Origin of the sequence: Nocardia bhagyanarayanae, from assembly GCF_006716565.1 — a bacterium.
In the GTDB taxonomy this organism is placed as follows: domain Bacteria; phylum Actinomycetota; class Actinomycetes; order Mycobacteriales; family Mycobacteriaceae; genus Nocardia; species Nocardia bhagyanarayanae.
The window spans coordinates 3,675,793-3,733,463 of the sequence record NZ_VFPG01000001.1 but is presented as its reverse complement, the minus strand read 5'-3'; the positions used below and the strand labels follow the sequence as shown (position 1 = coordinate 3,733,463).

At 70.0% G+C, this 57,671-nt stretch carries 50 protein-coding genes (2 of these 50 only partly in view); 15 read left to right on the top strand and 35 right to left on the bottom strand.

Going from position 1 to position 57,671, the window contains the following annotated elements:
• Positions 1-394: the 3' portion of a MarR family winged helix-turn-helix transcriptional regulator gene (locus FB390_RS15840; RefSeq protein ID WP_221639273.1), read on the top strand. The gene continues 74 nt to the left of window position 1, outside the view; the window shows 394 of its 468 coding nt (coding positions 75-468); its start codon lies off the left edge, out of view; it ends in the stop codon at positions 392-394.
• On the opposite strand, the gene FB390_RS15835 is transcribed toward FB390_RS15840, so the two are convergent.
• A complete protein-coding gene (locus FB390_RS15835; RefSeq protein ID WP_141809632.1) occupies positions 375-1,259 on the bottom strand; it encodes an NAD(P)-dependent oxidoreductase in 885 nt (294 codons plus the stop codon). The genes FB390_RS15840 and FB390_RS15835 overlap by 20 nt on opposite strands.
• Before the next feature lie 154 nt (positions 1,260-1,413).
• A complete protein-coding gene (locus FB390_RS15830; RefSeq protein ID WP_141809631.1) occupies positions 1,414-2,520 on the bottom strand; it encodes a zinc-binding dehydrogenase in 1,107 nt (368 codons plus the stop codon).
• 195 nt (positions 2,521-2,715) lie between these two features.
• On the opposite strand from FB390_RS15830, the gene FB390_RS15825 reads away from it, so the two are divergent.
• Complete coding sequence (locus FB390_RS15825) at positions 2,716-3,111, top strand: VOC family protein (protein ID WP_141811809.1); 396 nt, start codon at positions 2,716-2,718, stop codon at positions 3,109-3,111.
• A gap of 46 nt (positions 3,112-3,157) precedes the next feature.
• Here FB390_RS15825 and FB390_RS15820 read toward each other — a convergent pair whose 3' ends face one another.
• Positions 3,158-4,564: a pentapeptide repeat-containing protein gene (locus tag FB390_RS15820; RefSeq protein WP_246124042.1), complete on the bottom strand. Its 1,407-nt coding sequence runs from the start codon at positions 4,562-4,564 to the stop codon at positions 3,158-3,160.
• Positions 4,565-4,665: 101 nt separating this feature from the next.
• Here FB390_RS15820 and FB390_RS15815 point away from each other — a divergent pair, with 101 nt between their 5' ends.
• Positions 4,666-5,055 (top strand): hypothetical protein, encoded by a 390-nt coding sequence (locus FB390_RS15815; RefSeq protein WP_141809630.1) that lies wholly within the window; start codon positions 4,666-4,668, stop codon positions 5,053-5,055.
• Positions 5,056-5,205: 150 nt separating this feature from the next.
• Here the strand turns inward: FB390_RS15815 and FB390_RS15810 are convergent, their stop codons facing one another.
• Entirely contained in the window at positions 5,206-6,435 is a 1,230-nt protein-coding gene (locus FB390_RS15810; RefSeq protein ID WP_246124041.1) for an MFS transporter, read from the bottom strand.
• 94 nt (positions 6,436-6,529) lie between these two features.
• On the opposite strand from FB390_RS15810, the gene FB390_RS15805 reads away from it, so the two are divergent.
• On the top strand, positions 6,530-6,868 hold the full coding sequence (locus FB390_RS15805; RefSeq protein WP_141809629.1) for an ArsR/SmtB family transcription factor: 339 nt from the start codon (positions 6,530-6,532) through the stop codon (positions 6,866-6,868).
• A gap of 6 nt (positions 6,869-6,874) precedes the next feature.
• Here the strand turns inward: FB390_RS15805 and FB390_RS15800 are convergent, their stop codons facing one another.
• From FB390_RS15800 to rpsO, 4 genes are all read right to left on the bottom strand, one after another.
• Entirely contained in the window at positions 6,875-8,248 is a 1,374-nt protein-coding gene (locus FB390_RS15800) for a tetratricopeptide repeat protein (RefSeq protein WP_141809628.1), read from the bottom strand.
• Between the two features lie 118 nt (positions 8,249-8,366).
• Entirely contained in the window at positions 8,367-9,662 is a 1,296-nt protein-coding gene (locus tag FB390_RS15795) for a M16 family metallopeptidase (RefSeq protein WP_141811806.1), read from the bottom strand.
• Positions 9,663-9,757: 95 nt separating this feature from the next.
• Entirely contained in the window at positions 9,758-12,028 is a 2,271-nt protein-coding gene (locus FB390_RS15790) for a polyribonucleotide nucleotidyltransferase (RefSeq protein ID WP_141809627.1), read from the bottom strand.
• A 524-nt stretch (positions 12,029-12,552) separates the two neighbouring features.
• The gene (rpsO, locus tag FB390_RS15785; RefSeq protein WP_068062901.1) at positions 12,553-12,822 is read right to left on the bottom strand and encodes a 30S ribosomal protein S15; all 270 of its coding nucleotides are present in this window, start codon (positions 12,820-12,822) and stop codon (positions 12,553-12,555) included.
• A gap of 162 nt (positions 12,823-12,984) precedes the next feature.
• Here rpsO and FB390_RS15780 point away from each other — a divergent pair, with 162 nt between their 5' ends.
• Positions 12,985-13,302 carry a nuclear transport factor 2 family protein gene (locus FB390_RS15780; protein ID WP_221639272.1) on the top strand — a complete coding sequence of 106 codons (318 nt, stop codon included), beginning with the start codon at positions 12,985-12,987 and terminating at the stop codon, positions 13,300-13,302.
• A gap of 49 nt (positions 13,303-13,351) precedes the next feature.
• Here FB390_RS15780 and FB390_RS15775 read toward each other — a convergent pair whose 3' ends face one another.
• On the bottom strand, positions 13,352-14,332 hold the full coding sequence (locus FB390_RS15775) for a bifunctional riboflavin kinase/FAD synthetase (RefSeq protein WP_141809626.1): 981 nt from the start codon (positions 14,330-14,332) through the stop codon (positions 13,352-13,354).
• Between the two features lie 184 nt (positions 14,333-14,516).
• Here FB390_RS15775 and FB390_RS15770 point away from each other — a divergent pair, with 184 nt between their 5' ends.
• A complete protein-coding gene (locus FB390_RS15770; RefSeq protein ID WP_141809625.1) occupies positions 14,517-14,957 on the top strand; it encodes a VOC family protein in 441 nt (146 codons plus the stop codon).
• A gap of 314 nt (positions 14,958-15,271) precedes the next feature.
• A complete protein-coding gene (locus FB390_RS15765; RefSeq protein ID WP_185757247.1) occupies positions 15,272-15,940 on the top strand; it encodes a metal-dependent transcriptional regulator in 669 nt (222 codons plus the stop codon).
• Between the two features lie 22 nt (positions 15,941-15,962).
• On the opposite strand, the gene FB390_RS15760 is transcribed toward FB390_RS15765, so the two are convergent.
• Positions 15,963-16,766, bottom strand: coding sequence for a hypothetical protein (locus FB390_RS15760; RefSeq protein ID WP_246124040.1), 804 nt, complete (start codon positions 16,764-16,766; stop codon positions 15,963-15,965).
• A 140-nt stretch (positions 16,767-16,906) separates the two neighbouring features.
• Positions 16,907-18,013 (bottom strand): LuxR C-terminal-related transcriptional regulator, encoded by a 1,107-nt coding sequence (locus FB390_RS34625; RefSeq protein ID WP_185757045.1) that lies wholly within the window; start codon positions 18,011-18,013, stop codon positions 16,907-16,909.
• A 184-nt stretch (positions 18,014-18,197) separates the two neighbouring features.
• Here FB390_RS34625 and FB390_RS15750 point away from each other — a divergent pair, with 184 nt between their 5' ends.
• The gene (locus FB390_RS15750) at positions 18,198-19,646 is read left to right on the top strand and encodes an FAD/NAD(P)-binding protein (RefSeq protein WP_141809623.1); all 1,449 of its coding nucleotides are present in this window, start codon (positions 18,198-18,200) and stop codon (positions 19,644-19,646) included.
• 16 nt (positions 19,647-19,662) lie between these two features.
• Here FB390_RS15750 and FB390_RS15745 read toward each other — a convergent pair whose 3' ends face one another.
• From FB390_RS15745 to FB390_RS15715, 7 genes are all read right to left on the bottom strand, one after another.
• Positions 19,663-20,085: an EF-hand domain-containing protein gene (locus FB390_RS15745; protein ID WP_141809622.1), complete on the bottom strand. Its 423-nt coding sequence runs from the start codon at positions 20,083-20,085 to the stop codon at positions 19,663-19,665.
• 102 nt (positions 20,086-20,187) lie between these two features.
• A complete protein-coding gene (locus FB390_RS15740; protein WP_141809621.1) occupies positions 20,188-20,592 on the bottom strand; it encodes a DUF4345 domain-containing protein in 405 nt (134 codons plus the stop codon).
• A 171-nt stretch (positions 20,593-20,763) separates the two neighbouring features.
• On the bottom strand, positions 20,764-21,687 hold the full coding sequence (gene truB / locus FB390_RS15735; protein WP_141809620.1) for a tRNA pseudouridine(55) synthase TruB: 924 nt from the start codon (positions 21,685-21,687) through the stop codon (positions 20,764-20,766).
• The gene (gene npt / locus FB390_RS15730; protein ID WP_141809619.1) at positions 21,687-22,355 is read right to left on the bottom strand and encodes a 4'-phosphopantetheinyl transferase Npt; all 669 of its coding nucleotides are present in this window, start codon (positions 22,353-22,355) and stop codon (positions 21,687-21,689) included. The genes truB and npt overlap by 1 nt, the downstream gene beginning before the upstream one ends.
• A 48-nt stretch (positions 22,356-22,403) precedes the next feature.
• A complete protein-coding gene (locus FB390_RS15725; RefSeq protein ID WP_141809618.1) occupies positions 22,404-23,360 on the bottom strand; it encodes a metallophosphoesterase family protein in 957 nt (318 codons plus the stop codon).
• A gap of 610 nt (positions 23,361-23,970) precedes the next feature.
• Entirely contained in the window at positions 23,971-26,760 is a 2,790-nt protein-coding gene (locus tag FB390_RS15720; protein ID WP_141809617.1) for a SaeA-related protein, read from the bottom strand.
• A gap of 6 nt (positions 26,761-26,766) precedes the next feature.
• The gene (locus tag FB390_RS15715) at positions 26,767-28,449 is read right to left on the bottom strand and encodes an Hsp70 family protein (protein ID WP_141809616.1); all 1,683 of its coding nucleotides are present in this window, start codon (positions 28,447-28,449) and stop codon (positions 26,767-26,769) included.
• Between the two features lie 104 nt (positions 28,450-28,553).
• Between FB390_RS15715 and FB390_RS15710 the strand changes: the two genes are divergently transcribed.
• Positions 28,554-29,036, top strand: coding sequence for a nucleotide exchange factor GrpE (locus FB390_RS15710; RefSeq protein WP_141809615.1), 483 nt, complete (start codon positions 28,554-28,556; stop codon positions 29,034-29,036).
• Positions 29,037-29,042: 6 nt separating this feature from the next.
• Here the strand turns inward: FB390_RS15710 and FB390_RS15705 are convergent, their stop codons facing one another.
• The 10 genes from FB390_RS15705 to rimP form a co-directional block, all read right to left on the bottom strand.
• Positions 29,043-29,759 (bottom strand): TIGR03943 family putative permease subunit, encoded by a 717-nt coding sequence (locus tag FB390_RS15705; protein ID WP_141809614.1) that lies wholly within the window; start codon positions 29,757-29,759, stop codon positions 29,043-29,045.
• Positions 29,756-30,757 carry a permease gene (locus tag FB390_RS15700; RefSeq protein ID WP_141809613.1) on the bottom strand — a complete coding sequence of 334 codons (1,002 nt, stop codon included), beginning with the start codon at positions 30,755-30,757 and terminating at the stop codon, positions 29,756-29,758. Before FB390_RS15700 ends, FB390_RS15705 begins: the two co-directional genes overlap by 4 nt.
• 52 nt (positions 30,758-30,809) lie before the next feature.
• Positions 30,810-32,183, bottom strand: coding sequence for an MATE family efflux transporter (locus FB390_RS15695; RefSeq protein WP_141809612.1), 1,374 nt, complete (start codon positions 32,181-32,183; stop codon positions 30,810-30,812).
• A gap of 4 nt (positions 32,184-32,187) precedes the next feature.
• On the bottom strand, positions 32,188-33,189 hold the full coding sequence (locus tag FB390_RS15690) for a DHH family phosphoesterase (protein WP_141809611.1): 1,002 nt from the start codon (positions 33,187-33,189) through the stop codon (positions 32,188-32,190).
• 12 nt (positions 33,190-33,201) lie between these two features.
• Positions 33,202-33,645: a 30S ribosome-binding factor RbfA gene (gene rbfA, locus FB390_RS15685; RefSeq protein ID WP_141809610.1), complete on the bottom strand. Its 444-nt coding sequence runs from the start codon at positions 33,643-33,645 to the stop codon at positions 33,202-33,204.
• A 48-nt stretch (positions 33,646-33,693) separates the two neighbouring features.
• Complete coding sequence (locus tag FB390_RS15680; protein ID WP_141809609.1) at positions 33,694-33,984, bottom strand: DUF503 domain-containing protein; 291 nt, start codon at positions 33,982-33,984, stop codon at positions 33,694-33,696.
• A gap of 112 nt (positions 33,985-34,096) precedes the next feature.
• Entirely contained in the window at positions 34,097-37,123 is a 3,027-nt protein-coding gene (gene infB, locus FB390_RS15675; protein WP_141809608.1) for a translation initiation factor IF-2, read from the bottom strand.
• 109 nt (positions 37,124-37,232) lie between these two features.
• Positions 37,233-37,565, bottom strand: coding sequence for a YlxR family protein (locus tag FB390_RS15670; RefSeq protein ID WP_141809607.1), 333 nt, complete (start codon positions 37,563-37,565; stop codon positions 37,233-37,235).
• A 134-nt stretch (positions 37,566-37,699) separates the two neighbouring features.
• A complete protein-coding gene (gene nusA, locus FB390_RS15665; RefSeq protein ID WP_141809606.1) occupies positions 37,700-38,728 on the bottom strand; it encodes a transcription termination factor NusA in 1,029 nt (342 codons plus the stop codon).
• Positions 38,725-39,393, bottom strand: coding sequence for a ribosome maturation factor RimP (gene rimP, locus FB390_RS15660; RefSeq protein WP_141809605.1), 669 nt, complete (start codon positions 39,391-39,393; stop codon positions 38,725-38,727). Before rimP ends, nusA begins: the two co-directional genes overlap by 4 nt.
• A gap of 227 nt (positions 39,394-39,620) precedes the next feature.
• Here rimP and FB390_RS15655 point away from each other — a divergent pair, with 227 nt between their 5' ends.
• Positions 39,621-40,247, top strand: a complete 627-nt coding sequence (locus tag FB390_RS15655; RefSeq protein ID WP_342780406.1) for a hypothetical protein — start codon at positions 39,621-39,623, stop codon at positions 40,245-40,247.
• Complete coding sequence (locus tag FB390_RS15650; RefSeq protein ID WP_141809604.1) at positions 40,244-40,678, top strand: ferritin-like domain-containing protein; 435 nt, start codon at positions 40,244-40,246, stop codon at positions 40,676-40,678. The genes FB390_RS15655 and FB390_RS15650 overlap by 4 nt, the downstream gene beginning before the upstream one ends.
• A 125-nt stretch (positions 40,679-40,803) precedes the next feature.
• Here the strand turns inward: FB390_RS15650 and FB390_RS15645 are convergent, their stop codons facing one another.
• Positions 40,804-42,555, bottom strand: a complete 1,752-nt coding sequence (locus FB390_RS15645; protein ID WP_141809603.1) for an acyl-CoA dehydrogenase family protein — start codon at positions 42,553-42,555, stop codon at positions 40,804-40,806.
• 301 nt (positions 42,556-42,856) lie between these two features.
• Positions 42,857-44,614 (bottom strand): proline--tRNA ligase, encoded by a 1,758-nt coding sequence (locus FB390_RS15640; RefSeq protein WP_141809602.1) that lies wholly within the window; start codon positions 44,612-44,614, stop codon positions 42,857-42,859.
• 1,398 nt (positions 44,615-46,012) lie between these two features.
• Here FB390_RS15640 and yaaA point away from each other — a divergent pair.
• On the top strand, positions 46,013-46,756 hold the full coding sequence (gene yaaA, locus FB390_RS15635; protein WP_141809601.1) for a peroxide stress protein YaaA: 744 nt from the start codon (positions 46,013-46,015) through the stop codon (positions 46,754-46,756).
• A 564-nt stretch (positions 46,757-47,320) separates the two neighbouring features.
• Here the strand turns inward: yaaA and FB390_RS15630 are convergent.
• Positions 47,321-47,998 carry an NADPH-dependent F420 reductase gene (locus FB390_RS15630; protein ID WP_141809600.1) on the bottom strand — a complete coding sequence of 226 codons (678 nt, stop codon included), beginning with the start codon at positions 47,996-47,998 and terminating at the stop codon, positions 47,321-47,323.
• A gap of 581 nt (positions 47,999-48,579) precedes the next feature.
• A complete protein-coding gene (locus FB390_RS15625) occupies positions 48,580-49,215 on the bottom strand; it encodes an HD domain-containing protein (protein WP_141809599.1) in 636 nt (211 codons plus the stop codon).
• Between the two features lie 313 nt (positions 49,216-49,528).
• On the opposite strand from FB390_RS15625, the gene FB390_RS15620 reads away from it, so the two are divergent.
• On the top strand, positions 49,529-50,260 hold the full coding sequence (locus tag FB390_RS15620; protein ID WP_141809598.1) for a DUF7873 family protein: 732 nt from the start codon (positions 49,529-49,531) through the stop codon (positions 50,258-50,260).
• 439 nt (positions 50,261-50,699) lie between these two features.
• Positions 50,700-51,113 (top strand): PPOX class F420-dependent oxidoreductase, encoded by a 414-nt coding sequence (locus tag FB390_RS15615; RefSeq protein WP_141809597.1) that lies wholly within the window; start codon positions 50,700-50,702, stop codon positions 51,111-51,113.
• 9 nt (positions 51,114-51,122) lie between these two features.
• Here FB390_RS15615 and FB390_RS15610 read toward each other — a convergent pair whose 3' ends face one another.
• On the bottom strand, positions 51,123-52,583 hold the full coding sequence (locus FB390_RS15610) for an MFS transporter (RefSeq protein ID WP_141811802.1): 1,461 nt from the start codon (positions 52,581-52,583) through the stop codon (positions 51,123-51,125).
• A gap of 214 nt (positions 52,584-52,797) precedes the next feature.
• Positions 52,798-54,063 (bottom strand): uroporphyrinogen-III C-methyltransferase, encoded by a 1,266-nt coding sequence (gene cobA, locus FB390_RS15605; RefSeq protein ID WP_425465868.1) that lies wholly within the window; start codon positions 54,061-54,063, stop codon positions 52,798-52,800.
• 454 nt (positions 54,064-54,517) lie between these two features.
• On the opposite strand from cobA, the gene FB390_RS15600 reads away from it, so the two are divergent.
• Positions 54,518-55,981 (top strand): MDR family MFS transporter, encoded by a 1,464-nt coding sequence (locus FB390_RS15600; protein WP_141809596.1) that lies wholly within the window; start codon positions 54,518-54,520, stop codon positions 55,979-55,981.
• A gap of 1,363 nt (positions 55,982-57,344) precedes the next feature.
• On the opposite strand, the gene FB390_RS15595 is transcribed toward FB390_RS15600, so the two are convergent.
• Positions 57,345-57,671, bottom strand: partial view of a DoxX family protein gene (locus FB390_RS15595; protein ID WP_141809595.1) — the final stretch only. It continues 1,029 nt past the right edge of the window; only the last 327 of its 1,356 coding nucleotides appear in the window; its start codon lies beyond the right edge, outside the window; it ends in the stop codon at positions 57,345-57,347.

Here is a 57,671-nt window from a genome sequence, read left to right as displayed (position 1 = left end):
CAGGCAGACCCGCGGTGCGCTGGCGGGCGAGAACCGCGTTCCCCCTGCGGTTTTCCGCGTCCTCGAGGCCGTGTCGACCCTCGAAGACGCCACCGTCGGAGCGCTGGCCCCGGCTCTAGGCGTCGATCAGCCGCGCGCGAGCCGGCTTGCCGCCCAGGCCGTTTCGGAGGGCTGGCTGCAGCGAGTCGCCGACCAGCGCGACGGCCGCAAGGCGGTGCTGCGGCCGACCGCGCTCGGCGACCGGATCCTCGCCGACGCCCGTCGCCGTCGCGCGACGGCGACCGCGGCCGCCATGGCCGACTGGACCGAGCGCGAACGCGCCGAATTCGCCAGGCTGCTCGGCCGTTTCGTGGACGCGATGGACGCCGCGGAGGCTACGCCGCCGGAGTCTTGAGCACCTCGATCAGCGCCGTCACGCTGTGTTCGCGATGCCCGCGCGCGATCGCGCGGCGCAGCAGGTCCGCCATCGGCGCATGCCACGACATGTCGACGCCCGCTTCGACGCCGACCCGCACGTCGCCGTCGATGGCGTCGTGGAACAGCCCGACCGACGAACCCAGCTTCGTGTAGTCGCCGGTGTCGATCTCCTCGGCGAGCAACGGCAGCAGCGACTCGATCATCCGCAGCCACTTGGCCGAATACGGCACCATCGCGCGGGCCTCGATACCGCGCGACGCGAGCACGGCCGCGCCCTCGAAGAATCCGAGCAGGGCAGGCAACAGGGTCGCGCCGACGGCCGCCTCGTACAGCGCGGCGAGATCGGGTTCGTCACCGAGGTGAACGTTCTCCCCACCGAGAACGCCCAGGGTGGAACAGTATTCGTCGTACACGCCGCGATCGCCGCCGTAGTACAGCAGCGTGTCGGCGCCGCCGACGGCCGCGGGCACGTTCTTGATCGCGCCGCCGAGGAACCGCGCACCGTGCGCGGCGGCCCACTCGGCGACATCCCGCGCGCCCGCCGGTGCGCCGCTGTTCAGTGTGATCAGGGCGCGTCCGGCCAGCGCCGCTTCCGCCGGGGCGAGCGCGTCCAGGGTGGCCTCGAATCCGGTGAGCACCGAGACGATCAACGGGCTCGCCGCGACCGCCTCGTCGATCGTCGCCGCGTGCCTCGCGCCCAGCGCCACCAGCGGCGCGGCCTTGCCGGGGGTGCGGTTCCACACGGTGGTCGGGTGCCCGGCCGCGACGAACGCCGCGGCCACCGCACTGCCCATCGAACCCAGACCCAGCACGGTCACGGGCCCGCGTGTCTCGTCGGTCATCTTGCCTCCCAAGCGGTTTCGTCCCCGTGCGGGGCTTGTGAAGGCGAGTCTGCGTCAGGCGGCGATGGCCGACAAGTACCTACTTTTCGGTCGAATACGCACGTCCGGGTAAGGAACGAGCTACCGGCGACGAGGTGGTGACGACCGTCACCGATCAGTCGAAGACGATCACCTGCCGCAGCGCGTGCCCGGCCGCGAGTTCGTCCATGGCCCGGTTGATCTCGTCCAACCCGATGTGCGCCGACACCAGCCGCTCCACCGGAAGCCGGCCTTCCCGCCACATCCGCACGTACTCCGGGATGTCGCGCGAGGGCACCGCGGAGCCGAGGTAGCTGCCGACGATGGAGCGGCCCTGCGCCACCAGGGCCAGGGGGGAGATGCTCGCGCGGGCGTCGGGGGCGGGCAGGCCGACGGTGACGGTGGTGCCGCCCGCCGCGGTCGCAGCGACCGCGGTCTCGAACGCGCGCACATTGCCCGCGGCCTCGATCACGACCTCGGCCTGCACGCCCTGTTCGGCGGCTTCGGCCGGGGTGTACACGGCGGTGACGCCGAGATCCTTTGCCAGCGCGAGTTTTTCGGGAACGGTGTCGACGGCGATCACCTCTTTCGCCCCCAGCGAGACCGCCACGAGCACCGCCGCCATGCCCACACCGCCGAGGCCGACCACCATGATCCGGTCCGCGGGCCCCGGACGCGCCGAATTCAACAGTGCGCCACCACCGGTGAGCACCGCGCAGCCGAGCACGGCCGCGACCTCCGGCGGCACGTCGTCGTCGACCGGGACCACCGAACGACGGTCCACCACGGCGTGCGTCGCGAACGCCGAGACGCCGAGGTGGTGGTGTACCTCCGCGCCCTCGCGCCGCAGCCGCCGGCCGCCGTTGAGCAGTTCACCGGCGTTGTTGGCCGCGCTGCCCGGCACGCACGGCGTGCGGCCCTCGCTCGCGCAGCCCGCGCACTCGCCGCAGCGCGGCAGGAAGGTCATCACCACGCGCTGTCCGACCGCGATATCGCCGTCGCCGGGACCGACCGCTTCGACGCGGCCCGCCGCCTCGTGGCCGAGCAGCATGGGCACCGGCCGCACCCGGTTGCCGTCCACGACCGAGAGGTCCGAATGGCACAGCCCGGCGGCCTCGATCCGCACCAGAAGTTCGCCCGGACCGGGTTCGCCGAGCTCCAGCTCACAGACGTTGATCGGCGCCGACTCGGCGAACGGTACCGGCGCCGCGATCCGCTCCAGGACCGCTCCACGAATCTTCATGGCTGCGACGCTACCGGGCACGGCGTCGAGCGGAGCCGACACCGCCGAAACTCGGGCGGCGCGACGAGCCCCCGGTAGCCGGGGGTTGGCGAGACCTGGGAACGACCGCTATCGTCGATCGACGTGACGGTGCTCCTGTAGGCCGCCTTGTACCGAGCCCAGGGTCGGGACCGTCACGATTCGAGGAGAAATCCACTGTCCATTCAGTTCAACCACACCATCGTCGGCTGCCGCGACAATCGAGTTTCCGCGGAATTCTGGGCCGACATCCTGGGCCTGGAAGTAGGCAAGGAGTGGGGTCCGTTCATCGAGCTTCCGATGAGCAACGGCGTCAGTTTCGACTTCGCGGCCGTGCCGGGCGAGGCCCCCGAGATCCAACCCCAGCATTACGCCTTCCTGGTCTCCGAGGCCGAGTTCGACGCGGCCTACGCCAAGATCCAGCGCTACGGGCTGGAGCACTGGGCCGATCCGCGCCAGCAGGCGCCCGGCCAGATCAATCACAACGACGGCGGGCGCGGGGTCTACTTCCTCGACCCGAGCGGTCACTACATGGAGTTGATCACCGTTCCGTACGGCGGTTGGCCGGAGTAGCGGCGGATAGCGGCGGGCGGTATCCATTCGGGTGCCGCCCGCACCGCTAGATGCTCGGCGCGGGCGCGGGCGCGGACTCGGGGACCGGCGGCCACGGATTCGGCTTGACGGAGGTCGGTTTCGCGATGGGATTGTCGTCCCAATCGAAACGCACGCCCACCCACGCCTTCGGCCGGTCGAAATCGGTTTCCCCCGCGGTGAAGCGGGTCCCGGCGAAGGAGATCTCGCCGAAGAAGTCGCCCTCGCGGAAGTCGGCGGCGCGTCCGGCGATGGTGCTGCGGGCGAAGCTCACCGCTCCGTGGAATTCCGTTCCGACGAAGTCGATGTCGCGGGTGCCGCGGAAGCGCAGACGCGGGGCGGCGCCCAGCTTGGCTTCCTCGAAGCTGACGGTCGTGGCGTAGAGCTGTGCCGCGGTGAACGCGAGGTGTTGGCCGGAGAAGACCGCCTGCTCGAAGGAGACGTGTTCGCCGTCCAGGGTCGCCTGCGCGAAGGATGTCCGCTCGGTCTGGAAAGCCGCTGCCCGCCAAGATGTTCGGGCACCGAGGAATCGTGTGCCGATGAAGCCGCTGTGCGCACCCGTGAATTTCGCCTCGTCGAATCGGGTCTGCGGGCTCTTGAATGTCACTCCGTCGAAGGTGGTTCGCGCCGTGCGGAACTCGGCGTTTCCGAAGTGCGTGATCGGAGCGGTGAAGACGGCGTCACGGAAGGTCACGTGTTGGCCGGTGAAGCGGGCCCGGTTGAAATCGGCTGCGCGGTCGCCGACGAAACGCACCCCGGTGAAGGTGGTCAGACGCCCCGCGAATTCGGTCGCCTCGAAGTCGGCGTTCTCCAGAACCGCGCCGGTGAAGTCGAAATCGCAGCGTGACCACGATGCTTCGCCGTACGGCCGCAGATGGTCGGCGATCACGCGGACGATCGTGCGACGCACCTCACGATCGTTGTGCCGCAGCCGGTAGACGCGTTCGACCTCGCGGCCCGATTCCTGCGCGGTCTCGGCGCGCGAGATCAGATGGTTGGCTCCGTCGTCCGGTTCGTAGGGCAGGCGCAGGTACCCGCACAGCACGTCGACGCACTGCTGCCGCCGCACGGGAGCCGAGAACTCGTCCGCGACACCGGCCATCGCGTAGACACCGGCGAGCCGCACGGCCGGATCCTCGTCACCCAACTGCCGCGCCGCCGCCCCGAACAACTCGGCGAACCGGCCGCGCTCCAGATCTCGCTGCCGCCGGTATGCCACGACCAACGCCACCGCGCCGCCGACGCCCGCCGTCACCGAGAGCGCGATCTTGGTGAGATCCAGTTGATTCGGCGTCTCGGCCTTGGCGCCGAGCCCCAACCACAACAACCACCAGGTCGACCCGGCGACTGCCAAGCCACCGACCACCGCGGTGAGCACCGCGAACAACAACGCCGCACGGCGCAACCTGCGCCCCAACCTCCCCCACCATCGCATGAGCTGCATGGTAGCCCGATCGCGGTGCGCAGCGCAGCGGACGGGGTTTCGGCACAGCATGCGAAAGCTCTGCGAGCCAGCGGTTTTCGTATGATGCCGCCATGGACATCAAGGGCTCGATCGAATCGCTGCACGCCGACCTCGCCGCTTGGCTGGGCTCGCCGGCACCGTTCGAGGTCTTCGAGCGATTCGCCGCGGCGCAGCACGAGCAGTTCTCCATGGTCGGCATTTCCGGCGCGGTTCTCGAGCGTGACGCCCTGCTGGCCGGGTTGCGGGAAGCGCGAAACGCGCGGCCGGGGTTGCGGATCGAGATTTCCGAGATTACCGAGTTGGCGCGGTTCGGCGAGAACGTGGTGGTGCGGTTCTTGGAGCGGCATCTCACCGAAGACGAGACGTCTGCGCGGCGGGTGACCGCTGTGTTGAGTGCTGTGGAGGGGTTCGAACTCGGTTATCGATGGCTGACGGTGCACGAGACGCCTGTCGAGGACTGATGTCGAGGCCGAAACCACCATTTGACTACCGTCGATAGAGACTTGGTTTCGACGGTAGTCATATGGTGGCTTTGCAAGATCAACTAGCAACCATTCGACTACCGTCGATTTTCGGAGCGCCGATCGAGGCTGAAGCTGGGACGGCGCGTTCTACTTCGAGAGGGCGTCGGCCTCGATCGCTTCCTCGCGACTTCCGCGCACTCCCAATCCCGCCGCGACCAGACACGCCACCGCGACCACACCCACGAACCACGGGAACACCGTCTTCAAGCCCCAGGTCGTCGCAGCCCACCCGGCCAGAATCGTTGGCAACGCCATCGCCGAATAGGCCAGCAGGTAGTACGCCGACATCGTTTCCCCGCGCTTGTGGTGTGGCACCACATTGGACAGATGGCGTAGCGATCCGCCGAAGCCGAGGCCGAAGGTGGCGCCGAGGGCGATGCCTGCGCCGAGCACGGCGGCCCAGTTGTGGGTGGCCAGTGCGGGCACCGTGAGCAGCAGGGCCAGCGCCATGCCGGTGTCGCCGAGGACGGCGGCCCTGCGGGCTGGGATGCCGGTCGCGAACAGCTGGGCGGTCGCGCCGGAGAGGGCGGTCGAGGCGACGACCGCGCCGCCGAAGACCAGGTTGTGGATGCCGGTCTGCTGCGCGGCCAGCGACGGGTACAGCGAGAGCAGCACGCCGAGCACCGACCAGGCGGCCATCACGCCGATCGCGGAGAACCAGAAGTCCGCACGGATCTCTTGCGGCACGGCTGGTTTGGCGATGCGGATGCGTCCGGCTTGCCTGGCGCCGTGCGGTTCGCGCAGGGCGAGCACGCCCGCGGCGATCGCCAAGCAGACGACCGTGATGACGACGTAGGGCGTGCGCAAGGGGTGCGGCGCGTACTGGGCGAGCAGCGCCGAACCCAGAATCGCCACGGCCATACCGACATTGAAGGCGACGCCGCTGAGCTGCCCGGACCGCGCGCCGCGGTGCGGACGCAGGTCGAGCAGCGCGGCGGCGCCCGCCACGACGGTGGAGCCGACGGCCATACCGTGCAAGGCCCTGGCCAGCAACAACATCGGGACCGAGTCGGCGAGCACGAACACCACCAGCCCCGCGATCATTGTGGCGAAAGCGCCGAGCAGCACCGGCTTTCGGCCCACCACATCGGAGATGCGACCGGATACCAGCACCGCGCCGAGCGCGGCGACGGCGTACACGGCGAAGACGATGGTGGTGGTCAGCGGCGAGAGGTGCCACTGCGTTTCATAGATGCCGTACAGCGGCGCGGGCACGCCCGACACGCCGAGCGCCACGCCGCTGGCGACCAGCACCAGCGCGTAGGCCCAGCGTTGGGTGGTCTGTTCGTCGGCGGCCACTGCCATTGTCGCTGCCATCGATAACCCCGATCAGGTAAGTTTGATATTGATCGAACTCCATCGACCATACAACCCGGTTCGATGATCATCAAACCCCCGAGTGAGGTAGATCATGACCGATGCCACCGAAGCCGCTCCGCCCATCGCACCGCTGCCCACCGTGCTCGGCGCCTTGCAGGACCCGGTGCGCCTGGAGATGGTGCGCCGACTGCGGAACGCCGGTACCGCCGTGCGCTGCGGCGCGCTCTACGACGTGATCAACAAATCGACCGCGACCCACCACTTCAAGATCCTGCGCGAGGCGGGCGTCATCGAGCGGCTGGTCGTCGACGGTCAGACCTGTCAGCGGCTACGCGCCGAAGATCTCGACGCCGCGCTTCCCGGACTGCTGGACGTGGTCGTGGACGCCGCGAACCGAGAGCACGACGGCGCGACCGCCGACGTACGCTGACTTGGCTCAGGGGCCGGTGAACGTCTCGGCCGCCATCCACAGGAAACTCCACCGGGTCCCCAGTACGGCGAGGGCCAGCAAGGTCAGCAGCACGGCGCAATAGACCACCGGCCGCCGCCATTCCCTCGGCCCCGCCAGGAAGACGATCAGCAACTCCGCCAGCAACGTCACCACCACGATGCCGAGCAGCCCCGCGAGCACCGGATAGGCCTCCGGCGCGCGCGCCCACGACCGCAGTACCCCGAGCACGCCGAGCACCACGAATCCGAAGCCCAGCACCGCGATGACGGTGAACAGGGCATAACTGTCCGCGGCGTCGCGATCGGTCTCGTCGCGGAAGCGGCGCAGCCACCCCGCGAACAGCATCAGATGCGCCAGACTCGCCCCGAACACCCCGGCGATCAGCAGCGCGTAGCCCACCCCCGCCACCGACCGCAACGCCACCGCGCCGAGATCCGCCAACAGGCTCGCGAAGAACAACACACCCAACCCGAGCAGCGCTTCGGGGCGGCGCAGCAACCGTTCTCGCAGATAACGCGGCGGCAGCTGCTTGCGCAGGTGGCGGAACACCCGGATCCACGCGACGAGCACGATCACGAACAGCACCGGTGTCACGAATCGCAGCACGCCCGGACCGGCCCACATCGCCAGCGCGGTGACGGCACACGCGAAGAACCACACCCAGACCGCCAGCCGCAGCAGCGCCCGCCACATGATCTCGGCGAGGAGCCGCCGCGCGGGTGCGTGGTTCGGGCTGGCGCCGAGCAGGCCGCGTAGCGTCGCCACCGCCTTGTCTCGGGTGGAGAAGTCCTCGAACTCCAGCCGGGCGCGCAGTGCCAGCAGACCGACGTGCGCGGGGTTCTCGGCGAGGCCCCGCTCCACGTGACGGCGCGCCTCGGCCGAATCCGGCAGCTTCCGATAGCTTTCGGCGGCATGGGCGAGGACGTCCGCGTCCTGCGGCGCGTATCCACACGCGCTCTCCAACGCCGTGCGAGCCTCGGCGCGCATCGAGTCCGTCATCGGCCCACCGACGACGACCCGGGCGAGGACGAGCAGCGCGCCGACGTCGTGCGGCACGCGTCCCACCGCGGCGCGCGCGTACCGCAACGCCTCGTCCCGCTCGTCTTCGTAGTGGTGCACCAAGGCGGCCGTCAGGTAGGGATCGACCCGGTCCGGGTTCGCCGCGATCGCCGCCCGCGCATGACGCAGCGCCGCGACGTGATCGTCCAGCCGATACTCGACATCGGCCAGTTCCGCGAGCAAGAGCGGGTCATCCGGCGTCGCGGCCAACGCCTCCCCGAGAATTCGCCGTGCCTCCGGCAACCGATCCAGTTCCCGCGCGGCCCGCGCCCGCGTCACCGCCTCCCACGCCGTGCGCATCGACTCCCCCTCCGCAGCATTCGTCGACCGCACGCTACCCGCTCGACTTCAGCGCACGCACGCCGATATCCGAGAAGGCGCCCGCGCGCGCTCACATATCCCTACGCGGAGGCGGGGATCAGTGGTCGACGAGGCGGCGCACCGCGGCGGGGAGGTCGCGGGTGCGGCGGTAGGGTCCGGCGACCGACGCTCCGAACGGGCGGGCGAGCAGGGTGCGTGCGATGGCGGTGACCTCGTCGGTGGTGACCGCGTCGATCCGGGCCAGCGTTTCGGACACGCTGCGGTGGTTGCCGTAGCTCAGTTCGCTGCGCCCGATCCGGTTCATCCGCGAGGCCGAATCCTCCAGTCCCAACACCAATCCGCCGCGCAGCGAGCCCTTGGCCCTGGCGCATTCGGCGTCGGTGATGCCGTTCTCGGCGACATCCTCGAGCACACCGCGCGCCAAACCGGCCACCTGGCCGAGGTTTTCGGGCTGGCAGCCGATGTACACCGAGAACGCGCCGGTGTCGGCGAAGGTGTCCACGCTGGAGTACACCGAGTACGCCAGGCCGCGCTCCTCCCGGATGGCTTGGAACAGACGGGAACTCAGCCCACCGCCGACGACGGTGTTGAGCACCGACAGCGGCCACCGGCGATCGCCCTCGTGGCGGCCGAACGCGCGGACGCCGAACGCGAGGTGGGCCTGTTCGCTGTCGCGGTGGCTCCACTGCAATTCCGGGTTTCCGTGCGGCCGAAACCGCCCCTCCCGGCGCGGCGCCGGTTGCGCCTCCGGATCCAAGCGGCTCTCGAACGCGCGGTGCACCAGCTCCACCGTGTGGTCGTGCTCGACATTGCCCGCGACCGCGACGACCATCCGATCCGGCCGGTACCTGCGCAGGTGGAAACCGCGCAGCTGACCGGCCTGCATCGCCTCTATGGACTCCACGGAACCGATCACCGGACGGCCGATCGGATGGTCGCCGAACAGCGCGGTGAGGAACGCGTCGCCGACCAGGTCCTCGGGGTCGTCGTCGCGCATGGCGATCTCCTCGAGCACCACCTGCCGTTCGACGTCCACGTCCACCGAACGGCACAGCCCGTTCAGTACGACGTCGGAGACCATGTCGACCGCGAGCGGCAAGTCCTCGTCGAGCACGTGCGCGTAGTAGCAGGTCTGCTCCTTGGCGGTGAACGCGTTCAGCTCACCGCCGACCGCGTCCATGGCCTGCGCGATGTCCAGCGCGCTGCGGGTCGGAGTCGCCTTGAACAGCAAATGCTCCAGGAAATGCGCCGCGCCCGCGACCGTGCGCCCTTCGTCGCGCGAGCCGACGCCCACCCAGACGCCGATCGAGGCCGACCGGACGCCCGGCACGTGCTCGGTGACCACCCGCAGTCCGCCCGGTAGCACCGTGCGCCGCACCCCGGTATCCGCCATCCGCGCCTCGTCCACCCGCCGCTGTAGTGACGAACCCCCCTGCCCGGTCGGGAGCAGGGGGGTTTCCGTCTTCTTCTTCGTCACACCGACAAGTACTACTCGGTTCCGGCGTCGGCGGCATCCGACCCGGCGGTCTCCTCGGCGCTCTCCTCGACCGGGATCAGCGAGATCTTGCCGCGGTTGTCGATGTCGGCGATCTCCACGCGCAGCTTGTCGCCGACGTTCACCACGTCCTCGACCTTGGCGACCCGCTTGCCGTTGCCCAGCTTCGAGATGTGCACCAGACCGTCGCGACCCGGCAGCAGCGAGACGAACGCGCCGAAGGCAGTGGTCTTGACGACCGTGCCGAGGAAGCGCTCGCCGACCTTCGGCAGCTGCGGGTTGGCGATGGCGTTGATCGCGTCGATCGCGGCCTGCGCCGACGGGCCGTCGGTCGCGCCGACGAACACGGTGCCGTCGTCCTCGATGGAGATGTTGGCGCCGGTGTCCTCGGTGATCTGGTTGATGACCTTGCCCTTGGGCCCGATCACCTCGCCGATCTTGTCGACCGGGATCTTGATCGCGGTGACGCGCGGCGCGTACGGGCTCATCTCGTCCGGGGTGGCGATGGCCTCGGCCATCACGTCCAGGATCGTGGTGCGGGCGTCGTGCGCCTGGCTCAGCGCGCCGGCGAGCACCTGCGACGGGATGCCGTCCAGCTTGGTGTCGAGCTGCAGCGCGGTGACGAACTCACGGGTGCCCGCGACCTTGAAGTCCATGTCGCCGAACGCGTCCTCGGCGCCGAGGATGTCGGTCAGCGCGACGTAGCGGACCTCGTCCTCGCCCTTGTCGTTGGTGACGGTGTCGGAGACCAGACCCATCGCGATACCGGCGACCGGGGCCTTCAGCGGCACACCGGCGTTCAGCAGCGCCAGGGTGGAGGCGCACACCGAGCCCATCGAGGTGGAACCGTTGGAGCCCAACGCCTCCGAGACCTGACGGATCGCGTACGGGAACTCCTCCTGGCTGGGCAGCACGGGGATCAGCGCCCGCTCGGCCAGCGCGCCGTGGCCGATCTCGCGACGCTTCGGCGAACCGACGCGACCGGTCTCACCGGTGGAGAACGGCGGGAAGTTGTAGTGGTGCATGTAGCGCTTGGAGGTCTCCGGCCCGAGCGAGTCGACCTGCTGCGCCATCTTCACCATGTCCAGCGTGGTGACGCCCAGGATCTGGGTCTCACCGCGCTCGAACAGCGCCGAACCGTGCGCGCGCGGCACCACGGCGACCTCGGCGGACAGCGCGCGGATGTCGGCGAGGCCGCGGCCGTCGATGCGGAAGCCGTCGGTCAGGATGCGCTGGCGCACCAGCTTCTTGGTGACCGAGCGGAAGGCGGCGCCCAGCTCCTTCTCGCGACCCGCGAAGTCGTCGCCCAGGCGCGAGAGCACGTCGAGCTTGATCTCGTCGATCTTCTCCTCGCGCTCCTGCTTGCCCGCGATGGACAGCGCCTCGCCAAGCTCGCGCTTGGCGGTGCCCTCGACGGCCTCGTACACGTCCTGGCCGTACGGCGGGAAGAGCGGGAACTCCTCGGTCGGCTTGGCGGCCAGCTCGGCGAGGTCGGCCTGCGCGCGGCACAGGCGGGCGATGAACGGCTTGGCGGCCTCCAAGCCCTCGGCGACAACGGCCTCGGTCGGCGCCTGCGCGCCGCCCTCGATCAGCTCGATGACCTTGTCGGTGGCCTCGGCCTCGACCATCATGATCGCGACGTCACCGGACTCGACCACGCGACCCGCGACCACCATGTCGAACACGGCGCCCTCGAGCTGCTCCACGGTCGGGAACGCGACCCACTGGCCGTCGATCAGGGCGACGCGAACGCCGCCGACCGGGCCGGAGAACGGCAGGCCCGCGAACTGGGTGGACGCGGACGCGGCGTTGATCGCCACCACGTCGTAGAGGTCGTTGGGGTCCAGGCTCAGCACGGTGACCACGACCTGGATCTCGTTGCGCAGGCCGTCGACGAACGACGGACGCAGCGGACGGTCGATCAGGCGGCAGGTCAGGATCGCGTCGGTGGACGGGCGGCCCTCGCGGCGGAAGAACGAGCCGGGAATGCGGCCCGCGGCGTACATGCGCTCTTCGACGTCGACCGTCAGCGGGAAGAAGTCGAACTGATCCTTCGGCGACTTGCTCGCGGTGGTCGCCGACAGCAGCATGGTCTCGTCGTCCAGGTAGGCGACGACCGAACCGGCGGCCTGGCGAGCCAGCCGACCGGTTTCGAAACGCACGGTGCGGGTGCCGAAGGAACCGTTGTCGATCAGCGCGACGGACTCGAACACACCCGGCTCGACCTCTACGGCCGAGGACTTGCGTTCAGTTGTTTCGGACATTCTCTTCTCTCAACCTCTCGTCTCGCCGGCTCGAGCGCGCGGTGGGCGCGCGATCCGGCTGTCGTCAGCCGTACCCGGGCACGGACGCGCGGCAACCCTCCTGGCTGCGACGCGCACACCCGGCCGAATCCCCTTGGACGCGGCGACGCGGAGGCGGTCATCGATCGAAGCCCGCCGGCGACGCGCCGGGAGGCCACTACCGAAGACCGACGCCACGCGGGCGGGTGCATACGGCTGTCCATGTTGTCGTACGACGGGATGTTCTCCACCCCTCATACACAAATAGCCAACGGGGAGATTGTACGTCTCCCAGTTGGCGATATGACGACCGCCTCTGTGGGCAGCGTGTTGCGGGGACCCATCGCCTCGCCGAGGCGGTCGAGCACCGGGCTCATCCCGCGCGAGCGGGTAGCACGGCGAGCGTTGGATGGAGTCCCGCGCCGTTCGCGGTCCGCGCCCCGCGGTCGTTGGATCGCGGGGCGCGGAAGCCGGGAATTACGCCGCGCCGTGGGCGCGGCGGGAGATCACCTGCGCAGGCCCAGGCGCTCGATCAGCGAGCGGTAACGCTCGATGTCCTTGTCCTGCAGGTACTTCGAGAGGCGCTTGCGACGACCGATCAGCGCCATCAGGCCGTGGCGGGTGTGGTGATCGTGCTTGTGCTTCTTCAGGTGCTCGGTGATGTCGGCGATCCGCTTGGACAGCAGCGCGATCTGCGCCTCCGGCGAACCGGTGTCCTTCTCGTGCAGGCCGTACTCGGCGAGAATCGCCGACTTCTGCTCGGTGGTCAGCGCCACGTGGCATCCACTCCTGTTTCTCAGTTCCGCGTTCGAAGGTTCCGGTTACCCGGGGCGGGCGCCACCGCGGACCGCAGCAAACCCGAGGATCCACCCTACCGGAGCGTCTCGCGCGAACCCAATCGCGGTGCGCACGCCGGACCGACGTGTTGCAATCGAGCCATGGACCCCGCTGTGCGCGATGTGCTGGACACCCTTGCCCGCGAGGACTACGCGGCTCTGCGCCCGCTGCTGCACCCGTATCTGCGGTGGACCGACGGCCCGGACACGATCCGCGGGCGCACCAAGGTCCTCGCGCACATCGCGGCGAATCCGACCAGCGCGCCACCGGTCTCCTACGAACTGCGGGACGGTCAGATCTATCGCTGGACGGTCCCGCCCGAGGATGCGGACGCCGGGCGCGACAGTGCTCTGGACACCGCGCCCGGAGGCACTGGGGACCGGGCGTTCGACCGAGCTCCGGACACTGTGCCCGACTGAACTTCGGACATGGCGCCCGACTGAACTTCGGGCACGGCGCCCGACGAGCTCAGGACTCGGTGCCCGCATCGGCGGCGGTGAGCACCTTGCGCGCGTTCTCGACGTCGCGTCCCATCGCCTCGATGAGGTCGTGCATCGTGTCGAACTTGCGCATGCCGCGCAGGTGCTCCACGAAGTCGACCGCGACGTGCTGGCCGTAGAGGTCGGCCTCGCCGTCGATGACGTACGCCTCGACGGTGCGGGCGCGGCCGGAGAAGGTGGGATTGGTGCCGACCGAGATGGCGGCCATCGCCCGCTCGCCGGGGGTCACCGTGCCGATCGTCGGCCCGGGGCCGAGCACCGTGAACCAGCCCGCGTAGACGCCGTCGGCCGGAATCGCGGCGTGCATGGGCGGGGCGACGTTGGCGGTGGGGAAGCCGAGTTCGCGGCCACGCCCGTCGCCGTGCACCACCACGCCCTCGACGCGGTGCGGGCGGCCGAGCGCCTCGGCGGCCGCGGCCATGTCGCCCGCGTCGACGCAGGCCCTGATGTAGGTGGAGGAGAACGTCACCGCGTGCTCACCGAGCAGCTTGACGCCGTCGACCTCGAAACCGAAGCGCTCGCCGAGTTCGCGCATGGTCTCGACGGTGCCCGCCGCCTTCTTGCCGAAGGTGAAGTTGTCGCCGACCACGACCTCGGCGACGTGCAGCCGCTCGACCAGCAGGTCGTGCACATAGCGGCCGGGGGTGAGCTTCATGAATTCCTGGGTGAACGGCATCACGCAGAAAACGTCGACGCCCAGTTCCTCGACCAGTTCCGCGCGCCGGGTCAGCGTGGTCAGCTGCGCGGGGTGCGAACCGGGCCGCACCACCTCCATTGGGTGCGGGTCGAACGTCATCAACACCGAGGGGACGCCGCGCGCGGCCGCGGACTTCACGGCCCGGCTGATCAACTGCGCGTGACCGCGGTGCACTCCGTCGAACACACCGATCGTGAGCACGCACCGTCCCCAGTCCGCGGGCACCTCGTCGAGGGATCGCCATCTCTGCACGTTCGCAGCCTACGCAAGTCGAGGTCCGAACAGTATTCGGGCGTACGAGATGTCACAGAACGCTTGCCCGCCGTCCACCGGACGCATGTCCGATTCCTTCAAGACTTTCGCGCGCGGCCTGCGATCGAATGGTTCCTGGCGCATCTCCGCCGCGCCCAATCACCACGACCGACAGGAGTTTTCGATGAAAACCACCGTCCACGCCATCACGCTCGGTGTCGACGACCTCGACCGCTCGCTGCGCTTCTACCGCGAAGGTCTCGGACTCTCCTCGCCCGGGGTCATCGGCACCGAATACGTCGGCGACGAGAACACCCCCGGCGGGCGGGTGGTCATGTTCTCCCTCGGCAACGGCCTCATCCTCTCGGTCTACGCGCGCGAGGATCTGGCCAAGGACGCGGGCGTCGCACCCGAGCGCGTCGGCGGGTCGGCCGTGAGCCTCGGGTATTTCGTCGACAGCAGGGATGAGGTGGAGCGGGTTCTCGAACGTGCGCGCGAGGCGGGCGGCAGCGTCGTCCGGGAGCCGCTCGAACGCCCGTGGGGCATCTACGCCGGATACTTCGCGGATCCCGACGGGCACCTGTGGGAGGTCGTCTACTTCCTGGACGGCAACCGGCCCGTCTGAACAGGTGGACGGGCAGCGCGCCGGTCGGAACGCCTGCGGCCGTACTGAATTCTGCCGCGCGGCCCGCCGTCGAACCGCGCCGTCGGCCGCGCCCGCGACCTGCGGTTCCCCGCTCGAAGTGGCAGCGGGATGACCGGTCCGCGACCGGCGGAACACGAGTGGCGAACGAGTTCGCCGCATCCCGGTGTCCGACTGTGTGAATCGCGACGGATGTGCATAAGCTCGGGTATGTGCCCGGTAAACGAGACATCGCCACCCGCCGCGAGCTGGCCGACAGCTCCGCGCCGGGCGAGCCGCACGGCAGCACCGCCACCCTGGCGCCGGAGCTGACCTCGGTCGCCCAGGACTACCTGAAGGTCATCTGGACCGCACAGGAATGGTCGCAGGAGAAGGTCTCGACGAAGTTGCTCGCCGAGCGCATCGGCGTCTCGGCCTCCACCGTCTCCGAAGCCGTGCGCAAACTCGCCGACCAAGGCCTGGTCGAGCACGCCCGCTACGGATCGATCACCCTCACCGAGCACGGTCGCCGCGCCGCGGTCGCCATGGTGCGCAGGCACCGGCTGATCGAGACGTTCCTGGTCAACGAGCTCGGCTACGGCTGGGACGAGGTGCACGACGAGGCCGAGGTGCTCGAGCACGCGGTCTCCGAGCTGCTCATGGCACGCATCGACGCCAAGCTCGGCTATCCGGACCGCGACCCGCACGGCGACCCCATCCCGTCGGTGGACGGCGCGGTGCCGACGCCGCCCGCGCGCCAGCTCAGCGATTTCGAGGCGGGCCAGGCCGGGCGCGTCGCCCGCATCTCCGATTCCGACCCGGACATGCTGCGCTACTTCGACTCCGTCGGCATCGCGCTGGACACCGCCATCGCCGTCGTGGAACGCCGCGATTTCGCGGGCACCATCGCCATCCGCATCGGCGACGGCGACGCCACCACCGACCTCGGCCGCCCCGCGGCGGAAGCCATCTGGCTCACTACCTGAGGCGTACCGGTTCCACGAAGGATCAGCAGGGCTGGAAGTAGGACTCGAGCCGGGCGGGGACGCCATCGGCGGCGGCCGTGGACCAGCACACGTTGTGCGGGAACGCGACGTAGGTGCGCCAGCCGTCGGCCGTGCGGTGAACGATGCGCTGACTGTCGCCCGGGACGTCCCAGACGATCACCGCCCAGGAGCCGTCGCATTCGCTGACCGTCGCCCCGTCGGCGGTCAGGTCGCCCGCGTCGTCCAGCTCGGCGACGATGGTCTCGGCGGCGCACGCCGCGGGGGCCGGATCGTTGAAGCGCAGCTGACCGGTCACGACCTGACCGGCCGCCGTGACGAACAGCGTGTGCATGCCCTCGGGCACCGGATCGGTGCCGGGCGGCGGGTCCATCCGGAACCGGAAGCAGCCGACCGGAACCACGAACACCGCGCGCCCGTCGGCACCGGTGACCGCGTCCCAGTGCGCGATCTCGGTGGCGCCCAACGGAATATCGAGCTGGGCCATATCGCACGGCCGCATCTGACGGACGCTGACCGGGACGTCGGGCACCGCGTTGCCGCCCAGGGTTACCGTCTCGATGATCGCGGTGCCGAGCACCGGTGAGGTCGGCGGTTGCGGTGTGGGAGCGAGCGCCGGCGGCGCGGGTCGCGGCTGAGGAGCGTTGGTGGCGGCGGGCGCCTCGGCGATCTCGGGTGTGCGGTCGACGGTGGCCGCGCCAATGGTGGCGCTCGTCCGCGGCCGCTCCGCTTCGTCGGCCTCCCCACCGCACCCCGCCACGAGCGCGAACACCGCGCACACCACCCCGACGATTCCCACCGCACGCATCGCCAAGCCTCCGGATCGAGCCACTGTTACCCCAGTATCGACCTTCGGGAAAGCTCGTTAACGCAGGTCAACGGGGCTGTACGGGGGTGTTGCGCCTACGTGTCGCAGCCGTGACCGGACCGTGCCGAGGCGCCATCGACCTAGCTCGCCGCGTCGAGGGCGCGCACGGTGGCGGGGGCGGCGAGGGGTTCGCGGTGTTCGGTGAAGAGTTTGGCGACCAGTTCGCCGCGGCTGGTGACGCCGACCTTGTCGAAGATCGACTTGAGGTGGTCGCGCACGGTGTGCGGGGAGAGGAAGAGGCGGGCGGCGATGTCGGCGGTCGCGAGACCGCGAGCGACGAGTTCGGTCACTTCGAGTTCCCTCGGCGTGAGCTCGTAGGCCGCGACGATCAGTTCGGCCACTTCGGCGGGCTTCGCGGGTTCGATCACGAGAGCCGTTGTGCTGGCGCGACCTTCGGCGTCGCGCAGGCAGCTCGCGTGGCACACCAGCCAGCGCCCGGCGGTCGTGCGGACCCGGATCCGTGACGCCGCGCCGGTCAGCCTGGCGCGGCCCGCCGTGTTCAGGATCCAGATGGGCAGCGGCAGATCGATGCCCAGCGGCGTCGGCGCGGCGGGACCGGGCGGCATCTCGGCGAGCAGGTCGCGGGCCTCGTCGTTGAGCGACAGCAGTTCACCGCCCGCGCCGAACAGCAGCAGGCCGGGGGCGGTAGTTGCGGACTGTGGCGGCACGGCCGGAAGCGCGAAGGCACGCAGCCGCTGCGCCATCGGTGTGCAGAGCACCTGGACCAGCGCGATGTCCGCGGCGCGGAACGGCGGCCGTCCGCGCTCACGGAACAGACTCAGCTGTCCCCACGGCTGCCCGTCCACCCGGAATACCGCACGCAGTTCGTCGTCGAACCCGCGCGGGCGCATGAAACCGCGGTACAGCGGGCTCAGTGCCGGCTTGTCGCCCGTCACCTCCCGCAGCCCGGCGACCGGGACCTTCGCCACCGCCAGATCCCGGAACAGATTCACGTGTTCGGCGAAAAGCTCCGATTCCCAATAAGTTCCGCAGCCGCCCTCGTGCAGGTTCTCCACCCGGACGGGTGCGGTGGTGAGGCCGTTGACCGGATCGGTCGCCACCCACACGGTGGCGTCGAACGGCGTGATCCGCCGCAGGCGAGCCGACGTGTCGGCGAACAGCGCGTGCGCGTCGGGCGCGGCGGCGATGCTCGCGAGCAGCGCGTCGAGGGCGGGCGTACCGGTCATGGGTGTCATCGTCCGCTGTCCGTGGCTCGTCCGCTATCCCGCATATGAGGGGTGAGCGTCCAGTCGGTCCGTGAAATTCCGGGTCGCCGAACGAAGCGGTCCCCGAACCCCTCGATCGCGGGATGGTTCGCACCGCCGAACACCGCGACGCTGGGTTCCCGGATCACGAAACCGAAGGAGCCCCATGCACATCGGAATCATCGGAGCGGGCGCGGCCGCCGTCGCGCTGCTCGACGCGCTCGCCGCCGCCGACGACAAACCCAGTGGTATCACCGTGTTCGACAGCGCGCCCGCGCCGTGGCGGGGTCGGCCGTACCAGCCGGATCTCGACGCGGTTCGCGTGAACGCGCCGCCGCCGATCATGTCGGCGCGGGCGGGCGATCCTGGGCACTACCAGCGCTGGCTGGCGGGGCGCGATGTGGCGGGCTACCTCGACGAAGGGCTGGGTCAGCCGCTCGTCCCCCGCGCGGTCTACGGCGAGTACCTCGAAGACACCGCTCGCGAGGCAATCGAACTCCTCGGCCGGGCGGGCTGCCCGGTTCGTGTCGTGCGATCGGCCGTCACCGGATTCTCCCGTGCCGAACGCGCCGTGCTGCACACCGCGGGCGGCGACCGCGTCCCGGTGGACCGTGCTGTCCTGGCGGTCGGCGGCGGAGGTCCGCGTGACCACTACGGGCTCACCGGCGCGCCCGGTTACGTGAACGAGCCCTACCCGCTCGCCAGCACATTGGCCGAACTTCCCGCAGACCGGCACGTCGCCGTGATCGGTAGCGGACTGACCGCCGTGGACATCGCCGTCGCCCTGGCCGCCAACGGGCATACCGGACCGATCAGTCTGCTTTCGCGCAGCGGTCGTCTCCCGTTCGTTCAACAGCGCCCGGTCCGGCTGGACCCGGTGCACCTGACACCCGCGGCGGTGCGCGAGCAGGCGAGACACGGCGAACTCCGCTTCGCCCAGCTGGTTTCGCTCATGCGGGACGAACTTCGCTCGCTGGGACAGGATTTCGACACCCTGGCCGCCGAGATCACCGGCGACGAGGATCCGATCGTAGGGCTGCGCCGCCAACTGGACGCCGTCGACGCACCGCACCTCGGGCGACGTCTACTGGCCATGGTCATCCGCACCGTGGGACCGACCGCCTGGCCGCTGCTGGCGGAGCGTGATCGAGAGATGCTGCGCGCCAGCCATTTCCGCACGATCAACAGCCTGAGCTCGCCGATGGTCCCGCACAACGCCCGTATCGTGCTGCGCCTGCTGGATTCCGGTCAACTGCGGTTGTGCGCGGGCGTCACCAAGATCGAGGCGAACTCCGGCGGCGGTTTCACCGTGCGCGACGGGCGAAGCTGGACTGCGGACACCGTGTTCAACGCGGTCAACCCGCCCGCCTACACGACACCTAGGGAAACCCAATCGCTGATCAGCGCGTTGCTCGCGACGGGCGCGGCCGAAACGCATCCGGCGGGCGGTCTGCGCGCCGAACCCGGTTCCCGTCGCCTGATGGTCGGCGGCACACCGGATCCGAGCTGGCACGTACTCGGCAATCTCGCGGCCGACTCGATGTTCATCGCCACGAATCCACCGGGGCTGGCGGCCGAGGCGGCGGGACTGGCCCGGGCACTGCTCGGCGGTTGATCGATCCGCGCCGGGCTCAGCGCGCGAGCTCGTCCAGCAGAGCCCGGAATTCGGCCGGAGAGAGATAGCCGTCCGCGTCTCGGTCGGCGGCGGCGAGCAGGTCGGCCGCGGAGACGTCGATGAGCCCGGTGCCGACGTGGCGGATGAGGGATTCGATTTCCTCGACCGAGATCCGCCCGTCGCCGTTGGTGTCGAAGACGCGGAATGCGGCTTCGGCGTCGGTCACCTCGAGGCGTCCGGTCACCAGTGCCGCGTCGAATTCGGCCTTGGAGACGAGGAAGTCGCCGTTGGTGTCCGCCGCGGCGACGAGGCGCTCGATCGCGTCGGTGTCGACTTCCAGCCCGAGCGCGTGGATTCCGTCGGCGATATCCTGGACGGAGACGAGTCCGTCACCGTCGCGGTCCCACAGCTCGAACGTGTCGACCGATTGTTCACTCATGCCAGTGCCTCCCAGAGCCGCCTGCGATTTCGGACGGCGAACCCACGACCACTGTACGGTTCCGTTGTGGGCGTGGGCGTACGTCCGCATCCGCTCTCGCCGCTAGGGCACGGCGATCCGCTCGCCCGCGACCCGCTTCTCGTCGGCATCGGCCAGCCAGAAATACACCGGCGGGAGGACGAATTCGATGACGGTGAGCACGATCTGGAACCAGTGCGGCCACCCGTACACGGCGACAGACAACACCCGCCCGACCGCGCCGAGCAGGAAGATGCCCGCCAGCCAGCGCACCGCAGGCGCCGGAATCGGCGTGCGGCGCGCGGCCCAGATCCACGCCACGCCGTACCCGACGAAGATGGCGCCGAAGAAGCGGCTCTGGCTGTCGGCGGTGACGCCGGAGGAGCCCATGTCGGGCACCGAGTCGATGCCGAGCGCCATATGCAGGAAGCCGATCGCGACGCACGCGACGCCCATCGTCATCGCCAGAATCCTCAGCAGTTTCGCCATGGCTTCCCCCTCGACAGGACATAACCTCTTGCCGCACAAGGGCCTTCACCCGAGGGAACCCGCTTGCGCACATCTACTACAAGCGATAGTAGAGCCAGGGCGGTCTTGCGTCAACGACCGGAAACCGGGCGAGCTGCATGGCCCGCCCGTCGAGCGTCGACGGTCGGAGCGTCAGTCCACGAGTCCGCGCGGGCGGATGACGAAGACCGGAGAGGAGCGCTTGCCCTTCTCCTCGAGCAGCGCGATGGCGGTGCCGTCGGCGGTCAGCGCGGCGTGCACGCCCGCGATACCGATCGGATCCAACCACCGTCCGTCGCGCAGGGATTCGGCTTCGCGGTCGTCGATCGTCCGGTGCGGGAAAGCGATTCGGACCGCCTCATCGATACCGAGATTCAGCGTGGAGTCCTCGGCGAGCTGATCCAGCGTTCTCGCGTGTTCCAGCGTGAAGGGGCCGACCCTGGTGCGGCGCAACGCGGTCAGGTGACCGCCGACGCCCAGCGCCGCCCCGAGATCGCGGGCCAGCGCCCGTACGTAGGTGCCGGAGGAACACTCCACCACGACGTCGAGATCGACGAAGCCGTCCGAAACATCGTGCCGGGCGAGCACATCGAAGCGCGACACGGTCACCGGGCGGGCGGTGAGGCGCACTTCCTCGCCCGCGCGGTGGCGGGCGTAGGCGCGTTCGCCGTTCACCTTGATGGCGCTCACGGTGGCGGGCACCTGTTCGATGTCACCGGTCAGTTCCGCGATTCGGGCGGCGATGTCGGCGTCGGTGAGGTGTAGCGCGGGGACGGTCGCCAGGGTCTCGCCCTCGGCGTCGTCGGTGGTGGTGGACTGGCCGAGCCGGATGGTGGCGGTGTAGGCCTTCGTGGTGAGCGTCAGCAGGCCGAGCAGCTTGGTGGCCCGTTCGACGCCGAGCACCAGCACGCCGGTCGCCATCGGGTCGAGCGTGCCCGCGTGCCCGACCTTCTTGGTGCGCAACAGCTTCCGGCACTTGGCCACCACGTCGTGACTGGTCCAGCCGCCGTCCTTGTCGACGATCAGCAGGCCGCCGAGCACGTCGGGGCGCTGCGCGTGGGTGGTCGGTTCGGTCATCAGCCGTGCGCGATCGCGGTCAGGATCAGCCCGTCGGCGATCAGCCAGCGTCCGTCGAACGAGGTGAGCGGCAGCCCGCCGTCGTTGGTCTGGCCCGGCACCAGCAGCCGGCTGTGGAAGGTGCCCGAACCGGTGCCGTCGGCGTTCTCCTCGACGGTGAAGGTGATGTGCGCCTCCTCGAAGCCGAGCCAGCGGGTGGTCAGCGGGAACCACGCCTTGTAGGTGGCCTCCTTGGCGCAGAACAGCAGCCGATCCAGGTGCAGACGAGAACCGGTGTCGCGCAACCAGTCTCGCTCGGCGGGCAGGCTCACCGACTCGAGCACGCCGTCCGGCAGCGCGCCGTGCGGCTCGGCGTCGATGCCGATCGAGCGGAAGCGCATCTTGTGCGCCAGCGCCGCGGCGCGATAGCCGTCGCAGTGTGTGAGGCTGCCCGTGATGCCGCGCGGGAACACCGGCATACCGCGCTCGCCCTTGCCGATGGCGACCGGCGGCTCACCGAGCTCCTCCAAGCACAGCCGCGCGCAGTGGCGGGCGCCGATGAAATCGCGACGCCGCTTCTCCACCGACTGCGCGATGAGATGCTCCTCGGCCGGATGCGGCTTCAGATCCTCCGGGTACGCCAACAGCTCGGCCGAGGCGACGCCATTGGGCAGAATGTTCTCGATCATCGGCTCCGAGCCTAGTCGAGTCGGACCTCCGCGACCGCCGCGGCCGGATCAGACGCCGCGCCTGCGCTGGGCGCGGCTGCGCATCTCGGCGGCGGCCGCCTCCATCTCGGGGGTGACCTTGAAGTGCCCGCCCCACTTGTTCAGCGTGCCCGGCGGATACTCCGGTGCGGGCAGGATCTGGCGCAGCAGCTTGTCGGGCAGGCCGCGGCGCTGCCATTCGCGCGGGTAGCCGAGCGAGACCTCTTCGAAGCGGACGCCGTCGTAATAGGAGGTGCGCGGAATGTGCAGGTGCCCGTACACCGAGCACACCACGTTGTAGCTGGTGTGCCAGTCGGCGGTCAGGTCGGTGCCGCACCACAGCGCGAACTCCGGGTAGAACAGGACGTCGGTGGGCTGGCGGACCAGCGGGAAGTGGTTGATCAGCACCAGCGGCGTCTCCGGCGGGAGGGCGTCCAGCTTGCGCTTGGTGACCTGCACCCGGGCGTGACACCAGGCGTCCCTGGTCAGATAAGGCTCCGAGGACAGCAGGAACTCGTCGGTGGCGACCACGTTGCGCTCGCGGGCGATGGCCAGGCCCTCGGCCTTGGTCGTCGCGCCCTCGGGGAGGAACGAGTAGTCGTAGAGCAGGAACATCGGGGCCAGCGTCACCGCGCCGCCGTGTGCCTCGGCGCCCGCGCCGCGCCACACCGGGAACGGATCCTCGGGCGTGACGACGTCCAGGTCGCGGCAGATCGACACCAGGTACTCGTAGCGCGCGACGCCGTGCATCTGCACGGGATCCTTCGCCGTGGTCCACAGCTCGTGGTTGCCGGGCACCCAGATCACCTTGGCGAACCGCTGGCGCAGCAGTTCCAGCGCCCACCGGATGTCGTCGGTCTTCTCCCCCACGTCACCGGCGACGATCAGCCAGTCCTCCGGCGAGTCCGGCTGGATCTGCTCCACGATCGGCCGATTCCCCTGATGCCCGACGTGTACGTCGCTCACCGCCATCAACTTGGGTATCACCACACCCACCTTGTCACATCCGAGGCAACAACCCGCCGCCCGCCTCCGCCAACACGATTCATCCCCGATCGGAACGCGACGGACACCAGCGGCATTCCGCCGGGGGCCGCGATGCCGTGCCGTGCACGTCTCCGGTGTGTACGCGGAGCGCTTCCACGCGCGAGTACCCGCCGAGCGGCAGTCACCCGCCGACCGCTGTCCGAAGCAGAGCATCAGGGGTGCCGATCGAGCGGCGGCGACGAATGGCCTACGCGTGCGTCCAACGAATCCGAGCGCCCGGCGAAGCCCGCCACCACGGCGAGCTTGCCGCTGGGCTTACGGCGGCACGACGCCACGGTGAACCTGCCGCTGCGCTCACGGCTCCCTCGACAGCCAGGCCGATCAGCGGCCGATTCGTGGCGACCCGACATCGCTCCGGCGAGGAGCCGACAGACCGCGACGCGGGCGTCCAATAGATCCGGGTGACAAGGCACTCCGGCGAACGCGAACCGGCCGCCACGCGCACCGCCAGCAGCGCCGGACCACTCGGCGGCCTGCCGACCTCGTGCTGACGCTGTCCTATCAGAGCATCAGGTGCCGACATCGCCGCGGCGACGGGCCGATGAATGGGCTACGCGTGCGTCCAGTGGATCCGCGCGCCCGGCGCGAAGCCCGCCGCCACGGTGAGTTTGCCGTTGGGTTCGCGGCGGCACGATGCCACGGCGATGTGGCAGGGGCGCGGGAGGTCCGGCGGGACCCGGACGCCACCGTCGATCTCGTACCGCATGTTGGTGACCTTCCATGCGCGTGCTTCCGGCTCGTCCGGTGCGACAGGAGCGCGGTCGGGGCGCGCCACCACCATCACTTCGGTAACTCCGGTGGGCCACATGAAGGTCAACAGACCCGCCCGCTCCCCCAGATCCGTGACCACCGGGATGCCGCTCGGCATCGGATCGTCCGGCACGACAGCCGCGGTGGGGTCGACACCGGAACCGGTCGCAGCCCCCGCCCGGAACCCGGCCGACTCGCCGGGTACCCCGCCGAAGCTCCCCGACTGGGCGCCACTGGGCGCAGCGGAATCCGGCGACGGTTCCCGCTGGGCAGTCGAACCCGGCCGGGGAACGCTGCCAGAGTCGGCTACCGCACCCGGCTCGACCACCGAGCCGGGTAGACCGTCCGCATCCTGCCGAACCGCTGCTTCCTGTTCTGTCACCGAGCCGGACCGATCGACCGCGTCGTGCGGCACGGCCTGTCGAGACGGGCCTGACGAATCGGGCAGCACCTCCGGGCCGGAATCGTTCCTCGCATGCCGATCGATAGAGCCGGACCGAGCCGCCGGAACCGCATGGGCGGCCTGGCCGGACTCATCCGCTGGGGCAGGCCCGCTCGCCGATACCGGTCGAACCACCGAACCCTGCGGCATCGTCGTCCCAGGAGGAGCCGCCGGAACCGTGGCCTCGTCGTGACTGTCCACCGGCGCGGACTGGCCGGCTGCGGCCGGTTGGACGACCGGACCCGGCGGCATGGCGGATGCGGAATCGGCTGAGCCGGCCGAACGGTCCGCCGAGGCGGGCTCAGCCGCCGGAAGCGGTTGAGCGGCTCGGCCGGGCAAGTCCATCGAGGCGGTCGGCGATCGCCGCGGCTCGGGTGCGGCGTCCGAGCGTATGGCTTCGGAGTAACTCCCCGACGTAGCGGCGGCGACGGCGTACACCGGCACTTCGCCGGGCGGAGCGCCTCCGTCTTCGAGTTCGGTGCCTCGGGTGCGGCCGACCACGCGCCAGGAGCCGTCCGGCTGGAGGCGGGTGACGCGGTAGGCCACATCGTCGGCCGGGGCGGGCGACCAGACCACCTGCACGGAGCCGTTCGCCATGCGGGTGGCCGTCACGCGGCCGGGGGCGGGGACGGGGGTGGCGGCCAGCGCCTCGCTCGCGCCGGGGTGGTCGACGCAGGCGGCTTGGGCGGCGCGCAGTGTGCGGGAGCGTTCGGCGGACGGTCCCGCGGCCGCGGCGGCGACCAAGCGGTCGGCTTCGGCGACGGCGCGTTCCGCCTCGGCGAGCAGTTCGTCCAAGCCCGCGATGGAGCCGGTGGGCGGCGGCACGTCGGCGGCGACGCGTCGCAGCTGGCGGAGGTGTTCGAGCGCCTCCACGTAACGTGCGGCCGCTCGGGCCGCGAGGGCGACGCGCCAGTGCCGGGCCGCGTCGGCGAGCACTCGTTCCACGTCGTCGGACACCGAGCGGATCGGTGTGGTGCCCTCGTTGTGCGGATCGAGGCCCCTCGCCTCGGCGATGTGGCGCGCGGCCTCCTGGGGGCGGCCGCCGCGCAGCGCCGCCCGCGCGGCCTTGAGCGGCTCCTCCCACTGCCGCCGCGGCGGAGCGGGTGCGGCGGGTGTCGCGGCCCGGCCCGTGCTCGAAGGAAAAGGCGCGGGCGTCGGCCGCGCGGATCCGACAGCGCGCGAACCCAATTCGACGGCCAGATCTTCGAGCAGCCGTCCCGCGGCGTGCGGGTCCATGCCGAGCGCGATCGCCTCGTCGAGCAGGAACTCGTAGTCCTCCCCCACCAGCTCGTCCTCGACCAGCACGGCGGCCCGCACCTTGGGCCGCAGCTCCGCGGTGACGTCCTCGACGATCGAGGCGACGTACTCGGCCACCACGGACCCACCGGGCTCCAACAGGTCCTGCACGTGGATGAGCAGTTCGTCGAGCACGACACGCATCCGCCCCGGCGGCAGCTCGCGCGACCGGGCGCGCAACGCGTCGGCGCGCAACCGGATCTCGCCGGTGTGGGTGGCGCGGCTGGGATCCAGCCCGAGCAGCCCGAGCAGCGTCGGCGCGGGCGGACCGTCCACCAGCCGCCCCCATTCGGCGAGCAGCCCGCGAATCTGTTGGCGCCGTTGGTCGGTGAGCGTGCTGGTGACCGCGGGCGCGGTGGACTGTGGCGCGTCCTGGATGATGCGGTGACGGCGCAAACGGGCGGCGACCTCGGTGGCGGACAGCCCGCCCATCGCACCGATCTCCTCCAGCCCGGGCACTTTCGCGGCGGGCACCCCGCCGTGGCGCTGCACCAGCCGGGAGATCGCGGTGTCCAGCATCTCGTAGCGTTCGGCGTCGCGCTGTTCGCGCTCGTGCCGGATCCGGATCGCTTCGGCCCGCCGCGCTGACGCGTCGAGCAGCAGATAGGACAGTTGATCGTGGTTCTCCACCAGCAACCCGACCAGCACGCGGTACTTCGGATGATCACGCTGGCGCTGCCAGAAGCCCCACACCTCGCTCACCCGAGCGGAAACCTCGGCGTCGCTGAGCGTCTCGGCCTCGTCGAGCGGAATGTCGTAGAGCTCGAACGGGTCCGACTGGTCGATGCCGCCGCGGCGCTCGACCGCGGCGAGCACCCGCTTGCGGTAATCGTTGGGGTCGAAAGCGTGCATGGCGGCTCAGCTGTCGCGGCGGCGGGAGCGCTGCACCTGGTCGAGCTCACGCGCGACATCGGCCTGGGACAGGGTGGCTCCAGTCTGCGCCGACAACGTCAGCGGCATGTCGGCGTCGACGTGGTGCGCGGTCACGTGCAGTACGCCGTCGAATCCCATCTCGAAGGTGACGCGGACCTCGCTGCCCGCCGGATAACCCGGGGGAATGCCGCGAATCCGGCCCTCCACAAGCACTTTGGTGTCCTCGGGACGCATCGAGGCGGCCTGCCCCTGCTGCTCCACGATGGTCAGCTCGATCTGATCCTGGTCCTCGCGCACCGTGCCGAACGACCGACGCACCCGCACCGGCAAGGTCTGGTTGCGCTGCACCAGCCAGGCGGCCGCCAGCCCGTAGTGCGAATCCAGCGCGAGCACACCGAATCCGCGCGAGACCACCGTGTCGACCTGGATCTCCAGCATCCGGCGCACCAGACTCACCGGCTGGCCGAACGATTCCGCGACCCGCGCGATCGACTGCTCCAGATCCGCGGGCGCCGCCTCGTTCAGGCTCGACCCGTCGCGCAGCCGACCGCGGGTCACGAGATCGGCGACGATCAACCGCTCCATCTCGAGCTTCTCGCCGTAGAGCGCCGCGCCGCGCGCCACCGACAGATCGGGATCGCGCAACTCGCCGATCAGGCCGAGTTCCTTCTCCAGCTCGCGAGCGACCATCGGCATCCGGGAAGAGCCGCCGACCAGCAGCAGCCGGTCGACCGACGCCACACCGCGCTTGCCCGCCGCGGCCAGACAGTCCCTGGTGAGATCGAGCGTGCGGCGCATCAGCGAGGCCGTCATCGACTCGAGCTCGTTCCTGGTCAGCGTGATGACGGCGCGGGCGCCGTCGTGCGCGACGACGACCTCGGTGCTCTCCTGGACGCTGAGTTCGCGCTTGGCGCGCTCGGCGGCCAGCACCAGCGTCTGCGAACCCGCCGAATCGTCCAGCGGGTCTTCGGCGTCGGGATTGGCCGCGCAGAACTGCTGCGACAGATACAGGGCGATCCGCTCGTCCCAGTCCGCGCCGCCGAGCTGATGATCGCCTTCCACCGCAAGCACGGAGATGCGGCGATCGGCCAGCTCGATGACGGTGGCGTCGAAAGTGCCGCCGCCGAGGTCGTAGACGAGCACGGTCTCGCGCGCACCCGATTTGCCGATGTCCACGCCGCCGTCGAGCCTGCCGAACCCGTAGGAGAACGCCGCGGCGATCGGCTCGGAGAGCACGCCCGCTACGTCGAAGCCCGCGTAGGTGCCCGCCTGAATGGTGGCGCGCCGTTCCTCGTCGCCGAAATACGCGGGCACCGTGATCACGGCCCTGCGTACCGGCTCACCACCGCCGAATTCCGCGTCGGCGGCCAGACTCTTGAGGATCAGCGCCGAAACGGCCGGCGCGGACCAGGTCTCGCCGTGCGCGGCGAAACGCCACTCCGCGTCGCCCATCCGGCGCTTCACCAGCGAGCACACGTGCTCAGGATCCAGCCGGGCCTGCCGTCGGGCGCCTTCGCCCACCAGATGATCGAACGCGGACGCGAACAGCACGACCGAGGGAACCGTCGGTTCCCCGTTCATGCCGATCATTACTTCGGGCCGACCGTCGGCGTCGATCCGCGCGATCGCCGAGTTCGTTGTGCCCAGGTCGATGCCGTAGACCCCCATGGCAGGCGATGGTAGCAGCCACCGCCGACAGTGGCGCAGCGACCGATGGGCGAATCCGGCTGACGCCCAGAACAATCGACTCGTGTCCCGGCTATGGTGCGAACATGACGGAACCAGTCGCGGAATCGCTCGCCCAACTCGTCGAACGCGTCGAAGACCTGTCCCGGGTCGTCGCCCGCCAGGCCGCCACCATCGAGCGCCTCGCCGACGAGGCCAAGGCCCGCGCCCGCCAGGACCGCGCCGGCGCCGATCTGCCGCTGGTCGTCGAGCTGTTCGCCCTGCACAACGACACCGCCGCCTGCGCGGCCACCGCCGAATCGCCCAGGGAGCGGGCGGCGTTCGAGGCCATCGGCGCGCGCGTCGAACGGCTGCTCACCGGTCGCGGAGCGACGATCGTCACGCCGCGACCCGACGACCCCTTCGACTCGCTCACCATGGAGGCCGCCGACGTCACCGCCACCGCCGACCCGGACGCCGACCGCACCGTCGACGGACTCGTGCATCCCGGGCTCACCGTGGCGGGCCGGTCGGTCCGTCCCGCGGGCGTCGTCGTGCGCCGCTACCGGGCGGTGCAAGAACCCGCGTGACCCAGGTCAGCGGCCGCGCTCGTAGGAGTGGTCGGGCCGCTCGACGCGGTGGTACTCGCGGACGACGAGCGTCGGCGTCGAATCGCGGTCGCGGCGCGCGCTGTCCGGTTCCACGACGCCGCGCACCTCGAGCCAAGTGTCCTCGTCGAGCGGCTCCTCGATGCCGGACAGGTGCAGCCGGATGTAGCGGGCGTCGGCCACACAGCAGGTGATCACCACCCGGGCCAGGTCGATGCCGTAGCCGCGCATGCGGCGCAGCACGAAACCGCTGACGGTGATCTCCCGGCCGTCCAGCGACCGGGTGGAGTCGAGCGTCGCGCGGTTCACCACCTCGGTGATCGAGACGAAGGGCGCGGGTTCGTCTGGCAGCGGCGGGTAGGCGATCAATTCCGGTTGCGCCACAACCGGATCCGGCGGACGGATCGCCGAACTCGTCACGGCGGCTCCGGCCCCGAGCGCGGGCGGGGCGACGAGCAGCAGGGTGGCGACCGGCGCGAGCAGCAGCCACTGCACGCGCCCGTGTCCGTGCTCGTGCGCCGCGCGCCCGCGGTACAGGTCACCGATGACGGCCGCGGTGCCAAGCGCGACGATGCCGATCCCGCTGATCAGCAGGAACGGGAAGAGTCCCGGCTTGACGTAGCGCAGGTAGGTGCCGTCGAAGGTGGTGCGCAGCACCGCGATTCCGATCAGCAGCAACAGCAGGTTCTGCGTTTCCCGCCTCATCGCGCACCCCCGAGGAAGACGTAACCCGCCACCGTCGCGCAGACGATCGCGACCGCGAAGGTCGACGGCGCGAACCACAGCGCGAACCGCCGCCCGAACGCCCCCGCCTGCATCGCGAACAGCTTGACGTCCACGGCGGGCCCGACGACCAGGAACACCAACCGCGGCAACAATGGCAGTGTCGACATGCTCGCCGCGACGAACGCGTCGGCCTCCGAGCACAGCGCGAGCACCACCGCCAGCACTGCGAGCACCACGATGGCCAGCAGCATCTGGGTGGCCAGCTGCTCGAACCACCGCGGCGGAACCAGCACGTGCAGCGCCGCCGCGGTCGCCGCGCCCAGCACCAGGAACGCTCCGGCCTGGAGCAGGTCGTGACGCGCCGCCTCGGCGAAGACCTCGATTCGGGTGCGGCCGGTCACGCAGTGGTCCGGTCCGCCGCGCGGCAGCATCCAGGCGGGGCTGCCGAACCGCGACCACAGCAACCCCATGACGAGGGCGGTGGCCAGCGAGCCGGCGAATCGCGCCGCCACCATTCCCGGTTCGCCGGGAAACGCGACAGCGGTGGCGATCAACACGACCGGGTTGATCGCGGGCGCCGACAGCAGAAAGGCCAGCGCCACCGAACTCGGCGCGCCCTGATCGATCAGCCTGCGCGCCACCGGGACGACGCCGCACTCGCAACCGGGCAGCGCGACGCCCGCGAGCCCGCCGACGCCGATCGCCGCTGTCTCGTTGCGCGGCAACACCTTCCGCAGCAGCGCGGGCGAGACGAACGCGGCGATGGCGCCGCTGACCACCACACCGAGCACGAGAAAGGGAATGGCCTGGACGAAGACTCCGACGAACATCGTCAGCGCGGTCTGGAGCCGCAGTCGCGCGTCGATGGCCGAGGCCAGCTGAGCCTGCCAGACGATTCCCGCCACCAGCAATCCGGCGAGTACGTAGGTCGACGACACCCGGATTCGCGTGCGGTGCGCTGGCAGGTGCTCGAGCATTCCCCCATCTTGCCAGGAATGAATATCGTTTTCGAAATATCGTACCGGTCGGTCAGGCGCGGCCGCGCGGGATCTCCGCGCCCACCTGCGCCCAGCGACCCGTCAGCGTCCGCCAGACCACCGCCGCGAGCCGCAGCACCATGAAGGCGACCAGACCGGACCAGATGCCCGCGATGCCCCAGTCGAGGACGAGCGAGAGCCAGATGGCGGGCAAGAAGCCGACCAGCGCGGCGCCGAGCGTCGCGGTCCGCAGGAACGCGGCGTCACCCGCGCCGAGCAGCACGCCGTCGAGCGCGAACACCACACCGGCGACCGGGATGATGCCCACGAAGAACCACCACACCACGTGGGTGCGATCCAGCACGGCGGGATCGTCGGTGAACAGCGGCGGGACGACCGCGTACCCCGCGGCGAACGCACCGGCCAACGCGAGCGCGAAGACCTCCGACCACCGCGTGACGCGCCACGCGAGCCGCCGCGCGCCCACGGCGTTCCCACTACCGAGCGCCGCCCCCACCAGAGTCTGCGCGGCGATGGCCAGCGAATCCAGCGTCAGCGCAAGGAAGTTCCACAGTTGGAGGACCAGCTGATGCGCCGCGACGGACGCCGCACCGAACCGCGACGCCACGGCCGCCGCCGACACGAAACAGGCCTGGAAGGCCAAGCTGCGCATGATCAGATCGCGACCGAGCACCAGTTGGGCACGCATCACCGCCCAGTGCGGAACCAGCGAAACCCGTTCGCGCACCAATGCCCTCAGGAACAGCGCGGCCGTCACCGTCTGCCCCGCGACGTTCGCCACCGCCGAGCCGGGCAACCCGAGCGTGGGCGCGCCGAGCAAGCCGTGTACCAGAACCGGGCACAGCACGGCCGAAAGGCCGAGGCCCGCAACCACATACAGCAGCGGACGGCGGGTCTCCTGCACACCGCGAAACCACCCGTTGCCCGCCATCGCGATCAGAATGAGCGGCACGCCGAACAGCGCGATCCGCACCCACGGCAGCGCCTCGGCGGCGATGTCCCCGCCGCCGGCGATCGCGCTGGTCAGCGGAACGGCGAACGCCTGCACCGTGATCAGGATCAGCAGGCCGACCAGCACCGCGAGCCAAGTGGCTTGTACGCCCTCGGCCACCGCGCCTCGTTCGTCGCCCGCGCCGTGCCTGCGCGCGGCCCGCGCGGTCGTTCCGTAGGACAGGAAGGTCAGCTGGGTACTCACCTGCGCGAGAATCAATCCCCCGACGGCCAGCCCGGCCAGCGCCAGCGCGCCGAGCCTGCCGACGACCGCGAGATCGAACAGCAGGTAGATCGGTTCGGCGATCAGGACGCCCAGCGTGGGCAGCGCGAGCCCGAGAACGCGCCGCGGCCCGGCCTCGGTGGGATCTGCATCGCTCTCGGCGCGGACGCCCTCGATATCCTGCCTGCTCATCCCGCTATCCGAGTGCGGCGAGCAAGGCCCGCACCACGTCCTCCGGGCGGCCGTCGGTGGTATACCCGGCCGCGTAGCGGTGCCCGCCGCCACCGAGCGCGGTCGCCACCTCCGCGACATCCACTCCGTCCTGCGCGCCGGGCCCGGAATCGCGCGACCGCAGCGACACGGTCCAGCGGCCGTCCACGGTGCGCGACTCCTTGAACACCGCGGCGACCCCGGCTTCGGCCGTGGTGCGGACGATATCGATGACGCTCTCGACCTCCTCCGACCGCACGCCGGTGACGTCGTCGCGGCGCACGAACGCGTACGCCAATCCGGTGCCGCCACGCGCACCGGGCTCCAGCCTGGCCGTGCCCAGCACCCGTGACAGCATCGGCAGCCAGTCGAACGGATGGGTGTCCATCAGCGTGCGCGCGATCTCGGCGCCGTCGATCCCGGTGGCCAGCAACCGTTCGGCCAGCTGGTGAGTTCCGGGCCGCACCCAGCGGAACGAGCCGGTGTCGGTGACGAGACCCGCGTACAGGCAGTGCGCCACCTCGGCATCGATCGGTACGCCCCAGGCGTCGAGCAACCGGGCGATCAGGCTGGTCGTCGATTCCGCGCTCGAATCCACCACATTGATCGCGCCGAAGCGAGTGTTCGAGCGGTGATGGTCCAGCACCAGCGTCGTCGCCGCGCCGGACAGCCGGTCGGCCAGCGCGCCGAGCCGCCCCGCGCTGCCGCAGTCCACCGCGACGAGCAGGTCCACCTCGAGCGGCACCTCCGCGGGGCGCGCCAGATGCGCTATCCCGGGCAGTGAGCGCATGGAAGCGGGCAGTTCGGCGGGCTCGGCGAACGACACCCACACCGGGATGCCGCGCCGATGCAGCACGAGCGCCAGCGCCAGACCGCTGCCGATGGTGTCGGCATCGGGTTGCACGTGGCACAGGATGGTGACCGATCCCGCGGCGTTCAGCGCCGCGACGGCCGCGTCGAGCTCGGCCTCGTTACCGCTCGTCGTCATCCGCGCCGCGCGTCACTCGGCGCTGTCGCGCTCGACCTTGTACGGATCGGCGTCGCCTGCGTGCCTGGCGTTGGCGGCCGTCCTGGCCACCGCGTCGTCGGCGGCCCTGGCGCGGGCCAGCAGCTCCTCCATCTCGCGCGCGGCGTCGGGCACCTTGTCCAGCACGAACGCCAGCGTCGGCGTGAATTTCACCCCGGTCCCCGCACCCACCTTGGAACGCAGCACACCCTTGGCCTTCTCCAGACCGGCGGACGCGGCCGCGTAATCCGGTTCGGCGTCGAGGGTTTCACCCATCACCGTGTAGTACACCGTGGCCTCGCGCAGATCACCGGTGACCTTCGCGTCGGTGATCGTCACGAAACGCAGCCGCGGATCCTTCACCTCGTATTCGATCGCGGTGGCGACGATCGAGGAAATCCGCTTCGCGAGTCGGCGTGCCCTGGCTTGATCCACCATGGCCGTCTCCTCCTCACTGTTGTCTGTATTCGGTTGGCGTCGCGGGGCTCAGTCTTCGGGCCCGAAGATCCGGCGGCGTACTGCCAGCAACTGTAACTCCGGGCGCGCCGCGACGTGCCTCTCACATTTGTCGAGCACTTCGGTCAGGTGATCCATGCCGGCACTGACCATGGCCACTCCCAGCAACGAGCGCCGGTACCGATCGTGTTCCCCGCCCTCGGCCGCGCTCACACCGAAGCGTTGCAGCTCGGCGAGCACCGGCCGGATGACCGACCGCTTCTCCTTCAGCGAATGCACGTCGCCGAGCAGGATGTCGAACTCCAGTGCACCTAGGTACACCCACACACCTTTCAGTGTTCTAGGCCGAACCGAACACCGCACCTCGCGCCCGGCACCCCGCCGCAGGGGCGGGGTCTCGGACGCTGGTGCGGTGTTCGAATACTCGGATCGGTCAGTCGCGCGGCTTCTCGCGCAGCTCGTACGCCTCGATGACGTCGCCCTCCTTGATATCGGAGTAGGTCAGCGTCATACCGCACTCGAAGCCCTCGCGGACCTCGGTCGCGTCGTCCTTCTCCCGCTTCAGCGAGGAGATGGTGACGGTCTCGGCGATCACCACGTTGTCGCGCAGCAGACGCGCCTTGGCGTTGCGCTTGACGGACCCGGAGGTGACCATGCAGCCCGCGATGTTGCCGACCTTCGACGAGCGGAAGATGGCCCTGATCTCGGCGCGACCCAGCTCGACCTCTTCGTAGATCGGCTTGAGCATGCCCTTGAGGGCCTTCTCGATCTCGTCGATGGCCTGGTAGATCACCGAGTAGTACCGGATGTCGACGCCCTCGCGGTTGGCCAGCTCGGTCGCCTTGCCCTCGGCGCGCACGTTGAACCCGATGATGATCGCGTTCGACGCCGAGGCCAGGTTGACGTTGGTCTCGGTGACGCCACCGACACCGCGGTCGATGACCCGCAGGCGCACCTCGTCGCCGACCTCGATACCCATGAGGGCCTCTTCGAGGGCCTCGACGGTACCGGAGTTGTCGCCCTTGAGGATCAGGTTCAGCTCCGAAGTCTCCTTCAGCGCGGCATCCAGATCTTCCAGGCTGATCCGCTTGCGGCTGCGCGCGGCCAGCGCGTTGCGCTTGCGCGCGTTGCGGCGGTCGGCGATCTGGCGAGCGATGCGGTCCTCGTCGACGACGAGCAGGTTGTCACCGGCGCCGGGCACCGAGGTGAAACCGACGACCTGGACGGGCCGCGACGGCAGCGCCGCCTCGACGTCGTCACCGTGCTCGTCGACCATGCGGCGCACGCGACCGTAGGCGTCGCCCGCCACGATCGAGTCGCCGACGCGCAACGTGCCGCGCTGGATGAGCACGGTCGCCACCGGACCACGGCCGCGGTCGAGGTGCGCCTCGATGGCGACACCCTGGGCGTCCATGTCCGGGTTGGCGCGCAGGTCGAGGGCGGCGTCCGCGGTGAGCAGGACGGCCTCGAGCAGTGCGTCGATGTTGGTGCCCTGCTTGGCGGAGATGTCGACGAACATCGTGTCGCCGCCGTACTCCTCGGCCACCAGGTTGTACTCGGTCAGCTGCTGCCGGATCTTCTCCGGGTTCGCGCCTTCCTTGTCGATCTTGTTGACCGCCACGACGATCGGCACGTCGGCCGCCTGCGCGTGGTTGATCGCCTCCACCGTCTGCGGCATGACGCCGTCGTCGGCGGCGACCACCAGGATCGCGATGTCGGTGGCCTTCGCACCGCGGGCACGCATGGCGGTGAACGCCTCGTGACCCGGGGTGTCGATGAAGGTGATCAGCCGGTCGTCGTCGCCGAGGTGGGTCATCACCTGGTAGGCGCCGATGTGCTGGGTGATGCCACCGGCCTCGCCCTCGCGGACGTTGGCCTTGCGGATCGTGTCCAGCAGTCGGGTCTTACCGTGGTCGACGTGACCCATGACGGTCACGACCGGCGGACGGACCTGGAGGTCCTCCTCGTCGCCCTCGTCCTCGCCGTAGGTGAGGTCGAAGCTCTCCAGCAGCTCGCGGTCCTCGTCCTCGGGGCTGACCACGTGCACGACGTAGTTCATCTCGCTGCCGAGCAGCTCGAGGGTCTCGTCGTTCACCGACTGGGTCGCGGTGACCATCTCGCCGAGGTTGAACAGCGCCTGCACCAGAGCGGCCGGGTTCGCGTCGATCTTCTCCGCGAAGTCCGACAGCGACGCGCCGCGGGCGAGCCTGATGATCTCGCCGTTGCCGCGCGGCAGCCGCACGCCGCCGACGGCGGGTGCCTGCATGCTCTCGTACTCGGCGCGCTTCGCCCGCTTCGACTTGCGACCACGACGCGGGGCGCCACCGGGGCGACCGAACGCACCGGCCGCACCGCCACGGCCACCGGGACCGCCGGGACGACCGCCGCCGCCACCGGGACGACCACGGAAACCACCGGCCGCGGGAGCACCCGCACCGGCACCGGGCGCACCGGTGCCGCCGCCACCACCGCGGTAGCCGCCGCCACCGCCGCCGGGACGACCGGCGCCACCGGCGCCGCCACCCGGACGACCGGGACGACCCGCACCTGCGCCGCCGGGGCCCGGACGGGCCGAACGCTGCGGCATCGCACCGGGATTCGGACGCGGGGGCATCGAGCCGGGGCTCGGACGCGGACCGCCGGGACGGGCGCCGCCACCCTGGGCAGCGGCCGGACGCGGACCGGCCTGGCCGGGACCCGGGCGAGGACCGCCCTGGGCCGGACCCGGACGCGGGCCACCCTGGGCCGGACCCGGACGCGGACCGCCCTGGGCCGGACCCGGACGCGGGCCACCCTGAGCCGGACCCGGACGCGGACCGCCCTGGGGCGCCGGACGCGGGGCGCGCTCACGCTCGGGCGCGGGCGTCGACGAGTAGGGGTTGTTACCGACGCGCGGCGTCTTGGGACCGGGCTTCGGCCCACCGGGACGCGGACCACCCTGCGCGGGCGCACCGGGACGCTGCTGCTGACCCGGACGCGGCCCACCAGGGGTCGGGCGCGGACCGGACGGAGCAGGCGCGGCCTTGGCGGCGGGCGCCGAGTCCTGCGCGGGCGTCGCGGGGCCCGGCTTCACGGCCGGACCGGGGCGAACGCCATCGCCGGGACGGGCGGCGGCCGGGGTGGGAGTCGCGGCGGCGGCCGGGGCCGCGGACGCGGCCGGGGACGGCGCGGCGGACTGTGCCGGAGCCTGGGTACGTGGGCCGGGGCGCGGACCGCCCGCGGCGGGCTTCGCGGCCGGACGGGCCGACGAAGCGGGCCCGGGGCGCGCCCCGGACTTGGAGTCTGCCGCCGGCGCGGACTTCGCCGCCAGCGACTCGCGCAGCCGACGGGCGACGGGTGCTTCCACCGTCGAGGACGCCGACTTCACGAACTCGCCCTGCTCCTTGAGCGTTGCGAGTAGTTCTTTGCTCGTGACACCGAGTTCTTTGGCCAACTCGTGCACGCGGGCCTTGCCTGCCACTGCTCTCCTCACTGAGAGGTCGAGCAGTGCCACCGTTTCAGGGGACGGCGGCCCGCACGACCTCGGGTTATCTCCGATGGACGTTCATCGTTGGTACTTCACGGTGTGCTCATGAGTGCTCGTGCCTGTTCTCGAGGTAATGCTCCAGGGCTGAGATATCCAGATGTCCGGACACTCGTAGTGCTCTGCCGAATGCTCGGCGCCGTTCTGCGGTGCTCAGACAAGACGAAAGGGGGTGCAACCAGGCACCCCTCCCGGGAAGTCTGCGCCGCGGATCGGGAACGAGTACGACGATACGGGATCCGTCGCCGGTTTCCCGATCTTGTGCCACGATCCGCAACAGATCGACGGCCAACTCGCGCTTCCGGCATCCGATGCACGTGCGCACCGGCGCCGACCGCCGCGTGGAGGCGGGGAGTCGATCGGTGGTGCGTTCGGGCAAAGAAGCCGAAGGCTCGTGCTGAACCTTGGACCACTGTACCGCTGCCCGGCCCCGAACGCCGAACCCCTCCCCCGCGGAAGTTACCAACCTGTCACCCCCGGGGCGGGATTCCCTGTTCGCGATGTGAGCTTCGCTCAACTGCGATGCGCCTCCGTCCGCACGCCGCCGCCCACGTCCGGGGCCGCGTCGCTGCGAATATCGATCCGCCAGCCGGTCAAACGCGCGGCCAAGCGGGCATTCTGCCCCTCTTTGCCGATCGCGAGCGAGAGCTGGAAGTCGGGCACCACCACGCGCGCCGCTCGCGCGTCCGGGTCGACGATAGTGACGGAAACCACTTTCGACGGCGAGAGCGCGTTGCCGACGAAGGCGGCCGGATCCTCGGCGTAATCGATGATGTCGATCTTCTCGCCCGCCAGCTCGCTCATCACGTTGCGTACGCGCTGGCCCATCGGACCGATGCAGGCGCCCTTGGCGTTGACGCCCGGCACGGTGGAGCGCACCGCGATCTTGGAGCGATGCCCGGCCTCGCGGGCCACCGCGACGATCTCGACCGAGCCGTCGGCGATCTCCGGGACCTCCAGTGCGAAGAGTCTGCGCACCAGGTTCGGGTGGGTGCGCGAGAGGGTGATCTGCGGGCCGCGCGGGCCGCGGGAGACGCCGACCACGTAGCACTTGATGCGGTCGCCGTGCTCGTATGTCTCGCCCGGCACCTGCTCGGCCGGCGGGATCAGGCCTTCGGCGCCGTGCAGTTCGCTGCCGATGCGCACCACCACGGTGCCGCGGGCGTTGGCGCGCGCGTCGCGCTGCACCACACCGCCGACGATGTCGCCCTCGTGGGTGGAGAACTCGCCGAAGGACTTCTCGTTCTCCGCGTCGCGCAGCCGCTGCAGCACGACCTGGCGCGCGGTGGTCGCCGCGATCCGGCCGAAACCCTCTGGGGTGTCGTCCCATTCGGAGATGACGTTGCCGTCGGCGTCGAGTTCGCGCGCCATCACCCGCACCACGCCGGTCTTCTGGTTGATGTCGATGCGCGCGTTGGGCTGGTGGCCCTCGGTGTGTCGATAGGCGGTCAGCAGCGCCGACTCGATCGCGGAGATCACCGTCTCGATCGAGATCCCCTTGTCGGCGACGATCGCGCGCAGGGCTTCGATTTCGATGTTCATTCCACGATCCCTTCGGTCGAATCGGACGCTGTTACGGGTAGTGCATCGGTGTTTCCTCGGGCATCCGCGGCGTCGTCGACCGCGAGAGCATCGTCCTCGTGCCCCGGTCTCGGACGACCGGGCGTCACCCCACCCGCCAGCTCCAGCTCTCGCTCACCGGGAGCGGAGAACTCGACCTGGACGACGGCCTCGGCGATATCGGCCAGCGGCACGTGCACCCGGTGCGGGTTGCGTTTGCCGCCGAGCACCAGCGCCACCGAATCCTGCGCCAGCGCACCGACCCGCGCCTCGAACCGCGCCGAGCCGCCCGGGTCCGGTGGTTCGGCCCCCGGTCTCAGGGTGACACGCACCTTGCGGCCCTGCGCGCGGCGCCAGTGCCGGTCGGCGGTGAGCGGACGGTCGATGCCGGGGGTCGAGACTTCCAGCAGGTAAGGCGTCTCGCCGAAATCGCCCGCGTCGTCGAGCAGCAGCGAGAGTTCCGAGCTCAGGGTGGCGATGGTGTCGAGATCGGCGGTACCGTCGCTGTCGACGACGACCTTGACCTTGGCCTGCGCGTCCGCGTGCTTGCCTGCCCTCGAGATCTCGACGCCCTCGAGGTCGAATCCCCGGCGTTCGACGAGCTCAGCAACGAGCTGGCTCACCCTTTCCTCGGTCGGCATCGGCATGTGGGGCGGCTCCTGGTTCAGTTGTGACGCGGTCGGAATTTTCTGTACCGAAGGTCTAGCGTAACGCGCCACGAGAGTGTAAAGGACCAGCGGCCTGCGAGATGCGTCCCGGGTGCGCGGCGCGCAGGGCGGGTCGCGCGGCCCGCGCTCGGCGCGGTCGGACGGCGGACTTCGTCCGGCAGCGTCCATCGGGCGGAGTGGTCGGACCGGTCTGGCACGATGGTGCCGTGCCTCTCCGCCTCCTCGCCCCGCCATCGGCCGGGCGCACCTTCGGCAGCCGGGTCGACCGGCACGCGTCCCAGGACACCGTCGCACACCGCGTCCCACTCGTCGACCGCCGCACCGCATTGCGGCTCGCGGGCGGCGGAGCGGTCGGCGCCCTCGCGCTCGGCGCCGCGGTGGGCTGCGCGGACGAAACCGTACACGAGCCCGATCCGCTTGCCGCGCAAGAGATCATGGCCCGCGCCGACGCCGCGGCGGCGACCGCGGCGATCGCGCTCACCCCCCAGCGACAGACCGCGCTGAGCACGATCGCGAACGAACGCACCGCGCACGCGGACGCGTTGCGCACCGAGATCGCCCGCGCCGTCGGCGTCTACGGCGACGGAACCACCCCGGCGCGCAAGACCCGGGACAAAGCCCTGCCGTTCGCCGCGGTCACGACCGGCCCCGAGACAACGGGTACGGACGTGCCACCGATCTCCCCGCCGAGCCTCGACCAGTTGCGCGAGCAGCTCGCCCGCTCCCGCAAATCCGCGGCCGATCTCGCGGTGACCCAGTCCGGTTACCGCGCGGGCCTGCTCGCCTCGATCAGCGCGTCCTGCGCCGCCCACGCCGGGGTGCTGCTGGCATGACCGACGCCGAACGCCAAGCACTGCTCGACGCGCTCGCCGCCCAGAACGCCGCGGTCTACGCCTACGGCGTGATCGCCGCCTTCGCCTCCGCCGAACGCGATCGCCTCATCGCCGAGAACACCGCGGCGCACCGGGCGCGCCGCGACACCACCGTCGACGCGCTGCGTGCGGCCGGGGCGAGCGTGCCGCCGTCGGAGCCCGCCTACACGATCCCGTTCCCGGTGGACGGCCCCATCGACGCGGCACGACTGGCCGTCACCGTCGAGACCGACACCGCGGTCGCCTGGCGCGCGGTCGTCGAGCACGGCGAGTCCGAACCGACCCGCCGCATCGGCATCGACGCGCTCACCGAATGCACGCTGCGCATGGCCGCGTGGCAGGCGATCCTCGGCACGAACCCGCCGACCGTCGCTTTTCCCGGCAAGCCCTGAGGCCGGTTCGGTAGCCCGGCGTTCGCTCGGCGACAGTTTCGGGCCGAGCGCCTCGGCCCGCTCCGATCGGGGCAGTGGACCGAAAGCGGGTGCGGCCGAGGAGTATCCGGCCGCACCCGGCTCGCTCAGGGGCGCATCTCGTAGGCGCCGTCGTAAGACGCCACCTGCGCCCACACCCGGTCGAAACGCTCCCGGTCGACCTCCGGGGTGCGCAGCGCCGCCACGGCCCACTCCCGCTGCGCGGCGGTGGCGGACGCCTTGCCGTACAGGGTGGTGGCGTGCGCGTTGAAGTCGCGGATCTGGAAGTCGAAGATCTGGTCGAGCACGTCGCGGTCCAGACCGGTGATCGCGGCCTGTTCCAGGATCAGCTGGCCGTAGACCACCAGGGAGAACAGGTGGCCGATGGTGAGCATGAAGTCCAGGTCCTGCTGCTGCGCCTCGTCGGGGGCCGCGGTGGCCATCAGCTCGCGCAGCGCCTTGGCCTGCTCGTAGAAGCGCGCCACGTTCGCGACGTCGGAGTGCTTCTGGTACACCGGGTTCCAGTCCGCGAACTGCACCCGGCCCGCGCCGCGAGCCGGGCCCTGCCGCCAGAAGAACTCGTCGTCGGCCGCGTCCTGGCGGGTGCCGACCTCGGGGTAGTCCTTCGGATCGAACAGGTACTTGGGCAGGAACTTCAGGATCTGCCCGACGTTCACGTGCACCGTGCCCTCGAGCCGGGGCAGGGTGTTGATCAGGCGCTGCACCTCGTTGAAGTAGGTGTTCTTCTCGAAGCCCTTGGCCGCCAGGACATCCAGCAGCAGGGTCATGACGACCTCGCCCTCGGAGGTCACCTTGGACTTGGTCATCGGGTTGAACAGCAGGTAGCGCCGGTCGTCCAGGCTGGCGCTGCGGAAGTAGTCCACGGCGCGGTCGCTGAACAGCTTCATCGCGACGATGCGGCTGTAGGCGTCCACGAAATTGCCCCGTACATGCGGGAAGTCGGTGACCAGCTTGCCGTAGAGGACGCGGTTGTTGGCGTGTGTGATGGCCTCGTAGAAGGAGTGCTCCACCATGCCGATGCCGCCGTGGCACAGGTTGAACTTGCCGACGTTGACGGTGTTCAGCGCCGCGGAGAACGCCTCGGGGCCGGCGTGCAGGATGTCGTCGGCGCGCACCGGGTAGTTCTCCAGCCGGAACGTGCTGACGTACATCTGCTCGTGCACCACGTTGTCGATGAGGTGGTAGTTCTCGTGGCGGCTGTCCGCGGCGAACCAGATGTAGCCGTCGGCGCCCTCGATGTCGCCGCGGCGGGAGAACACCGAGACCATGCTGGCCACGTTGCCGTTGCCGATGTAGTACTTGGCTCCGTTGGCGCGGAACAGGATTCCGGCCTCGGCGTCGGCGCTGCCCGGCTCGCTGGGGGTCAGCACCATGTCGGTGTTGTAGATGTCGGCGCCGTGCGACTGCTCGGAGAGCGCGAAGGCCATCACCTGACCGTCGGCCAGGTCGGCGGCCGCGCGCCGCTTGGCCGCCTCGTTGTCGCTCTGCCAGATCGGCCCGAGTCCGAGGATGGTCACCTGCTCGGCGTACCAGTAGGCCAGGCCGTAGAAGCCGAAGATCTCGGAGAGCGCGGCGTTGCGCGCGGCGTCCCAGCGACGGTTCTCGTCGCCGTCGGCGTACGCGGCGGGGGTCAGGAAGGTGGCGAAAAGCTTCTCCTTCGCGACGAACTCGAGGAAGTCCGCGGTGAACACGGCGTTCTGATCGTCGGCAAGCAGCTGCCGCTTGCCGCGGCTCTCGAACCACTCGACGGTGGCCTTCAGCAGGCGGCGGGTCTCCGCGTCGAAATGCTGCGGATCGTAGGTGGCGGGGTTGAACAACAACGCCTCGGTGCTCGTCATGCCGGTTAACTTACCAGCGGGTAACAGCAGCGTGTGGCGGGTATGTCAGTTCACCGAGCAGCAAATTCAGGCTACGGAAGCGTAAGGAGAGAACTAGTGTCCAACCTTCTCACGCGCGGGGGCCCACGAGACTGAACGCAGGGTCGTCGAGAGCGGGCTACCCGGCTCCTGCGGCGAACTGGTCGACGCGCATCGACGGCTACTCCATCGGTTCACAGCCCTGCCGCGCCACGCCGGTCGCGAAACGAACGCCGCCCCGGTCCAGTGCGGACCGGGGCGGTGTAAAGAATGCTCGGGCGGGTCAGCCGCGGATCTTGGCGATCACCGTCTCGACGGCGGAGTCGGCCGGAATTTCCTCGGCCTCGCCGGTGAAGCGGTTGCGCAGTTCCACCTTGCCCTCGGCCCAGCCGCGGCCGATGACGAGAATCCAAGGCATGCCGAGGAGTTCGGCGTCCTTGAACTTCACGCCCGGCGAGGCGGTGCGGTCGTCGAAGAGCACGTCGAGACCCCGCGCGTGCAGGCCGGACACGACGTCCTCGGCGCCCGCGCGGGCCGCCTCGTCCTTGTTCGCGATGACGACGTGCACATCGAACGGCGCGATCTCGGCGGGCCAGCGCAGGCCCTTCTCGTCGTGCTGCTGCTCGGCGATCACCGCGACCATGCGCGATATACCGACGCCGTAGGAGCCCATGATCAACCGCACCGGCTTGCCGTTCTCGCCGAGCACGTCGACCTCGAAGGCGTCGGTGTACTTGTAGCCGAGCTGGAAGATGTGCCCGATCTCGATGCCGCGCGCGGACACCAGCGTGCCGCGCCCGTCCGGCGAGGGATCGCCGTCGCGGACCTCGGCGGCCTCGATGGTGCCGTCCGGGGTGAAGTCGCGGCCCGCGAGCAGACCGACCACGTGCTTGCCCTCGCTGTCCGCGCCGGTGATCCAGGACGTGCCGGTCACCACCCTGGGATCGACGAGGTAGCGGATGCCGTTCTCCTGCAACGCCTTCGGACCGATGTAGCCCTTCACCAGGAACGGGTTCGCGGCGAAGTCGGCCTCGGTGAGCAGCTCGACCTCGGCGGGCTCGATGGACGCGCCGAGGCGCTTGTCGTCCACCTCGCGGTCGCCGGGGATGCCGATGCCGACGATCTCGGTCTTGCCGTCCGGGTGGCGCAGCTTGACCATCACGTTCTTGAGGGTGTCGGCCGCGGTGACGGGCCTGCCGTACTGCTCGGCGATGCCCGCGGCGTTGGCCCACTCGACCAGCGTGGCGATCGTCGGGGTGTGCGGGGTGTCGTGCACGACGGCCTCGGGCCTGCCCTCGATCGGCTGCGCTTCGGGAGCGGGCGTGATCACCGCCTCCACATTGGCCGCGTAGCCGGACTCGCGGCAGATCACGTAGGTGTCCTCACCCACGGGGCTGTCGGCGAGGAATTCCTCCGAGGCGCTGCCGCCCATCGCGCCCGACGTCGCGGCCACGATCACGTACTCGACGCCGAGCCGGTCGAAGATGCGCTGGTAGGCCTCGCGGTGCGCGTTGTAGCTTGCCTTCAGGCCGTCCTCGTCGAGGTCGAAGGAGTAGGAGTCCTTCATGATGAACTCTCGCCCGCGCAGGATGCCAGCGCGCGGCCGCTCCTCGTCGCGGTACTTGGTCTGGATCTGGTACAGCGCGACGGGCAGATCCTTGTACGAGTTGTACTCGCCCTTCACGGTGAGCGCGAACAGCTCCTCGTGGGTGGGGCCGAGCAGGTAGTCCGCGCCCTTGCGATCCTGCAGCCGGAACAGCGCGTCGCCGTATTCGGTCCACCGGTTGGTGGTCTCGTACGGGTCGCGCGGCAGCAGTGCGGGCAGTGAGATCTCCTGCGCGCCGATGCCGTTCATCTCTTCCCGGACGACGTCCTCGATCTTGCGCAGCACCTTCAGGCCCAGCGGCAGCCACGAGTAGACGCCAGGGGCGATGCGGCGGACGTATCCGGCGCGCACGAGGAGTTTGTGACTGGGCACCTCGGCGTCGGCGGGGTCGTCGCGCAGGGTACGCAGGAAGAGGTGGGAGAGGCGGGTGATCACGGGTGCACAGCGTAGTCTCCGGCCACCGCCTCTCCGCAACGCGTTATCCATTTCGGTGCGCGCCGGATGTCTTCATGATCGCGTCGCGCTACCGGCGTCGGTTCGCGGCAGCTCGCGAAGCCCTGGTTTCGGCCTGTCCGCCGTGCCACAACACCCGGATCCGCCCGCACCGGTTGCCGCTCCACGCTTGGTCGTATCAGCTCAGGGGCCTTTACGACCAGACCGCCCTACCGTGGATCCTCGACGCGCTTCCACCGCTCGGCCCCAGGTACTACGGCCTTCAGCCGCCGGCAGCGCACGCCATACCGGTTCCGGCATGAACCGACGACAAGGCCCGGAACTACCGTCCGCTCGCACAGCGCACGCCCTATTGATTTCGGCGCGCGTTCGCCCGCCTACCTGTAAGCCGTCGCGCGCCCGCGCCGGGCCGCGCGGATCTGAACGCGCTGCTGCTGCGGCGGCGGACGCCGTACTGCGGCGGCGGACGACGTGCGGCGGCGGCGCAGGGCTGCGGCGGCGGACGCGCTGCCGGGAGCCGTGAACCCCGTGCCGCGGCGGGCGGGCGCCGTGCGGCGGCTGTGGACGCCTGCTGCGGCGGGACGTGCCGTGCTGCGGAGGCGGCGGTAGACGACGTGCTACGTCGGCGGACGCGCTGCTCTGGGGGGTGAACCCCCGCGCTACGGCGGTGAACCCGCGCTGCGGCACCAAACGACGCGCCGCGACGGCGGACGACGGCCTGCGGCGGCGGACGCGGCGCTGCGACCGAAGACAACGTGCGCCGGTGGTGGAGGCGCTGATGGGGCAGGAAACCCAGTGCTGCGGCGGTGAACTCCCGGCTGTGGCAGCGGACGCAGTGTTGTGCGGCGGGACGCCGTGCTGCGGCGGCGGACGCGCTGCCGGGAGCCGTGAACCTCATGCTGCGGCGGGCGGGCGCCGTGCTGCGGCAGTGGACGCCTGCTGCGGCGGCAGACGACGTGCCGAGGCGGCGGACGACGTGCCGAGGCGGCGGACGCGCTACCGGGGGCTGTGAATCCCGTGCCGCGGTGGCCGGAAAGCTGCCAGCGCGGTGCGCCCAATGCTGCGGCGGTGAACCTCAGGTTGTGGCAGTGGACGCCGTGCCGCGGCGGCGGGAGGCTGCCGGGAGCCGTGAACCTCATGCTGCGGCGGGCGGGCGCCGTGCCGCGACGGTAGACGACGTGCCGCGGCGGCGGGAAGCTGCCGGGAGTCGTGAATCTCAGGCTGCGGCGGGCGGGCGCCCTGCTGCGCAGTGGACGCGGTCCTGCGACAGCGACGCGGTCCTGCGCCGGCCTCGCCGGGGCGGGCCGCTGCCGGGCCGTGGTGGCGCGGCGGGCTACCGGCTCCGGTTCGCGGCGACTCACGCCGGTACCGTATCGGCTCGTGCTGGTGCTGCTACCTCCCTCCGAAACCAAGTCCGACGGCGGCGCGGGCGGGCCCCTGGACTTGGACTTGCTCGCCATGCCGCAGCTCACCCCGGTGCGCGACAAGCTGGTGACCGAGCTGGTGCAGCTGGCCGCCGATCCGGACGCCTCACGTGCCGCGCTCGGGCTCGGCAAGGGGGCCGACGCCGAGATCGCCAGGAACTCGGCGCTGCGTACGGCCGCGACTCGGCCCGCGCTGGAGCGCTACACCGGCGTGCTCTACGACGCGCTGGACGCCAAGTCCTTCACGAAGGCGCAACGCGCCAAGGCGTACGCGCGGCTCGGCATCGGGTCGGCACTGTTCGGCGCGGTGCGCGCGGGCGACCCGATCCCCGCCTACCGCCTCTCCGGCGGCTCCAAGCTGCCGGGCCTCCCCACCCTCTCGGCTGTCTGGCGCGACGTCCTGCCCGACGCCCTGGTCGCCGAAGCCGCGGGCGATCTCGTCGTCGACCTGCGCTCGGGCACCTACCAGCAACTCGGCCGCGTCCCCGACGCCGTCACCGCGAACGTCCTCACCGAGCACCCCGACGGAACCCGCACCGTGGTGAGCCATTTCAACAAGCACCACAAGGGCCTGCTGGCCCGCGCCCTCGTCCTGACCCGCGCCGAACCGACCGACATCCGCGGCGTGGCACGAGTCGCGGAGAAGGCCGGACTCCGCACCGAAATCGCCTCTCCCACCGAACTTCTCATCATCACCTGAGGTGCTCGGAGCGGACTGGCGCTGCGCAGATCGACGCACGGCAACCGCGCATACGATTCGCTGACTCCGGTTCGGCACAGGTTCACCAACTCGGCGAAAGCCCCCGAGATCACTCGCGAGCACTGGTACGCGCCCGACCGGTAAGCACTTGGACCGCCAGAGTGCTGACGGCATCGCCTCGACTTGGGCCGGTGCGGCTCGGCTCGTCAGCGCCGGGCGCCCGCTGATGCCGCACAACTCGTCCGCCCCTGGGCGGGCACGCCGGGCCGAACCGACGACCCGGTCATCGCCCGCGGCGCCCACCCGGCCCGCGCCCGCCCCTGAGCGCAGGCCGCCATTTCTCTCGCGTCGATAGAGAAATGGATCTGACAGGAGAGAAATGGCGGACGAATCGCCGACCGCAACGACCATTTCTCTCCCGCCGATTCGCACCCGCCGCGGGTGATGCAGCGCGTGCTGCCGAGTGGGGTCGGGCCGCCTGGGCAGGCGCAGATCGGCTCGGCAGCGCCGCAGTCGCTGCTAGCCGCACGGAACTTCTTATTCGGCGGGCGCAGGCCCGGCCGGTCAGCGTTCGGCGGCGGCGAGGGCCGTCCGGATGGTCTCGACCGGGGCGGGCGCGGGGTCGTGTTCCCAGAAGGGGCTGCCCGCGGCGTAAGGGGCGCCGTAGACCGGGGTGTTCACCTCCGAGCGCCAGCTCTCGCGGAGCGGACCGGCGTCGACGGTGTCGTAGCCGAGCGTGTCGAGTAGTTGCGCGACAGCGGCTTTGGCTTCGGCGTCGTCGCCCGCGATGGGCAGGGCGGAGCGGTCGTCGGAGCCGGCCGGGCGGCCGAGCGCGGCCAAGTGCGAGAACAAGATGTTGTTGAACGCCTTGACGACCTTGGATGTGGGCAGATGTCGTTGCAGCAGTTCGCTCGTCGTCGACTCGCCCGCGTCGAGTTCCGGGAAGTTGCCGTCGCGAGCCGGGGCGTAGTTGCCGGTGTCGATCACGACTTTGCCCGCCAACGGCTCCACCGGTACCTGCTTGTAATTCTTCAACGGCACGGTGACCACCACGATGTCACCCGCCGCGGCCGCCTCCGCCGCGGTCCCCGCGCGCGCCCGCGGACCGAGCTCGGCCACCAGCTCCGCCAACGTCTCCGGCCCGCGCGAGTTGCTCAGCACCACATCCAGCCCGGCGTCCACCGCCAAGCGCGCCACCGTGCCGCCGATGTGCCCGCTACCGATCAATCCAATCGTCGTCATGCGGGGATGAAACCATCTGCGCCCCAGGCTTGTTCCGTAAACAGCGTCGCGCCACGCCACTCCGTACCGGCCGCACTGCGTCGCCTTAGTTAGACATCACGGGCGTGCACCGCGACAAGGGTGGCAACCCGGACTCGCCCGCACTATTGACAGACACCACAACGCCGCAAGGCGTGCGACCGGGCGTGCACCGCGACAAGGTCCGCTAGACCGTCCGAACTCTTCACAGACGCCACAGCACCCCAAAGCGCGCGCGCAGGCGTGCACCGCGACAAGGTCCGCTAGACCGTCCGAACTCTTCACAGACGCCACAGCACCCCAAAGCGTGCGCGCAGGTGTGCACCGCGACAAGGTCCGCTAGACCGTCCGAACTCTTCACAGACGCCACAGCACCCCAAAGCGTGCGACCGGGCGTGCACCGCGACAAGGTCCGCTAGACCGTCCGAACTCTTCGGAGAGGCCACACCCCGGGGCGGACGAATGGGCTGCGTACCGCGCAGGCGAACCCGGTGGCGACCTCAGCGCCACCGATCCTCCGAACTCCGTGGCTGAACCGGGTGAACAGTGGGCGGCGCTGCGGCTCAGTGGGGTTGATCGGCCAGTGTGGCGATTTCGCGGCGGAGGTTGGCGCGGGCGGTGGATTCGAAACGGCGCCTAGCGATTTCGGTGTGGAACAGGTGTGGCTGGCGGGCGAGGCTTTCGAGGACGGCGGTGCGGCCCGCGCGGTACAGGTCGTCCGGCACGTGGGCGTATTCGGCGCGGACCGCGGCCGCGTAAGCGGCGTAACCGGTTTCGTCGGCGGCGAGTACGGCGAGATCGGCGTCGCAAAGGACACCGCCGTTGCGATCCTCCGGCGCGGGCTCGTGGGATTTCGTGAGCCGCACCAGCCGTCCGACTTCGCGCACGAGTTCGGTTGATGCACCGATGTTCTCGAGCATCACCTCGGCGAGTTCGGCGCTGAGCTCCTCGTTGTCGGCGCGGTCGACGGCGTACACCGCGTCGTGAAAGAACGCCGCGTAGCGCACGGCCGCCGCGTCGTCGGCCTGGTCGGCCAGCTCATCGATGACGCGCAACATGGCCGCCAGGTGCTCGACGGTGTGATAGCGCCGATGCGGTTCGCCGTACCTGCGCACCAGGTCCTCCCCGACCGGCTCCGCCGCCCGACCGGCCAGCGCCGTCCACCGCTCCAGCAGCTCCCGCTCCACCTCAGGTGACATCCGCCCAGTCTTCTCCACGGCACCGTCGCCGACAACGCTTCCAGCAATGGACTTCGTCACCGCACACTGCTACCGAATACCCCGAGCTACCGCGGCACCCGAACCACCGCGGCCAGCAATGGACCCCGCCACCGCGACAGCCGCTCGGTTACCCGAAACCTCAGCGCCTACCAGCCCGGAAAATGAGATGCGTCGTCGACCACCTCACCGGTACCGTCACCACAGCGACGACGGGGGGATCCGAAAACTGGCGTCGCCCAATACGAATCGGAAGCGTCCGGGCACATCGCTGTGGCGCGATCGGGGAGGACGAATGACCAAGCTGAATCAGATCATCGCGGTGGAGAAGGGCGTGAAGAGCGGCGCGCTGCGCGAGCTCGCCGAGACCCAGAACCTGCTGCAGAAGCCGTCGCTGCTGGCCGGCATCACCCGCACCTACCAGCCGAAGGACGAAGAGGGCGAACAGCTTCCGCCGGAGGCGACGCGGGTGCAGGTGAAGTCCGAGGAGGTGCTGCGGCAGACCGCCGCCACGCTGACCCGCCTGTTCGACGTGACCGCGACCAAGGACTGGGCCAACCGCACCGCCGCGGCCGACGTGGTGGTGGACGGCGAGACCATCCTGGACGACGTCCCGGTGCCGTACCTGCTGTTCCTGGAGAAGCAGCTCGCCGATCTACTGACCTTCGTCAAGCGGCTCCCGGTGCTCGACGCCGCCGAGGCCTGGGGATTCGACGACTCCTCCGACACCTGGCGCACCGAGCCGGTCCGCACCATCCGCACCAAGAAGGTGCCGCGCAACCACGTGAAGGCCGAGGCCACCGACAAGCACCCGGCCCAGGTCGAGGTGTACTACGAGGACATCGCCGTCGGCTACTGGACGACGGTGAAATTTTCCGGCGCGCTGCCCGCGCGGCGGGTCAACGAGGTGGTCGGCCGGATCGAGAAGCTGGCGCAGGCGGTGAAGTTCGCCCGCGAGGAGGCCAACGCCACCGAGGTCACCGACCGCAAGACCGGCAAGGTGATCTTCGACTACCTGTTCCGCTGATATCCCGAGAACTCCCCCGCGCCGCGGGGGATGCGCGAAGAGCGCAAGCTCAACCTGAAGATCAGCCTGAAGCCACGGGCCTGCCGCCGAGCGGCGGGCCGCGGCGCAAACTCAGACTATCGCTCCAGATTGAGTATTCGCCGCCGACGACCGGTTCTCGAGGAGAGGACGCGAAGCGACGAGGTGCGGGTTCAAAACCCGCTCTCCGCGCCCATGCGGAGGTGGTCCAAACGTAGGACGCGTCGCGGTGAGAGTGATCCGATCCCACCGACACCGGTAGGCGACATGGGCGGCACACCGAGGCCCGGGGGCGGGCAAAGCCCCCGGGTCTTCCATGTTTCGACCAACCGAAGCCGTTCCGCGACAAGCTGTTGGAGCCCGGGTCGCGGATTCACGACATCGGGGAATGCGCGACCGCATCCGGGTGTTCCCCCGAGACATGACCGGTACAGCTGTGCTCTCCGACGACCTGAAGAAGTACCTCGACGAGTCCAAGGTGTTCGCCACGGTGGCCACCATCGGTGCGAACGGGCAACCGCACCTCACCGTGATCTGGTTGAAGCGCGACGGCGAGGATCTGCTGTTCTCCACCACGGTGGAGCGTCAGCAGGCCAAGAATCTGGCCAGGGACCCGCGGGTGACGGTGCTGATCAACCCACCGGAGAACCCCTACGTCTACGCCGAGATCCGCGGCACCGCCACGCTCACACCGGATCCGGACAAGACCCTGCCCAACGAGCTCTCGCTGAAGTACACCGGCAAGAACTACGCCGACTTCAACCCGGCCTCGGTCGAGGACGCCGAACGGGTCATCGTCCGCGTCACCCCGCGCAAGGTGGCGGGCAGGCTATGAGACCCGAGCTCAGGCCCGCTGCGCTTCTTCCTGGGCGTGGTGGGCCTGCGCGATCTGCTGCGGCGTGAACCGCAGCGTCAACGCGACCACGCCGATCACCACCGCGACGCCCGCGCAGACGGCTAGCACGAGCGTGTACCCGCTGCCGAGCGCGACGATCTCCGCCGAGTTCATATCCGAGGCCTTGCCGGTCTTGCCGCCCAGCGACAGCGTGCGCGACACCGCGATCGGGGTGAGCACGCCGATCGCCAGCGGCGTGCCGAGGTTCATGAACATCTGTCCCACCGCGGCGAGCGGACCGATGTCGTTGGGCGGCACACCGACCAGCACGCACAGCGGCGCGACCACCATCGCGACGCCGACGCCGAATCCGATGACGATCAGCAGGATCAGCAGCGTCGGCCAATAGGACACGTCGCCTTCCAGCGTCGAACCGAACAGCAGGCCGAGGGCGAGCACCACCGCCGAGCTCGCGAGCAGCCAGCGCGGCGCGACCATCATCGCCAGCTTCGACGCCATCGCCCCGCCGAGGCCGATGCCGACCGTGAACGGGATCGATGCCACGCCCGCTTCCAGCGGTCCGTAGCCGACGACGTTCTGCAGGAACTGCGCGACGAAGTAGGTCATCGCGCCGAGCACACCGCCGGCGAGCAGGATCAGCAGGAAGGTGGTGACGCGGTCGCGGCTGTCGAACAGCGACCACGGCAGCAGCGGATTGTCGACATTGCGCTCGGCGAGCACGAACACCACGAGCAGCACCGCGCCGCCGATCAGCGAGCCGATGATGATCGGGCTGCTCCAGCCCATCGCGGGTCCCTCGGTGGCGCCGAAGACGATCGCGGCGCAGGCCAGGGTGCCGAGCACGGCGCCGCGCACGTCCAGGGTCACGCGGTGGTGGGCGGTGTCGGACAGGCAGTACACCGCGCCGAGCACGATGAGCAGGCCGATCGGCACGTTGATCAGGAAGATCCAGCGCCAGGACAGCTGCGTCAGGGCGCCACCGACCACGAGGCCGCCGACCGAGCCGATGCCGACCATCGAGCCGACGATCGCGATCGCCTGATTCCTCGCCTTACCGGGCGCGAAAGTCGTTGCTACCAGGGCCAATGCCGCGGGCGCCGCGACCGCCGCGCCGGCGCCCTGCACCGCGCGGGACGCGATCAGCATCGCGGGCCCTTGCGCGAGCCCGCACGCCAGCGAGGCGAGCGTGAACAGGCCGACGCCGTAGATCAGCATGCGTTTGCGTCCGAAGGCGTCGCCGAGCCTGCCGCCGAGCAGCATGAGTCCGGCGAAGGTGAGTCCGTAGGAGGTGACAGTCCACGCGCTGCCCGCGCTGGTCAGTCCCATCTGATCCTGCAGACGCGGCAGCGCGAAGATCACCACCGTGCCGTCCAGCACGACCATGAGCTGCAGCCCGCTCAAGACTAGGATCGCGAGCCCGAAGGCCCGCTGCGTCACCGGGTACTGCATCGTCGCAGCGGGATTATGGAGCACAGGGAGTCACTGTAATTGATAGCCGAGACGCCTCGTCCCCGGCCGCAGTGAAGGCCGAACCCCGCTTCACCCGAAGCTCTCGCACGCCACACGGCGCCGTTCGCGCTGTGCGGCGTCGGAAGACTGGCCGCGGCGCGACGACGTGAGCGCACGAGACCCGACTCTCGGTGCGCGAGCCGGTCCGATGGCGCTAGCCCGCGGAGAAGCCCGCGGTCGGGCCGATCACCACGATCGCGGGCGGGCGGATTCCCTCCTCGCGGACTCGCGCGGCCACGGTGCCGAGGTCCGCGCGCAGCACTCGCTGGGTGCGCAGCGTGCCCTCCTGGATGACGGTCGCCGGGGTGTCGGCGGGACGTCCGCCGTCCAGCAACGCGGCGGCGAACTGCTCGATCCGCTCCACCGCCATCATCAGCACGAGAGTGCCGCGCAGCCTAGCCAATGCGGGCCAGTCCACCAGCGAATCCGGGTGATCCGGCGCGACGTGCCCGCTGACCACCACGAACTCGTGCGTGACCCCGCGGTGGGTCACCGGGATACCCGCGGCGGCGGGTACCGAAATAGGGCTGGTGACACCGGGAACGACGGTCACCGGAATGCCCGCCTCCACGCAGGCCTCCAGCTCCTCGTAACCGCGACCGAACACATACGGGTCGCCGCCCTTGAGCCGCACCACGAACTTGCCCGCCTTGGCGCCCTCGATGAGCGTGGCGTTGATCGCCTCCTGCGCCATCGCGCGGCCGTACGGGATCTTCGCCGCGTCGACGACCTCGACGTCGGGTCCGAGTTCGGCGAGCAGCTCCGGTGGCGCGAGGCGGTCGGCGACGACCAGGTTCGCCCGCGCCAGCAACCTGCGGCCGCGCACGGTGATCAGGTCCGGGTCGCCGGGTCCGCCGCCGACCAGCGCGACGCCGGGGGTGACGGGCGACGAATCATCGGTCACCACACCGGATTGCAGCGCCTCGAGCAGCGCGGTACGCACCGCGGCCGAGCGACGATGCTGTCCGCTGGCGAGCACGCCGAGGGTGAGACCGTCGTAGCGGGCGGTGGCGGGAGTGACCGCGGTGCCGAGCCGGGCGACGTCGGCGCGCACGCAGAACACGCGGCGCCGGTTGGCCTCCTCGACGACAGCGGCGTTGGTCTCCGGCTCGTCGGTGCAGGCGATCGCGTACCACGCGCCCTCCAAGTCGCCGTCGGCGTAGGCGCGCAGCGTGATGGTGAGCTGCCCGGAGGTGGCCATGCCCTCGACCGCTGGGGTGACCTCGCGGCTGATGACGTGCACGTCCGCACCCGAGGCGATGAGCAGGCCGAGCCGACGCTGAGCCACCGTGCCGCCGCCGACCACGACGACGCGGCGGCCGTTCAGATCGAGCCCCACCAGGTAGTTCGGGTCGCCCGTTGGGTGGGCGGCGGACTGGGATACCGCCTGTTCCTCGGCGTTGTCTGACGTGTTCGGCACAGTGTTCGAGCCTACGGCCTGCCCGCGACGCACCGGCAATCAGAGGCGCGAATAGCGCCGAATCGAGCGTTGGCGCACCGCGGTGGAAACCGTGCGGTGAGAAGCGAGACGGCACTGGGACTCCCGCGCACCCCGGCAAACGGTGGGCTGTTCCCAGCGTGGCCGAGCCGAGTTCGGCCCGTCCGCAGGCCGATCCGAGACAATGTGACGAGCGTCACCGCGACGGTCATCGGCGAGCGAAAGCGGCTGGTGAAAGGGCATTTTCGTCCGTGCTCCACGGACGCGGCCGCGGGAAATTCGGCTGATTCTTGTCGGAGGCGACTGGAACACTGGCGCGGCCCGATGAGTTGACCGGACTATCCCCGTCTCTTCTCCTGTAGGCCGAGACACACGGTGGTGACTCGGTTCAGGGCAAGCCCCTCGCCTTTCGCTCACGAACACCCGGAGGTAACCGATGTCAGCCGTGCAATCCGCCAGTCCGACCGGGCGGCGGACGCCGACCGTCATCCTCTTACTGGTGCTCGCGACCTTCGTGGTGATCCTCAACGAGACCATCATGATCAACGCGATTCCGCGCCTGATGGCCGACCTCGAGGTCACCGAGCGGTCGGCGCAGTGGGTGTCCACCGCGTTCATGCTCACGATGGCGGCCGTCATCCCGGCCACCGGCTGGTTCCTGCAGCGGGTCACCACCCGCCGCGCCTACGCGATCGCGATGGGCGTCTTCCTCGCGGGCACCGCGTTGTCGGCCGTCGCTCCGACCTTCGAGGTGCTGCTGCTCGGGCGGATCGTCCAGGCCGGCGGCACCGCGGTCATGATGCCGCTGCTGATGACCACCCTGATGACGGTGGTGCCGGAGCAGGATCGCGGGCGGGTCATGGGCAACGTCACACTCGCCATCTCGGTGGCGCCCGCCATGGGACCGGTCCTGTCCGGACTCGTGCTGCAGGTCGGCTCGTGGCGCTGGCTGTTCCTGCTGGTGCTGCCGATCGCGGGCGCGGTCACCTGGTTCGGGCTGCGGCGACTCGAGAACATCGGCGAAACGCAGACCGGCGCGATCGACGTGTCCAGCGTGGCGTTGGCCGCCATCGGCTTCGGCAGCTTGGTGTACGGACTCAGCCGGTTCGAGGCGGACAACGTCGCCACCCCGGCGCTGATCGTCGCCGTCGGACTCGCCCTCATCGGCGTGTTCGCCGCCCGCCAGCTGCGGCTGCAGCGCACCGGCACGCCGCTGCTCGATCTGCGCATCCTGCTGATCGGCACCTACGCCAAGGCGCTGCTGCTCATGTCGATCGCGTTCCTCGCGATGCTCGGCTCGATGATCCTGCTGCCGCTGTACCTGCAGAACCTGCGCGGCCTGAGCCCCCTCGCGACGGGCCTGCTCGTCATGCCCGGCGGCCTCGCCATGGGTCTGCTCGGCCCGACCATCGGCCGCCTGTTCGACCGCTTCGGCGGCCGCGTCCTCGTGATCCCCGGTTCGATCGGCATCGCCGCGTCGCTGGCCGGTTTCACCCAGATCTCGATGACCATGCCGTACTGGCAGTTGCTCGGCCTGCACATCCTGCTCATGGTGTCGCTGGCCGCGGCGTTCACCCCCGTCTTCACCCTGGGGCTCGGCGCGCTCCCGCAGCACCTCTACTCGCACGGCAGCTCGATGCTCGGCACGCTCCAGCAGGTCGCCGCGGCCTTCGGCACCGCCCTCGTCGTGACCGTCATGTCCGCCCGCAGCACCACGCTGATCGACGAGGGCACCGACCCGGTCGCCGCCCACCTCGACGGCATGCGCCTGGCGTTCGGCGTCTCCGCCGCGCTGGCGCTGGTCGTGATCGTGATGGCGGTTCTGCTGCCGAGCCGCTCGCACGCGCCGGAGGAATCGCACGAAACCGAGCAGGACGCGGTCGAACTGATCAAGGGCTGATCCGCCCGACCTCCCCACCCACCGATCCGGCCGGGTCAGCTGACAGCTGACCCGGCCGGTTCAATTCTGGCCCAACCCATCCCGCTCAGCTCGGCACCAGCCAGGCCGGGTCAGCTCATCGGCGACTCGGCCGATTCAGCACCGGCCAACCCACCCCGCTCAACTCGGCACCAACCAGGCCGGGTCAGCTCATCGGCGACTCGGCCAATTCAGCACCGGCCAACCCACCCCGCTCAACTCGGCACCAACCACGCCGCGTCAGCTCATCAGCGACTCGGCCGATTCAGCACTGGCTTCCAACCGCCAGCTCAGTTCGGCGCCACCCGCGCGAGTCAGCTGACCGGCCGACCTGGCCGGACTACTTCGGGTCCAACCCGGCCGCCTCAGGTCGGCACCAATCTGACCGGATCAGCCCTGGAGAAAATCGACGGTAGTCAAATGGTTGCTATTCGATCTTGCAAAGCCACCATTTGACTACCGTCGAATCCATTTCACTATCGACGGTAGTCAAATGGTGGTTGGGCCCTTGACAGACCAACAGCCCTCCCGAGGCGACCGGCCGAAGAACTCTTTCCGCTGCACTCTCTAGACGCAACCACAGCCAGATGACCACGCCGGAAACCGAACCCCCGCGCACCTGACTGCGGGAGGTAAGCCGGGTACGGCACACGACGCGCCCAGCACTGCTCCGAGGAAAACCTGGGTAGGCGCGCCCCCTCAAAACCCGCAACGTTGGGCGAAAACACCGGTAGGCGCGCCCCCTTGGGCACCCGCAACACTGGAAACCGTCACCCCACCGCAACCTCCGCGCAGAACGAAACCCAATCACCCGGCAGCAGGCACACCGTCCTCGGCACCCGCAACACTGAAAAACCGTCACCCCCACCACAACCCCCGCACAGAACGGAACCCAAGCACCCGGCAGCCGTCACACCGGTTCGGAACCCGCAGCACTGCATTGGGACTCGCCCAAACGCAACATCCGCATGAAACCGTGTCAGATCGTCGACACCCACCGGCCCAGTCGACCGCTGCCCCAAGCCATTCGGTCCACCGCCGACTCCCTCGGATGGATCAGCCGCTGCCCCTGCGCACCGGCGGTTTTTCGCCGGTGAGGTCGAGGGCGATGCGACCTAGGCGGGTCGACCGCAGAGCCTCCTCGAACGCGGCGCCGACCGCGTCGACACCGAAACTGTGGTACGGCAGCGGACGGTAGGTGCCGTCGGCGAGTCTCTCGTTCCCGGATCAGCTCAAGGCCGCCCTCCGACCTTCAGCGCCGACCCCGCCAGGCCAACCAGCGCCGACCACGCCAAGCCAATCCACCGCTGCCCCGGCGAAATCGGTTCCAGCTGACCCAACCGAATCAATTCAAGTTCGGAAACTCCTGAACCCAATGGAACCGCGGTCCACGCAACGGGAATTCATCCAGGTCGAACTCCTCCAACGTCAACGTAACCGTCCTGCCGCCAAGATCCCCACGCAACGCGAGCCGATCAGGCGCGGACTGCTCGAAGGTGAACGTCGCCACCGGCCCCGGCTGCGCCTCCGCCGAGCTCGGCGGCGCGGTCAGCGTAATGGTGCCCGCGGTGGTATCGACGTCGGCCAGCATCGGCACGAAGGTCCCGTCCATCCGCTGATAGCTGGTGACGAACTGGTCGAACACCAGCCGCTGCCAGCGAGTCGGCTCGGT

Excerpts from the sequence above, each read along its gene's own strand:
- FB390_RS15835 (WP_141809632.1), bottom strand. The coding sequence starts at position 1,259 with ATGACCGACGAGACACGCGGGCCCGTGACCGTGCTGGGTCTGGGTTCG.
- FB390_RS15830 (WP_141809631.1), bottom strand. The coding sequence starts at position 2,520 with ATGAAGATTCGTGGAGCGGTCCTGGAGCGGATCGCGGCGCCGGTACCG.
- FB390_RS15820 (WP_246124042.1), bottom strand. The coding sequence starts at position 4,564 with ATGCGATGGTGGGGGAGGTTGGGGCGCAGGTTGCGCCGTGCGGCGTTG.
- FB390_RS15815 (WP_141809630.1), top strand. The coding sequence starts at position 4,666 with ATGGACATCAAGGGCTCGATCGAATCGCTGCACGCCGACCTCGCCGCT.
- FB390_RS15810 (WP_246124041.1), bottom strand. The coding sequence starts at position 6,435 with ATGGCAGCGACAATGGCAGTGGCCGCCGACGAACAGACCACCCAACGC.
- FB390_RS15805 (WP_141809629.1), top strand. The coding sequence starts at position 6,530 with ATGACCGATGCCACCGAAGCCGCTCCGCCCATCGCACCGCTGCCCACC.
- FB390_RS15800 (WP_141809628.1), bottom strand. The coding sequence starts at position 8,248 with ATGCGCACGGCGTGGGAGGCGGTGACGCGGGCGCGGGCCGCGCGGGAA.
- FB390_RS15795 (WP_141811806.1), bottom strand. The coding sequence starts at position 9,662 with ATGGCGGATACCGGGGTGCGGCGCACGGTGCTACCGGGCGGACTGCGG.
- FB390_RS15790 (WP_141809627.1), bottom strand. The coding sequence starts at position 12,028 with ATGTCCGAAACAACTGAACGCAAGTCCTCGGCCGTAGAGGTCGAGCCG.
- FB390_RS15780 (WP_221639272.1), top strand. The coding sequence starts at position 12,985 with ATGGACCCCGCTGTGCGCGATGTGCTGGACACCCTTGCCCGCGAGGAC.
- FB390_RS15770 (WP_141809625.1), top strand. The coding sequence starts at position 14,517 with ATGAAAACCACCGTCCACGCCATCACGCTCGGTGTCGACGACCTCGAC.
- FB390_RS15760 (WP_246124040.1), bottom strand. The coding sequence starts at position 16,766 with ATGCGTGCGGTGGGAATCGTCGGGGTGGTGTGCGCGGTGTTCGCGCTC.
- FB390_RS34625 (WP_185757045.1), bottom strand. The coding sequence starts at position 18,013 with ATGACCGGTACGCCCGCCCTCGACGCGCTGCTCGCGAGCATCGCCGCC.
- FB390_RS15750 (WP_141809623.1), top strand. The coding sequence starts at position 18,198 with ATGCACATCGGAATCATCGGAGCGGGCGCGGCCGCCGTCGCGCTGCTC.
- FB390_RS15745 (WP_141809622.1), bottom strand. The coding sequence starts at position 20,085 with ATGAGTGAACAATCGGTCGACACGTTCGAGCTGTGGGACCGCGACGGT.
- FB390_RS15740 (WP_141809621.1), bottom strand. The coding sequence starts at position 20,592 with ATGGCGAAACTGCTGAGGATTCTGGCGATGACGATGGGCGTCGCGTGC.
- truB (WP_141809620.1), bottom strand. The coding sequence starts at position 21,687 with ATGACCGAACCGACCACCCACGCGCAGCGCCCCGACGTGCTCGGCGGC.
- npt (WP_141809619.1), bottom strand. The coding sequence starts at position 22,355 with ATGATCGAGAACATTCTGCCCAATGGCGTCGCCTCGGCCGAGCTGTTG.
- FB390_RS15720 (WP_141809617.1), bottom strand. The coding sequence starts at position 26,760 with ATGCACGCTTTCGACCCCAACGATTACCGCAAGCGGGTGCTCGCCGCG.
- FB390_RS15715 (WP_141809616.1), bottom strand. The coding sequence starts at position 28,449 with ATGGGGGTCTACGGCATCGACCTGGGCACAACGAACTCGGCGATCGCG.
- FB390_RS15710 (WP_141809615.1), top strand. The coding sequence starts at position 28,554 with ATGACGGAACCAGTCGCGGAATCGCTCGCCCAACTCGTCGAACGCGTC.
- FB390_RS15705 (WP_141809614.1), bottom strand. The coding sequence starts at position 29,759 with ATGAGGCGGGAAACGCAGAACCTGCTGTTGCTGCTGATCGGAATCGCG.
- FB390_RS15700 (WP_141809613.1), bottom strand. The coding sequence starts at position 30,757 with ATGCTCGAGCACCTGCCAGCGCACCGCACGCGAATCCGGGTGTCGTCG.
- FB390_RS15695 (WP_141809612.1), bottom strand. The coding sequence starts at position 32,183 with ATGAGCAGGCAGGATATCGAGGGCGTCCGCGCCGAGAGCGATGCAGAT.
- FB390_RS15690 (WP_141809611.1), bottom strand. The coding sequence starts at position 33,189 with ATGACGACGAGCGGTAACGAGGCCGAGCTCGACGCGGCCGTCGCGGCG.
- rbfA (WP_141809610.1), bottom strand. The coding sequence starts at position 33,645 with ATGGTGGATCAAGCCAGGGCACGCCGACTCGCGAAGCGGATTTCCTCG.
- nusA (WP_141809606.1), bottom strand. The coding sequence starts at position 38,728 with ATGAACATCGAAATCGAAGCCCTGCGCGCGATCGTCGCCGACAAGGGG.
- rimP (WP_141809605.1), bottom strand. The coding sequence starts at position 39,393 with ATGCCGATGCCGACCGAGGAAAGGGTGAGCCAGCTCGTTGCTGAGCTC.
- FB390_RS15650 (WP_141809604.1), top strand. The coding sequence starts at position 40,244 with ATGACCGACGCCGAACGCCAAGCACTGCTCGACGCGCTCGCCGCCCAG.
- FB390_RS15645 (WP_141809603.1), bottom strand. The coding sequence starts at position 42,555 with ATGACGAGCACCGAGGCGTTGTTGTTCAACCCCGCCACCTACGATCCG.
- FB390_RS15630 (WP_141809600.1), bottom strand. The coding sequence starts at position 47,998 with ATGACGACGATTGGATTGATCGGTAGCGGGCACATCGGCGGCACGGTG.
- FB390_RS15625 (WP_141809599.1), bottom strand. The coding sequence starts at position 49,215 with ATGTCACCTGAGGTGGAGCGGGAGCTGCTGGAGCGGTGGACGGCGCTG.
- FB390_RS15620 (WP_141809598.1), top strand. The coding sequence starts at position 49,529 with ATGACCAAGCTGAATCAGATCATCGCGGTGGAGAAGGGCGTGAAGAGC.
- FB390_RS15615 (WP_141809597.1), top strand. The coding sequence starts at position 50,700 with ATGACCGGTACAGCTGTGCTCTCCGACGACCTGAAGAAGTACCTCGAC.
- FB390_RS15610 (WP_141811802.1), bottom strand. The coding sequence starts at position 52,583 with ATGCAGTACCCGGTGACGCAGCGGGCCTTCGGGCTCGCGATCCTAGTC.
- FB390_RS15600 (WP_141809596.1), top strand. The coding sequence starts at position 54,518 with ATGTCAGCCGTGCAATCCGCCAGTCCGACCGGGCGGCGGACGCCGACC.